This is a genomic window from Aeriscardovia aeriphila (genome assembly GCF_002259595.1).
In the GTDB taxonomy this organism is placed as follows: Bacteria; Actinomycetota; Actinomycetes; order Actinomycetales; family Bifidobacteriaceae; genus Aeriscardovia; species Aeriscardovia aeriphila.
Window position 1 is genome coordinate 173015 of the sequence record NZ_MWWU01000002.1, and the last position, 57671, is coordinate 230685.

Genomic DNA, 57671 nt, shown 5'->3' on the forward strand with positions numbered 1-57671 from the left:
GTCGCCGTCACAGTGCGGAAACGCAAATGAGCCGGCGCACTGGTAATCTTGTGATATTTACTGCAAATGCGCGGAAACCGACTACCAAACTCACACCGTACAGAAAGGGGAGAGATGAGCTCAACGATTACTGGAACCCAGGTGGATCATAACGGTAAGCAACTCGGGCGTGTGCTCGTCGAACTGAACCACGTCAACAAATGGTACGGCGACCTCCACGTCCTCAAAGATGTGTCACTGAAAGTGCGCCAAGGTGAGGTAGTCGTCATGCTCGGGCCTTCCGGCTCTGGAAAATCCACCACCTGCCGCACCATCAACCGCCTCGAACGCATCGACGAAGGAACGATTCTCATCGACGGCCAACCGCTGCCACAAGAAGGACGCGAACTGCAAAAGCTGCGCCAACAAGTGGGTATGGTGTTCCAAAGTTACAATCTTTTCGCGCATTTGAGCATCCTCGACAATGTGACTCTCGCCCCACGCAAAGTGCTGAAAATGAGCAAGGCCGACGCTGAGAAGGAAGCCCTCGAGCTGCTCGACCGCGTCGGTGTTGCCGCACAAGCACACAAGTACCCAGCTCAGCTGTCCGGCGGCCAGCAGCAACGCGTCGCCATCGCTCGAGCGCTTGCCATGCACCCGAAGGTCATGCTTTTCGATGAGCCAACCTCCGCACTCGACCCGGAGATGGTGGGGGAGGTGCTCACCACCATGACGCAGCTTGCCCAAGAGGGTATGACGATGATCGTGGTGACGCATGAGATGGGCTTCGCTCGTCACGTTGCCGACCGCATCGTGTTCATGGCTGACGGGCGCGTGCTCGAATCCGAGTCCCCAGAAGAGTTCTTCACCCATCCGCGCACTGAGCGTGCCCGTGAGTTCCAGTCCAAAATTTTGGGTCATTAGTCAGTAGCAAACAGCAAGCGAAGGAGGAAAGCGATGAAAAGCACATTTCTGAAGCGCGTCACAAAGCGCAGCGCGATGCGTACTGCCAAGGGCGCTGGTAGCCTTATCGGCAATCGCGTCGTCAATCGCGTCGCAAAGCGCGTTGGCGCAGCTGGCCTTGCTCTGATGACGACCTTGAGCCTGGTAGCCTGCGGTTCGGCAAGCCAAGCAGACGTTGTCGGCCCGAAAATTCGCATCGGCATCAAGTTCGACCAGCCCGGCATCTCCGTCGAGCAAAGCGGTACCTACTCTGGCTTCGCCGTGGACACTGCCCGTTACGTTGCAGAAAAGCTTGGTTACGCGCCGAAGCAGATCGTGTTCAAGCAGGTGACCTCCGCACAGCGTGAGTCGCTGCTGCAAAACGGCACGGTCGATATGATCGTCGATACTTACACCATCACGAAGGACCGCCAGAAGGTTGTCGATTTTGCTGGTCCGTACTTCGTCGCCGGGCAGGACCTCCTCATTAGAAAGACCGAAAAGTCCCAGATTACCAGCCCGCGCGACCTCGCCAACAAGAAGGTCTGCTCCGCCACGGGCTCCACATCAGCCAAAATCGTGCAAGATTACTTCCCGAAAACCACTCAGCTCATGCTGCTCAACGGTTATTCGGAATGCCTGACCGCACTGCTCTCCGGCACTGTTGACGCCGTCACCACTGACGACCTGATCCTCGCAACCTTGGCTGCTGCGAAGGCAGACAGCTCGCTCATGGTGGTCGGCCACCCCTTCACCGAAGAAAGTTACGGCATTGGCGTGAAGAAGGGCAGTGCCGTTCTGGTGGAAAAGATCAACGAAGCGCTGAAAAGCTATGTGAGTTCGGGTGCCTGGCAGCGTGCCATCGACAAGGCGACGAAGGGTACAGGTTACAAGCCCAACCCCGAATTCAACCCACCGACGAAGTTTGATGCTCGTCCATCTGAGCAGATTGCGAGGTTCTGATATGCCCGGTATGTTCCACGGCTTCTTGGCCTCGCTTTCCAGCTATTTCTCCACGTTTGCCGACCTGTTGACCCGCTACAACGTTCTCGGCGCATTTTGGATGAACATCCAGCTCACCTTGTGGGCAGCGCTCGGTTCGCTCGTGCTGGGAATTGTTCTCACGTTGATGCGTATTTCTCCGGTCAGCTCGCTTGTTCGCGTGGGCGATGGCATCGTGATGTTCTTTAAGAACATGCCACTGGCCATTGTGATGGTTTTCCTGCTGCTCGGCTGCTTCATCCAGCTGCAAGTCCAGCTTCCGGCGAGTTTTAACACGAATTTCTACTGGCTGGCCATCACCGGCCTGTCGCTCTACACTGCGCCTTTCGTGTCGGAGTCGCTGATGAGTGGCATCAACACGGTGCCGATGGGCCAGGCTGAGGCCGCCCGTTCACTAGGTTTTGGCTTCTTCCAGTCGGCTTTCCTCATCATCCTTCCTCAGGCTATTCGCGGCGCCATCGCTCCTTTGGGTAACACTCTGATCGCTTTGCTCAAGAATTCGACGGTGGCTGCAGCTGCTGGTGTGGCTGCGGAAACCTCGAGTTTGATGAACACGATGATCCAGTACAATGCGTCGGCTATTACGCAGATTTTCTTGCTTTTCGCTGTGGGTTACGTCATTCTCATTATTCCTATTGGTTTGGCAACAACTTACTTGTCCAACAAGCTTGCGGTGAGGAGGTGAGCGCATGAAGATTACCAGTTCGCGTGATTCTTTTGATTACTCTGCCATCGACCCTGACACTCTCGAGCCCGCCGACACTTCGCTTTTCGTTCAGGCTGTGCCGGGTGGTTTTGAACGCAGGGTTGCTAATGGCCCGGTGAAGCTTCCTCGTGCTTTGCGTGAAGGGGATACCAGCGACAAGCCGGTGACTCGTCAGCAAAGGCGTGAGCGTTCGCAGAAGCATTCGGTTCTCTTCGACGCTCCGGGCCCGAAGGCGATGGCGCGCATTCGTGTGGCTAACGCTATAACCGTGGTGCTTGCTGTGGCTGTTCTGGCGCTGATTGTGTGGCGTTTTGCTCACCCGCCGATGGGGGAGAACCAGCTGAGTTGGAAGCTGTGGGAGCCTGCTCTCAACGCTCGCGCTTGGTTGAGCTTCTACATTCCGGGAGCTTTGTCTACGCTTGCTGCTGCTGCAGTCTCCATTGTGGGAGCAGTGGTTTTCGGCTTCGTCTTCGCTCTCGGCCGCTTGTCGCAGGTGGCGATCATTCGCTGGGTGAGCTCGGTGATTATTGAGTTTTGTCGTGCTGTGCCTGTGCTGCTATTCATGATCTTCTTCTGGAGAGTGTATGCAGCGCTCGGTTTAAGCGATATGGCAGCCTTTTGGGCAGTAGTCACCGGCTTGGTACTGTACAACGGCTCGGTGGTGACCGAGCTCATCCGCTCAGGTGTGGGTAACCTTCCTCTGGGCCAAGCTGAGGCTGCCACTGCTTTGGGTATGTCGCATATGCGCTCTCTGATGTCCATTGAAATTCCGCAAGCTGTGATCGCTTCCATGCCTGCTTTGGTGGCTCAGCTTGTGGTGGTGTTGAAGGATACTGCTTTGGGTTCGATTATTTCCTATGCGGACCTTTTGCAGCGTTCTCGCCAGTTGGGCGCCTTGTATTTCAACTCATTGCAGACCTTGTTCGTGGCGGCAGTCTTCTACTTTGTGCTGTGCTACTGGCTGACTCGTTGGGCTCAGCGAATCCCAGAAAAGATGCAGAGCAAGACTTCCGGTGTGGCTCGTTCTCGCGCCATCCAGCCTGAAGCTATTTTGGACCCGGATAACATCACCGCTCAGGAGACAGCCTCTCGTGAACGTCCATTTGGTGGCGTCCCCTCCGATATTCCTGACCATTACCACGGTTCTAACGCTGTTCGTACGCGTAAGTGGGAGGGCAAGCATCGCCACGAGCAGCTCAAGGAGCAGGAGCATGAGATCGCGCGCGAGAGGCACGAGGACCGTCGTGCCGAGCGCGACTACAATGCGCAGCACAATGCGCATCGCTCCTGATTATCACGCGCTGATAATCTTGAGCGCCAAGTGTGCCGCCTGTCGGTGTGAATGAGGATAATCAAAGCAGAAGTAGAAGCTGAAATTCAGCATGTTTCAGCATGTTAAAGGAGGTCACGTGGCAGACGCAGAGCCAAAGTATCGTTATGACGCCTCTCTTGCCCAGGATATCGAACTGAAATGGCAGAAGTTCTGGGATGACAACGGTACTTTTGATGCCGCTAACGCCGAGGGTGAGCTGACAGACAACCAGGGCAAGCACGCCGATGGTCGTACCCCATACTCGGTCATCTCCATGTTCCCCTTCCCCTCGGGTAAGGGCTTGCATGTGGGCCACCCTCTGGGTTACATCGCCACGGATATGATGGCTCGCTACCATCGCATGAAGGGCGAAAACGTGATGCACGCCATTGGTTACGATGCCTTTGGCCTGCCAGCTGAGCAGTACGCCGTGCAAACTGGCCAGCATCCTCGCGTCACCACGCAGCAGAACATCGCCAACATGTCCCGCCAGCTGCATCGCATGGGCTTGAGCTTTGACCAGCGTCGAACCTTCGCCACCACCGACTACGACTATGTGCGTTGGACGCAGTTCATCTTCTCCAAAATCTTCGACTCGTGGTACGACCCAGATTATCAGCGCGCTGACGGGGGCCTGGGCTCCGCCCGCCCGATCGCAGAACTGGAAAACAAGTTCCGCTCGGGCGAGAAAGCCATCCCTGGTTTCGAGGACAAGCGCTGGGATGAGCTGACCAAGAAGCAGAAGTCTGACGTGCTCAACGACTTCCGCTTGGCCTATGTGTCCAAGTCGCCAGTCAACTGGGCACCAGGCCTGGGAACCGTGCTGTCCAACGAAGAGGTGACCGCAGACGGCCGTTCCGAGCGCGGAAACTTCCCGGTGTTCCACAAGCAGCTTCGCCAGTGGTCTATGCGCATCACCGCTTACGGTGACCGCCTCGCCAAGGACCTCGACATGCTCGATTGGCCGGATAAGGTCAAGCAGCTGCAGCGCAACTGGATTGGTGAGTCACACGGAGCTTCGGTGAACTTCGCCATTTATGACGGCGAGGGCGACCAGGTGCTTCTCAACTCCCAGTCGGGTTCCGAGCAGCAGGCTGGCTCTCACGGCAAGCTCACCGTGTACACGACTCGCCCGGACACTATTTTTGCTGTCACTTTCGTCGTCGTCTCCCCAGAACACGACCTGATCGACAAAGCTCCTGATGCATGGCCAGAGAACACTCCGGAAGAGTGGAAATCTGGGTTTGCTTCCCCTCGTGAGGCTGTGCAGGAGTATCGCAAGAATGCCGAGCGCGTGACGGCTGCTGACCGCCAGAATGCTACCGACAAGAAGACGGGTGTTTTCACCGGCCTGTATGCGCAAAACCCCGTCACCGGCGTGAAGGTGCCTGTTTTCACTGCCGACTACGTGCTTATGGATTACGGAACGGGCGCAATTATGGCTGTCCCCGGCGGTGACCAGCGCGATTATGACTTCGCTCAGGCTCACGGCCTGCCAGTGGTTTCTCCTGTCAAGCCAGCCAAGCCTGTGGTCAACGAGCAGGGTGAGGAGCAGGAGGTTCCTCAGCCATATGTTTCCCATGATGGCGTGATGATCAACTCCCGTGTGGAGGAAACCCCTGAGAGCGATAGTCTCGACATCAACGGCTTGAGCGTCGAAGAGGGCTCGAAGCGTGTGATCTCGTGGCTGGAGAGCCACGGTGTCGGCAAGGGTACTGTTTCTTACCGCCTGCGCGACTGGCTCTTCTCTCGCCAGCGCTATTGGGGTGAACCATTCCCGGTGGTGTATGACGATGAGGAGATTCCTTACCTGCTGCCTGATTCTGCCCTGCCGGTCAAGCTTCCAGAAGTGCCCGATTACAAGCCACGCACTTTCGACCCCGATGATGCTGATTCTTCGCCAGAGGCACCTCTTTCTCGTAACCCTCAGTGGGTGAACGTCAAGCTGGACTTGGGCGATGGTGAGAAAGTGTACCATCGCGACACCAACACCATGCCAAACTGGGCTGGCTCCTGCTGGTACTACCTGCGCTACCTTGACCCGAAGGATACGAAGGCTCTGATCGACCCTGCCGAGGATGCGTACTGGGTTGGTCCTGACCATAACAAGACTGCTGGCAAGTCGGGTGGTATCGACCTGTACGTGGGAGGTGTGGAGCATGCTGTTCTGCACTTGCTCTACGCGCGCTTCTGGCATAAGGTGCTCTTCGATTTGGGCATTGTTTCCAGCCCCGAGCCGTTCCACAAGCTGTTCAACCAGGGTTATATTCAGGCTTATGCTTACACCGATGAGCGCGGACAATACGTTCCTGCTGCTGAGGTAGAGCAAGTTCCTGGTTCTGGTCAGCATGGTGAAGAACCAGAATTCACCTGGAATGGTGAGAAGGTCAACCGTGAGTTTGGCAAGATGGGCAAGTCGCTCAAGAACATTGTCACGCCAGACTATATGTATGAAACCTATGGCGCTGATACCTTCCGTGTTTACGAGATGAGCATGGGCCCGTTGGCTGATTCTCGCCCGTGGAATACGAAGGATGTGACGGGTTCTCAGCGCTTCCTTCAGCGTCTGTGGCGTAACGTCGTCGACGAGCAGACTGGTGAGGTCACTGTTTCGGACGCCAAGCCAGATGCAAAGCTCGCTCGCCTGCTCAACTCCACCATTGCTTCAGTGACCGAAGAGATGGAAGGCATGCGCCCGAACACTGCTATTGCCAAGCTCATCGTGCTCAACAATGCGGTGACGGGTATGGATTCTGTTCCGCGCGCCGTCATCGAACCTCTCGTTTTGATGCTCAGCCCTATCGCTCCTCATATTGCCGAAGAGCTGTGGCATAAGCTCGGCCATGATGGCTCGATTGCATACGTTCCCTGGCCAGTCGCTGATGAAAAGCTTGTGGGTGAGGAAACAGTCACGGCCATCGTTCAGGTTGCTGGCAAGGTTCGCGGCAAGATGGAAGTGCCGAAGACTATCAGCGCTGAAGAGCTGGAAAAGCGGGCTTTGGCTTTGGAGAACGTGCAGAAGTTCATGGGCGATGTGCCTCCTCGTAAGGTGATCGTTCGTGCTCCGAAGGTCGTTTCCATCGTCCCTGGAAATCTGGGAAAGTAAGCTGCGCCGGAGAAGTGTGACAAACTCGGGTGTGACAGACAGTTGCGCCACCACGTTGTGTCGCAACTGTCAGACCCATCACACTTGTTCGGGGAAAGTAAGGTTGTGTAATGGTTGCTATTCAGTTGGCTCGCGGCGTTGCGGCTGAGCTCTTCCCGGGGTATGGCTTCCCGGTGAGCGAAGAGGAGAAGGCGGCTGTTCACCATTTGGTGATGGTTGACCCTGATTCTTACCAGTCTCGCGTTTTTGACCGCGCTGTGATGCGTGGTGATGGCTTCTTTGAGGCTATTTCCGTGATTGACGGTAAGATTCCGGTTTCCCTCGACTTGCATTTGGCTCGTTTGGAGCATAACGCCAAGGCGCTGGATATGCCGATTCCTGATGAGAAGGCTTTCCACGAGGCGTGCGAAGAGCTGATTGCTCACTACTCGGGTGGCCATGATGACCCGATGTTGCGCATCCTCATTTCGCGTGGCGCTGACCCGGGTACGGGTGTGGGTCGCCGGCATCATCCGGGTATGCCGTCGATTTGGATGTACCTGGATGGCGAGGGGGAGAAGCATGAGACCACGCCTTTGCGCATGGTTTCGCTTTCTGCTGGTCGTGACTCTCGCGTGGCTGAGAATTCGCCGTGGCTCATGTTGGGTTTGAAGACCTTGAGTTATGTGGTGAATATGGCTACTGCTCGTGCGGCAGAGCGCATGGGCTATGATGACGCGCTTTTCGTCACGACGGACGGTTACTGCCTCGAGTCTCCTCACGCCAATATTGTGGCGAGGTTTGGCGATATATGGGTCACTCCTGACCCGGTGATTGGTGTTCTTCATGGCACTTCTCAGCGTGAGCTTTTCGCTTACGTCAGAAGGCTGGGCAAGATTACCAGGTATCAGGATCTTCCTGTGGAAGAGTTGAAGAAAGCGGATGAGGTGTACCAGACGCGCGGCGGTTGGGTGATCCCCGTCAAGAGTTTGGATGACACTGAGTTTGCGGTGAATACGGAGTTTGTGAAGCAAGCAAACCATGCTATTCACTATGAGCAGGAAGCTCAGCAGGCTGAGTGGGCTCACGATAACTATCAGCCCACTCGCTGAGCGAAGTTTTCCACATCGGAGAAAAATTCCTGTTCTTTGAACTGAAGCCGTGCATGCTGAGGTCATGACTACTGACATGACTTTTCCGCGTGTGCGGCTTTCTCAGTTAGTGGGGGTGTGCAGCGAGGATTCCCGCGCTGAAGTTGGCGCCTGGCAGGACGCGCATCCCCACACTGACCTTTCTGCAGCTCTCGATGCTGTTGTTGCAGATTCACACGTTGCTTCGGCTTCGCATGTTGCTTCGGCTTCGCAGGCTGTTCCGGTCTCGCAGGCTGCTTCTTCTGCGCGCGATGCTGAGCCGCAGGCTTCTGCGCATCGCAGTTCTCCGCCTTCGCGCAGTCTCTACCTCTCGCCACACAGTTCACACTCGCTACGCCGATCGTCTTCTTTGCGCGGTTCGCATAGTTCATGGGGCTCTCATTCTTCGAGTGAACGTACGCATCTTCTTCCGCGCTTAAGTTGGCGAGCGCCCAGTGCACTCGCGCTCATCTGCTTATTGACGCTCGCTCTCACCTGCTCACTCACGTTGCTGCTCATTCAAGCGCGCAACAACACGGATTTTCTCATCTCAACGGCTGAAGTTTCAGCTGGAGAAACGAAAACTCGGCGAGGCACGATCGGCTACGGTCAAGATAATTCTCCCGGCGCCGTCACTGATTCTTCTGCGAACTCAGGCTCTGGAAATAGCTCCTCAGCCGCTTCTTCCGCGCAATCCGATTCGCGGCAGTCTTCTTCGCTCTCATCCAGCTCGCCGTCATCCAGCTCGCCGTCATCCTCTTCGCAGGCGCCTTCGTCGGCACCTTCTTCACAAGCGCCCTCTTCGCAACCCGCAGACTCATGCGCAACAGGCATCTGCGTGGACGGCAAAGTCAACCTCAACACCGCGAACGAGCAGCAATTGCAAACGGTCAAAGGCATCGGCCCGCAGCTGGCCAGCAAGATCATCACATTGCGCAACCAAACCGGCAAACTCACCAGCCTCGACCAGCTCGACAGCATCCCCGGTATTGGCCCGAAAATGCTGGAGAAATGGAGGGATTCCCTTGTCGTGCGTTAACGAAAACGGCTCCCGCGATTACCGCCTCCTGCCACCCGCACTCGCCCTGTGGCTGGTCGCCGCCCTGCGCCTCAGCCACATCCTCTCGCTCAAATTCGGCCTTCTCATTGCGCTCAGCTTCCTGCTCATTCCCGTAGCCCTCGAGATTATCAGGACGCGTTATTCTCACAGCACACCTTTCACCGCCTGGTTTACTCACATGCTGAGCTCCCAGCTGGCTGTCACGGCGCTCGCACTGGTGATCATGCTCATCAGCTGTGAAGTATTGCTGATGAACCAACGTTCCGACCCGCTCATTCAGCTCGTCGCCAGTTCTTCACAACAAGCCTCTCACCACACGGTGCAACAAACTGCGCACAATTCGTGGCGATATTCAGCCCAATTCGCCACACAGCGCAAGAAAGCATCAACTGCGCGCGAGCCGGTGCGGATCACCTTTGAACTCACTACTCCAGCTCTGGCAACGGCGAAGAAAGGCTTCGACTGCTATGCCGATGCCCGAGCTCTCAGCCTTCAACGCGCCCAGATTGTCACTGCGTCCTCAGCTCGAATCCGCATCTTTGCAACAGGCGCGCTGTGCCAGGCAGGAGTTGCGCAAGTGTGGAGTATGCCAGTGAAGCTCAGCCTTCCCCAATATGGAAATCAAGACGCCTGGGCCATGAAAAAAGAAGCGAAAACATCTGCTTCAACAGCACAGGGGAGTAGCTCAGAGAATAGTTCAGCGAGCAGTTCAACGGGCAGTTTTGCTGGTAGTGCAACTCAACCGCTTTCCTACCGAGTGCGAGCAGCACCAGCCTTTCGTACTCGCATCGCCTCACTGCGCACTGCCTTCCTTCGCCAAACGCGGAAGCTCCCACCCACACAAGCGATTCTCGTACCTGGTGTCACGATGGGAATCAGTGGGGCAGATGTGCTGAGCTCTCACCATGCTGACCTGCACGAACGAGAAGAAGAGCTCTCGCAATGGTTTCGCGAAGCAGGAATCATCCACCTTCTCGCCGTCTCAGGCGGGCACTTGGCATTGATCAGAGAGTGGGCAAAAAGACGCTTAGCGTGTTCCCGCCTGTGGGCGAGCATGAAAGTGATGATCAGCCTCGCGCTGGTACTAGCATGCGCAAGCCTGCTCTTTCCCTCTGATTCTTTGCTCAGAGCTGTGGTCATGGCCTGCTTCACCAGCGTGGCACTCCTCAGAGGTCGCCCCGCGCAAAGCCTTTCTGCTCTGTGCTGGAGCGTCATGGGGGTGTTAATCTGTGCGCCATATTTGGCTCTCAGTGTGGGCTTCGCCTTCTCTTGCGCTGCAGTCGGTGGAATCATCCTGCTCGCTCATCACTGGGCACAGCTGATGAGTAAAACGTGGCTCTTGCGTGCCCTGGGTTTCAGTGCGAAAAGCCGAGAGAAACTCGGTGAAAGCTTGGCTCTCACCATGAGCGCGCAGGTGGCGATACTTCCTGTGCAGATGCTCATGCTCGGCCAGATGGGAAGTTCGATGCTCGTTGCTGTGCTCGCGAACTTTCTCGTCACACCGGTGGTGAGCGTGGCCACTATTGCGGGATTGCTTTCCTTGCTCACCAGTTGGCTTCTTCCGTGGTTGGGTTTCGCGTTTGCGGCAGTTAGTGGTGTCTGTTGTGAGGTGATGGCGTGGGTGGCGCACTTCGCTGTGTCGCTGCCACACTGAACGCATATTGAAGGCACATCGAACGCGCACTGAGAGAGGGAATCACGCCGTCAGCTGCTTGTAACCCCGGTCGAATTACCATAGAGGAAGAAGGGAGAATGATGGCTCAAACAGTGCAAACACCAGCCTTGAGCGTGATCAACGGTGGGGATGAGTTCCTCAATTCACGTCAAGCACGGCAATTACGTGACCACTTACGCGGCGACATGCCCGAAGCAGAGATCATCTCCCTCGACGCACAAGATGCCAGCGCTGCAGACCTGTGGGAAGCAGCATCACCATCCCTGCTCTCCACGCAGTCGATTGTCATCATTGATAATCTGGACAAAGCCAGCGACGAACTGGTTGACGCGCTCGTGAGTTTCGCCCAGGAAGCGAAGAAAACGCACAACCTCGATAACCGCGTGATTGCGCGCAAACCCCAAGGCCAAAAAGGACAGGGTATTCTCAACCAGCTTTCTCGCGCAGGCGCTCAGGTTATCGCCGTGGCCGACTTTGACGTCAACGCCGAGTTCACCGCACATCAGCGCACAGTGACAGCTCAGGCAGCGCAGCGCATTCGCGATGTTCTGGGCTCCGATTCGGGCGCAATGGCCGCTCTCGTTGATCAATTGTGTGACGATACGGATGCCAACCCCGTCGATATCGCCCAGGTTGACCAAGTGTTGGAAGGCTCTCCTGAGGTCACCGGCTTCCAGATCAGCGACGCCGCATTCTCGGGTAATGCTGCTCAAGCGATCGTGGCTTTACGCGATGGGCTTTCTCACGGCATTGCTCCTGCTGCCATCATTGGAGCGCTTGCTGCACATTTGCGTCAGCTCACGTTGAGCGCCGTCGACCCGCGCAAGCTGCCGAACGGGGTGTTTCGCTCCGATTGGGTGAGAAACCACTATCGCAAGGAGTCGCAAGGCTGGACGAGCCAGGGGATTATCGCCTGTTTCCGAGCTCTCGCGCAAGCGGATAGTGATGCGAAATCTTCGGGTGCAGACCCTCTTTATCGTTTAGAGAGTGCTGTGGAACTGATTGCTCGTAAGGGAAGGTAGAAAATGGCACAGTTTGATGCCAATGGTTTTGTGGTCAGTGAGGAATTGCCGGCAGGCACTCCCGTTCTTACGCTTTCCGCCCCTACCGCCGAAGCAATGCGCCAGATTGGCATTGCGCTTGCTCGCCAGCTCACAAGCCAAGATGTTGTGCTGCTCTCCGGGCCACTGGGCGCGGGGAAAACCACTTTCGCCCAAGGAATTGGCAAAGGCTTGGGAATTGACGAGCCAATCGTGTCGCCTACCTTCACCATTGCTCGCGAACTGGATGGGCATTTCGCCTCCGGTGCTCCTGCACACTTGGTGCATGTGGATGCGTATCGCATCGGCGGTGTCATGCATGCGCCGGGTAACGACACGATGGGTGCGCTGATGGATGAGCTCGAATCCTTAGGTTTGGATGAAGAGCTCGAAGACCCTTCCGAAGGCACGGTGGTGCTGATGGAATGGGGCGAGCATATGGCTGGAATTTTGGCTGATACACGCCTCGAAGTTCATATTCACCGCAGCGAAGGAAACGACGAAGAAGACAGCACGGAGCTCAGTGCTGATGGAGAGCGCGTGGTCTCCATTGTTGGCGTGGGCTGGGGTGAGCGCTTTGATAATCTCAAGCGAGCTTTACAAGAAGTGAGTGACTGATATGAAGAATGTTCTCGTCATCGATACTTCCTACGGATTGAGCGTGGGAGTGGCCGGACATGAGCCTCTCACCCTCACCGACTCGCGCAAACACGTCGAGCAAATCGAGCCCAGCATTGCCAGCTCCTTGCAGCAAGCTGGCCTTGAGCCAACCCAGTTGAGCGATATCGTTGTGTGCACTGGCCCCGGGCCTTTCACCGGCTTGCGCGCGGGCATTGTGGCGGCTCGTGCTCTCGCATTTGCCACGGGTGCGCGTTTGATTGGTCAGTCGATTATTCCTGCTCAAGCAAGCTGGTATGCCTACCAAAACCGCGAGAACACGCCTTACTATGTGCTTTCGCTCAACGATGCTCGCCGAAAGCAGCTGTACTGGCAGCTCTTCCAAGTCGTGGATGGCGAAGCCCTCGCCTCTTCGGTGATGGATATTGCTTACCCGGCAGATATTGCGCAGCGGGTGAGCTCGATCATTGCCAAAGCGCAAGAGGATGCTGACCAGCAGATTGGCTTTGTTCTGCCGTCTTCGCCTGCGCGCTTGGTAGTCGTGGGCCATGGCAGTGCAAAGTATGCTGCCGAATTTGAAAAACTAAGCAGTGATAATCTCGCAGTGGTTATTGATACTGACCAGTCGCTGACGCAAGAAAGTGCCGATTCGCTGGAGTTTATGGCCCAGCTGGCTGTTGCTGAGGCGGATAACCGTGAGGCGAGGGGTGAGCAGCCGCCAAGCAGCGAGCCGTTGTATCTGCGTCGTCCTGATGCTGAGCTTCCGGGAGTTCCCAAGCCTGTGTTGGAGGGTAAGAATCGTGAGGCTGGCCAGGCGACTGCTGACGAGCTGTTGCCTCTGAATTTGAGGGCTCAGGCGCCGCAGACGCAGAAGCAGGCGGCTCAAGAGGCGCGTGATTTGGCGTGGAGCGAGTGGGATAAGGATGATCTCAAGCGTTTCGCCACGAAGACCGACCCTGGTGTGGATGATCCGGATGATCCAGACGAGTTGGAAACCTTCTCGAAGAAGAGTTCGCAAGCCGGCGCGGATCAGTTCAGTGATGAGATGAGCAACAGCATTCAGCACGGCGGCAAGCGTGACGGTGCGCAGCGCGTGATCCGTCGCGCTACGTACGCTGATATTCCACACATCCAGCAGTTGGAGGCTGAGGCTTTCGGCCCAGTCGGCTGGGATTCTCAGTTCCTGGATAAGGAGCTCGCCAAGCCTGATCAGGACCGCATCGTGGTGACTATCAACAAGGAGATTGCAGGGTTCGCTGCTTCGTGGACACGGCAGAAAGGGGAGAGCATGATTCTCGACGTGTGCGTGTTCACTGCTTTCCGTCGTCAGCATGTTGCGAATGATCTCATGCTCTGGCTGCTGGATGATGCTGTGGCAAAAGGTCAACAGTACATGCTGTTGCAAGTCAAAGTGGTCAACCATGCGGCTCAACAGCTGTATCGTCAATTCGGTTTCGAAATCACACGCCGCATTGAGCATTACTACCTTCCTTATGAGGATGTGGATGCGTTTGAAATGAGGAAGGACCTGTCAACGTGGGCAAGTGAGCGCAGTCAATTTACATGCGCTTCCCAGCTTGCCAACGACTGCACGCCGGGGCAAGGCAATCCGATTCGCGAAGCTCAAGCTGACACGCGCCACGCTGAGGTAAGCGGTGCAGATGCGGGAAACGATACCGCTGGAAACGCCGCTCAAAACGCTGATGAGAAGGGGGAGGAGAACTGATGGCTGAGCCAATCATCCTGGGCATCGAATCAACCTGCGACGAAACAGCAGCGGGAATCGTACAAGGAAACACCCTTCTTGCCAACGTAGTTGCCAGCTCTATGGATATGCACGCTCGCTACGGCGGTGTGATTCCGGAAATCGCCTCGCGCGCGCATGCAGAAGCCTTCGTTCCTGTGGTGCAGAAGGCACTCGAGTCAGCAAATCTCGATTTGAGTGATATCGACGGCATTGCTGTGTCCGCAGGCCCGGGCTTGGCCGGCTGCTTGGCTGTGGGAGTTTCTGGTGCGAAAGCCCTCGCCTTGGCTGCGAATAAGCCGATTTACGGTATCAACCATGTGATCGGCCATATTTCCGTCACCCAGTTGCAGTTTGGAGCAATCCCAGAAAATGCGCTGGCACTCATTGTTTCGGGCGGGCATACTTCGCTGTTGCAGGTGAAAGATATTGCTCGCGATGTGCGTATTGTGGGCACGACGTTGGATGATGCAGCAGGCGAGTGCTTCGATAAAATTGCTCGCTTGCTGGGTTTCCCCTACCCTGGAGGCCCTCATATTGACCGTCACGCGAAGCTCGGTGATAAGAATGCTTTGCGCGTTCCTCAAGGTTTAACGAAAGGAAACGCGGGCAAGCAGCACCCGTATGATTTCTCCTTCTCCGGTGTGAAAACCGCCGTGGCTCGCTGGATCGAACAGCGCCAGGAGCAAGGTGAGCCAATTCCCGTCGATGACGTGTGCGCTTCCTTGGCTGATTCGGTGGCAGACGTGCTCTCCGGTAAGGCCATGAAAGCATGCAAGGCCCTCGGCTCGGATACCCTCATCGTGGGTGGCGGCTTCTCGGCGAACTCTCAGTTGCGCGAAGCCTTGCTGGCCAAGGGCAAACAGCAGCATGTCGAAGTGAGATTACCACGTCGAGAATTGTGCACGGACAACGGTTCCATGGTTGCCATGCTCGGTTCGAACCTCATGAACGCCGGTGTTGAACCATCCCCGCTGGATTTCTCGATCGACTCAGCCATGGCTCTTGACCAGATTGTGATGCACTGAATTCGGCATTCGGCATCATTCGGCATTCGGTGTTGGCGGTGGTGGGGGTGGTGTAAGTGTTCGCGTAGCCCTTACAGCTTCGCCAACCTTTGCTTGCTCGTCGGGGCAGGGAAGGCAGAATCCAGAGCAGCGAAATCGTGTTCATCGAGCTCGAGTGAGCCGGAGTGAAAATCTTGGACCAAATGCTCCGGGTTAGCGCTCTGAGGAATGGCGAGAGTGTTGCCATCGCGCACACACCAGGCCAACATCACCTGCTGGGCAGAAGCGTGATGACGAGCAGCAACCTTCTTCACTTCAGTGTTGTTCACCATCACGCGCGTACCCGCAGGGCCGCCATCGCCCAACGGAGAGTAAGCCATCAAAGGGATGTGATGGTCGCGAAGCCAAGGCATGAGGTCATGATCCATACCGCGATTCGCCAAGTTATACAGGTTCTGGTCACACGCGCACTCCTCGCCATAGGGCACGGCCAGCAACTCTTGCATATCCGCGACATCAAAGTTGGACACACCCCAATGACGGATCAAACCCTCCTGCACAAACTCGTGCATCTGCTGGGCAACAAGAGCGAGATCTGCCGTGGAGCGCCAATGCAGCAGGTACATATCCAGATAATCTAAGCCCAAATTGTGCAACGAGCGGGTCAGAGCCGTGCGCATCAGCTGCGGGCGGGCATTCGAGGGCAAAACCTTCGAAACGACGAAAACATCCTTGCCTTGCGCGCGAGCAGAACGAGCAGCAGCACCCGCCACACGCTCCGAAGCTCCATTGCCGTACATTTCTGCCGTATCGAGCAGCACGAGGCCCGCGTCGAAAGCGGCGTCGAGAGCGCGGCGTTGTGCGTGAGCATCGATACCCTCGCCGATACCCCACAGGCCTGCGCCGATGACAGGCATTTCTCTGCCAGCAAAGCTCAGAGTTTTCATGCTGATAATCCTCCCCTTTGGCTTCTTTCCTATGCTAGTTCGCCAGCCAGAAGGCTTTCGCCATGCGGCCCCGGCGTGCATGAAAGTTCAGTGAAGGCTCGACAAGCTAGCGTGGTGAAGTGTGCTCTCGTAACATGCCTCATTACAATTAAGCAGAGTAAACAGTGCAGAGAGGGAAGTGAACATGAGCGCTCGAGATTGGAATGACGAGTACACCAACTCGAATTCAACCGTGCCCACGCGCGGAATGGTTCCGGGTTCTGATGAAGAGCGTGAGATGCTCAGTGCTCAAGCCAGCGGCGACCTGTATGCAACAGTCGAAACGCGGCGCAGAAGCGTCCCTGAACTCGTCAAGCTCATCATCGCCGTGCTGGTAATCGCCCTGGCTATGGGCGGCGGCTGGTATTGGTTCACCTATAAGCGCCATATTTCTGTTGTTGTTGACGATAAGGATGTTTCTGTTCCTGCGTCCACAACGGTTTCTGAGCTGCTGACCAAGAATAACTACTTTGGTGTTGCTCATGGCGATCTGCTCTCTATTACGGGCCAGGTGTTGAAGAAAGGTGCTGGCTCGGCTCCTGAGGTTGTTTTAAACGGCCAGATTATCAGTGACGCCACAGCCAAAACCACGAAATTGCAGCGTGGAGACGAGTTGAGCTTGTCTGCCGGCGGCAATTACACCGAAGACCATGATGTGACGCGCACGCCAATCGAACCGGGCTTGCAATTTAACCCCGGTGGCACGGTGCAATACGTGAAGGTGCAAGGAAAGCCGGGCTACCACGAAGTGTGGGTGGGCAAGCTTTCCCATGAAAAGGTGGATAAGGGCGAGGTGAAGAAGCCTGTCGATACGATTATTGACTCGCTCAACCCCAATCCTGAAGGCGACAAGATGTACATCGCTCTCACCTTCACTGACGGCCCCGATCCCTCGAACACTCCTGCCATTTTGGATGTTTTGAAGCAAAACGGCGCTCATGCCACCTTCTTTGACAACGGCGTGCTGTCCAAGGACAACCCGGATATCGAAAAGCGTGCTGCTAGTGAAGGCAACCAGGTTGCTTCGCACACCTGGAGCAACCAGGACCTCGTCGTCATGCAGGATAACCCGAAGGGTGTTGCCGAAGAGGTGAGTAAGGGCGAGGAGCAGACGAGTAAGGCTGCCGGCTATAAGAAGACGAATCGCATGATCCGCGTTCCTTATGGCTCGTATTCCAAGGAAGTATGGCAGGCGATCCACAAGACGACGTCCTCAATCGTCATGTGGGATGTTGATACCGGTGATTTGTCGGCTATTGGTGCGCAGACGATTGCCAATACGGTGATCAGCCGCGCTCACAATGGTTCTATTTTCGTTTTGCACGATAACGGCGGTGGCGCTCAGGTTCCGCAGGCCTTGTCCATTCTGATTCCTCGGCTTAAGCAGCAAGGCTATGAGTTCGTCACGATGAAGGAGATGCTCGCTAAGGATTCTCGCTTCCCGAAGAATGTTGCTGAAGCCCTGCCGATGGAGTGATGTGCGCAAAAATGATGCGCACGAAAAGCCTGTGTGACAGCACCTGTGTGAAAGTGACTGTGTGAAAGTGACTGTGTGAAAGTGACTCGCAGCCGCATAAAACAAGTGCCCTGGTACCACGCGGTATCAGGGCACTTTCCTTTTCCGTTGAACCGTTCGCTGCCGTGATTCAGCCGTTGAACTGAATTCACCACCGCAGCGGCGGCGAGGCAGCACTGATAATCTTTAGAAACTGATAAGCAGAGCTGACTGGCCAGAAATGCGAACCGAAGAGCTTTCCTCATCGCAAATTCCCGAACCGACGAGCGCGGTGACGTGCGACATATCGCCCAACTCAACGCCCTGAAGCTCAAACTGCTCGGTGTCGCGACCAGGGTTGACCACCAGAAGCATCCTCTGCGTACCATCCTCACGCAACACGGCCAAAGAGCGGTAACCTTCCTGAGCAAAGACGATCTGCGTGTCGCTCGCTGCCTTCAGAGCTGAATGCGAGTGGCGCAAGAAAATGATCTGCTTGACATAGCTCAGCAGAGAATCCTCATCGTCAATCTGCTCAGCGACCGTCGGCGCATCCTCGCTCGGGTCCACCGGCAAGTACAGCTTGTCGGCAGAAGCAGAGGAGAACCCCAGATTATCAGTGCGATCCCACTGCATCGGCGTGCGAGAACCAGTACGGGCGAAACCACCTTCCTTGCTCACAAGCTTTCTAAAGTTCATGCCAATCTCATCGCCGTAATAGACGAAAGGAACACCAGGCATGAGCAACAAGAAGGCCAAAGCAACACGCCTCTCCCTCTCACTCAAACGAGGAGCGAGACGAGGAGAGTCATGGTTGCAGGTGATGAAGCTGAAGAAGCCCAAATCCTTCGTGTTCTCATATTGGGGCTGATAATCTGCCAAAAACTCGAGAGGGGAATGGCCAGAGTCAGCATTGAAGTAACTCAAGTCGTTATTGTGGTCCAGCTGGTCAGCGGCGCGACGCACCAGAATGTTGTAACCATTAGGAACCCAACCCCAATCGAGGTAGAAGTCCATGTCGAAACCAGCCTTGAGCGACTGCCACGGGCGCGACCATTCCGAAACAAAAGCAGCCTCAGGGAATTCCGACTTAATCGGGGCGAGCATACGACGCCAGCTCTCCACCGTCTGCGACTTCTCATTATCGTCATTCTTGACCAGAGAATCAGCCATATCGACGCGGAAGCCGTCAGCACCCTTGCTCAGCCAGAAGCGCATCACGTCACGCATTGCCTCACGAGTGGCGGTAGGGGCGGCATCATTGATGTCCTTTTGCCACGGCTTGCTCGGGTTGCGGTAGCCATAGTTAAGAGCGGGCTGGAAGGCGAAGAAGTTGACAATATAAGCGCCGTCACGCTGGGTGGTGCCGGAGATGAAAGGCATGCCATCGCCATTTTCGAACGCGCTACCAGTCCAAATATAACGCTCGGAGAACTCGCCGCGAGCAGCAGGGTCTGGGTTTTGGGAGGCCTTGAACCAGGGGTGGTTGAGAGAAGTGTGGCCAGGAACGAGGTCGAGCAAAACCTTGATGTTACGACGGTGGGCTTCGTCGAACAGGCGCACGAGGTCGTCATTGGTGCCGTAGCGTGGGGCAACCTTCATAAAATCGTCGACGTCGTAGCCAGCGTCTTGGAAGGGGGAGGAGAAGCACGGGTTAATCCACAAAGCGGTGAAGCCCAGGTTGGAAATGTAATCGAGGTGGTCAATGATGCCGGGGATGTCGCCGATGCCATCGCCGTTCGAGTCAGCAAAGCTCTGCGGGTAGAGTTCGTAGAAAACAGCGTCGTTGAGCCAGCTGGCGTGGTGGCTGAGAGCTGCACGCTGATCGGGGCGCACGAAATCGCTCGCTGGGGTAGTTGGAGAAGTCATGAAAGCCCTTTCATCATTGGAGGGATGTAGTGATTACCAGTTTACGAAGACTATATGAACCGTGGAAGCGGGTCGGACTGGTGAGGTAAGTGAAAGGGCGAGGTGATACCCCTTTGAGCTCGACACGCCAAGGAGTGAACAGGGCAATTGTGAAGATTATTTCTTGTTGAAAGTTCTATTAATAGTACGACTGCAAACAATTGCAATGCAAAAGACGACGCTTGAACGGCATTTGTGAAATTCCAAGAAAAATTGACAACGCAAACGGTATATTTTTACGCAAAAATCCATTACAATGACAAATGTTTTCCCGGAGGTTATCCGGCAAAGTTGCAAACGATTGCCTCAGGGAACGGAAAGGTTATTTATTCTCGGTGAACGAGAGGTTGGAGATCAGAGATGATCAATTCTAAGAAGATCGTTGCCTTGCTCGCTTCTTCTGCAATGCTCGTTGGTCTTGCTGCTTGCGGTAACTCCGATGCCAAGGGTGGCAATGGCGGTGAATCCAAGGACGTCAAGCTTTTGGTGTGGACTCCTCAGGAGGACCAGAAGGCTGGCTGGATCCAGAAGGAAGAGAAGGCCTTCGAGAAGGCTCACCCTGAGTACAAGATCACGTGGAGCAACAAGGTTGTCTCCGAGGGCGACACTGGTAACACGGTGAAGAAGGATCCAGCTGCTGCAGCAGATGTGTACCTCTTCGCAAACGATCAGCTCGGTGCTTTGGTTGACAGCAACGCAATTGGCGAGCTCGCTGATTCTGTTGCTCAGCAGGTCAAGAGCGATAACGACCAGTCCATGGTTGACTCTGTGACCGACAATGGCAAGCTCTATGGTGTTCCATTCACTGGTAACACCTGGTTCATGTACTACAACAAGTCCAAGGTGAGCGAGGCTGACGCAAAGAACCTCAACACCATGATGGATAAGGCAAAGGTTTCCTTCCCAATCGATAACTCGTGGTACATGCCAGCATTCTACTATGCAAACGGCGGCTCCCTGTATGGTCCAAAGGGCAACGACGGTAAGGCCGGTGCAGACTTCGGCGGCGACAAGGGTGCAGCAGTCACCAAGTTCCTGGCTGAGAATATTGCTAACGGCAAGCTCGTCGACGACGCCAACGGCTCTGGTCTCGCAGGCTTGGCCAACGGCTCTGTTGACGTGATCTTCTCCGGCACCTGGGATGCAGAGAACGTCAAGAAGGCTCTCGGCGACAACTATGCAGCAGCTCAGCTTCCAACAGTCACCATCGATGGCAAGGAAGTGCAGATGAAGAGCTTCGCAGGCTCCAAGGCTGTTGCTTACAACCCATCCTCCAAGTTCCAGAAGGCTGCTGCTCAGTTCGCAGCATTCCTCGGCTCCAAGGGTGCTCAGCTTGATCACTACGAGATGCGTGGTGTTGTTCCAACCATCAAGTCCCTGCTGGACAACGACAAGGTGAAGGGCGATATCGCTGCTAAGGCACAGGCTGACACTATTGCTAACACTTCCGTGTTGCAGCCAACCATCACTGAGATGTCCAACTTCTGGGATCCAACCCAGAACTTCGGCAAGGCTCTTGTTGAGAAGTCTGTCACCCCAGACAACGCAGCTCAGAAGACTGAGGACTGGGTCAACCAGCTCAACAAGAAGTGAGCACTTCACAGCTCAAGCTGTGATTCTCACACCTCTGCAGGCTTCGCTTTATGAGTGAAGCAGTGAGGAAAGGCACGTCACAGCAGTGGCGTGCCTCTTTTGTTTTGTAATAGTATTGTGATTATTCTGAAGAGTGGGAGAAACCAAGAAGTTTATCCGCGCTCCCACTCCTGCGTGAAAGGTCTGATATGGCTGAAACTGCAGTTGCGCCAAAGACTGGGCACGCACGTGTTCGTAAATCAAAGAAGATGGGGAAGGGATACATTCCCCCTGACCCATGGACGGTACGTGCAGCTCTTTCACATGGTGACATTTTCACTCGTCTTTCCGTTGTGATCTGGGGATTGGGTAACCTCGTACGCAAGCAGTTCTTCAAGGGAATCTGCTTCTTGGCTGCTGAGGTTGCTTCCATCGTGTGGATCATTCTCGGTGCTGCACCAGCACTCAAAGAGTTGCCAGGTTTGGGTACCGGCAAGGTCATTAAGGTCAAGGATGCCGATGGCTTCTGGCAGACCAAGGTACCAACCCCATCCGTAGTCATTCTTCTCTACGGGGTCTCATCTGTCGTCCTGATTCTCTTGATCATTTGGTTCTGGTCGGTCGCCATCCGCTCCGCCTACAAGGCTCAGATGCTTGCGCAGAGCGAAGGCCATGCTCCAACTTTCAAGGAAGATTGCCGCGACCTGCTCTCCGGCCGTGCATGGCTGACTTTGATGACCCTGCCGACGCTGGGCATCTTCATCTTCACTGTGTTGCCATTGGTCTTCATGATCTCGATGGCGTTCACCAGCTATGACGCGGAACACCCGTCCAAGTTCGACTGGGTTGGTTTGAAGAACTTCGGCACACTCTTCTCTACCAAGGGAACCACCGTTAATCTGCCGATGTTCATGGATGTGTTGGTGTGGACGCTCGTGTGGGCATTCTTCGCCACCTTCCTTAACTTCTTTCTGGGCATGTTCTTGGCTATGGTCATCGAGCGCCCAACCACCAAGCTCAAGGGCTTCTGGCGTGGTCTGTTCTCCATGTCCATCGCTGTTCCACAGTTCGTCTCCCTCTTGGTGATGAACCAGATGCTGCAGCAGGACGGCGCTATCAACCGCCTTCTGATGAACTGGGGCTGGATCTCTCAGCCGCTGCCATTCTTCACGGATGTGACCTGGGCTCGCACGACGGTGATCATCATCAACCTGTGGGTAGGTATTCCATTCACCATCATGCAGATCACCGGTATTTTGGAGAACATTCCTGCCGAGCTGTACGAAGCAGCAAAGCTCGATGGTGCTAACTGGTGGCAGCGTTTCATGAACGTGACCATGCCATACATCATCTTCGTGCTCACGCCATACCTGATCACCACCTTCACGGGTAACGTCAACAACTTCAACGTGATCTACCTGCTCTCTGGTGGCGCTCCAACACCTGTTGGCGCTTCTGCTGGTAAGACCGATTTGCTGATTACCTGGCTGTACAAGCTGACGGTGGATAAGAACAACTACAACATGGGCGCTGTGATCGGTATCTTCACCTTCATCGTCCTGGCCGTTGTCTCTTTGATTACTTATCGCTCCAGCGGCTCCTACAAGAATGAGGAGGCATTTAGGTGAGTAGTGCAACTGTTTCTTCCAAGGCTTCCACAAAGACTAGCGCTGCCCAGTCGAGCCAAGTTCCCGAGAAGAACGTCTATGGCCGTCGTCTCGCCGGTGATATCGCCAGCTATGTGCTGCTGACCATCCTCGGCATCATTTGGATCGTGCCAATCGTGTGGGTGTTCATGGAGTCTTTCAACAAGAATCCACAGCCATACCAGACGAGCTTCTTCCCTAAGCAGTTCTCGCTGGATAACTACGTGAAGCTGTTCACGGATACCTCCAGCTTGGACTTCCCACGCATGTACATGAACACACTCATCATCGCAATCTTCACCTGCGTGATCTCCGTGTTCTTCGTCCTCGCGGTTGCTTACTGCATGTCGCGTCTGCGTTTCCGCATGCGTCGCACCTTCATGAACGTCGTCCTGATTTTGGGCATGTTCCCGGCCATCATGGCCGTCGTTGCTATCTACTTCATCTTGAAGGCAGTTGGTCTGACCTCTTCGAACACGACGATTATCGCCTTGATTCTCGTCTACTCTGCAGGTTCTGGTGCAGGCTTCTACGTCATGAAGGGCTATATGGATACCATTCCCTTCTCCCTTGATGAGGCTGCTCGTCTTGATGGCTGCAATAACTGGCAGGTTTTCACCAAGATTATCATTCCGATTGCTCGCCCAATGATCGTTTACCAGGCAATCGTTTCCTTCTTGGGACCATGGCTGGACTTCGTTCTGGCAAAGGCAATCGCTACCACGGCTGACGGTTACACCGTTTCTCTCGGCTTGTGGAGCATGCTGCAGAAGGAATACATTCACACTTACTACGCTCGCTTCGCAGCAGGCGCAGTGCTCGTGTCGATTCCTATCGCCATCTTGTTCATGGTGATGCAGCGCTTCTACCAGGAGTCCATGTCTGGTGCAACCAAGGGCTGATGACTTGGGCGCGTTCTCTGTGTTTGACTGGTTTGATGTGTGAGCTGCATGTCACTGTGTGAGCTGCAGTCAGCCGGTTCTGGTGAATGATGAAAGGCCGTTTCCTCGCGAAGCGGCCTTTTTTCTGCCCAATTTCGCTAAGCTGGTATGCAGTAAGGAGGAGAAGATGGATAAACACTACAAGGCAATCTTCTTCGATTTGTATGGAACGCTGATTGACGTATGGACCGAAGAAGAGGCGGATCTTACCTTTGAAACCTTCTTTGCTTGGCTCAATTCTCAAGGAGCACAATTTTCTACTCCTGAAGAAGTGCATAACGTCTACTCGCAGGCTCTTGCCCAAGTTCAGGCTGCCCTTCCTGGCGGAAAGGAAGACCTCGACCACGAATTCGATGTAGCCCCTGTGTTTGCACGAATTTTACGTGCCGGGGGCTTCGGTGATTCTCAGATTTCTGAGAAGTTTGTTGCTCGCGCAGCCTGGAACTTCCGCATGGCATCGAACCTCAGAATGAGGGCATTCCCCAGTGCGGCGAAATTGCTGGCATTACTCAAGGCATGGGAGATTCCCACCGTGCTCGTGTCGAATGCACAGGCGCTGTATACCCGCCCCGAGTTGGAAGAATGCGGGTTGGCGCATAGCTTCACGCATATCTTGATCTCCTCCGAGCAGGGCGTGAGAAAACCGGGGAAGCAATTCTTCCAGCGTGCTCTGCAGTTGGTGCAGTGTCAATCGGAAAGTGTGCTCATGGTGGGAAATGAGGAGCTCAACGACATCGTAGGAGCCAGAAAGGTGGGGATGGATGCCGCTTACCTGCAAACGCTGAAGCCTGAGTGGGGACAGCCGTATATTTCTCCGACGGCAGTGATGAGCTTTGCAGGCGCTGACTACCGTAATCTGGCATTTTTCATCGCGCGCTGCAACGAGTTGAGTGACGAGCAGGTAGCGATGATCGATGAGTATCTGCCGCACAACTGAGCCGAAGCAAGCGGGAAGTGAGCGGTAAGTACCCAAACAAGGAGTGAGAGTGGCTTCTCAGAAGAATTTCCAGCAACCGCAGAGTGATAAGGCACGCAGGAACAACGCCATGCGCCAGGCTCGTGTGAATAAGCAGGATCGTGCGGCCAGTGAGACGCGCAGTGAGGCTTACCGGCGGCGCGAGGACGGGGTCGTGCGCAAACCGCGCGGCTTAAGCATGTACCAGTTCAAGGTGACTGGCCTTGTGTTCGTCATTCTTGGCACGCTCAACACAGCGCTGATCATGCCGCACCTCGACACGAAAAATATGAGCGATCTGACGATCAGCGTGATTCTCGACTTCGTCAGTTGGTTCGCCATCCCGCTCTACGCGTGGGCTGTGCTGATGGGTGTGCACCACTCGGCGCATCTGGGTCGCTATTTGGCTCGTGTGGTCCTGCTCGCGGCGCTGAGCGAAGTGCCGTACGATATGGCGACGACGCAGAAGTTCCTCGACTGGAACAATAACAACCCGGTGTGGGCGGTGGCAATCTGCATCGTCGTGCTCACGGTGATGCGCGCGGTGGAGGTCAACCCGGTGCGAGATTCGTATTCTGGCCCGCTCTACCACTTGGCTCCTGCCGAGGCGAATGTGGTGCGCGCGGTGGTGATTCTCGCGGCTGCTTTGTGGATGTTCTTCGGTCACTTTGGTATGCGCCTAGGCATGATGAACGAGGGCTTGGTTCTGCTCATGTTTGTGGTGGTGTTTGAGCTGCTGCATCGCCATGAGAACACGATGACGTATACGGCTGCCATGCTCGGCGCTTTCATGGGGCTCACGCCTGGCTTGGGTATGGCCGTCGTGCATTACCACAACGATCAGCTCGGTTATCGCTCGCCGGTGACGAAGTACCTGTTCTACGTTCTCTATTGGGCGCAGCTGGCCATTTTGGGTGCTGGGGCAATGTTGGCGTGAAGTGGGCGGGATGTTGCACAGGCTTTCTGTCGTGACGGTGGTGTGATGCTGACCTGGTGTGACGCGATCGAGGTAATGCGTGATGGACAACCGTTCCAGCGCACGAGGGGAGTGGAGCCTGCGGTTCTGCTCCCTTTCTTGTATGACACGCCGGTGGCCAAGAAATTTCCCCAGATTATCAGTCCTTTGACCCCCGCCTTTCGGCTCTACGACGCTGTTTTGGGATGTGAGACACGCCTCAAATAAAAGGAAAACGACGAAAGGGCTTGCGCGAAATGTGAGATGGTGTAAAGTAATCATTTGTTGCTTGAGGTTCGGTTCTTCCGGGCTGACGGTGATGTTGCGCGAGTAGCCCAACGGATTAGAGCATCTGACTACGGATCAGAAGGTTGCAGGTTCGAATCCTGTCTCGCGCACCAAAGGCCTTGGAACTGCATAGTCCCAAGGCCTTTTCCAATATCAGGAGAAGTCCGCTGAAGGAGAAATGATGGCCACTGCTCCCGATTCACAGCACGGTGATAATCTCAAGAAATTCGACTTGAGCCCACTCGCGTCTTATTTTGACTCCATTTCCAATTTTGACTCCATTTCCAACGACGATCACCGTCAGCAATTTATTGAGCTTTGCGACTGGCTGCTCGAGAAGTTCCCGCAGCTCGAGCCCGTCATCAAATGGAACCAGCCGATGTTTTTGCATCATGGCACCTTCATCATCGGTTTCACCGTTGCGACGCATCACATCAATGTAGGCCCGGAGCCGAGGGCTTTTATGAGGGTGTTAGGTGAGATTAACACCAAGAAAATTAAGCACGGCACCAAAACGTACCATCAGCCTTTTGATAAGCCGTTTGACTATGCCTTGCTCGAGCGCATCGTGAGCGAAACTCTGGAGGACAAGCGCGAGATTACCAGTTTCTGGGATCATCGTGAGTTTCGTGATCTCGGCGAGATGCCACAAGAGCTGCGTGACAAGGTGGTAGGCAACCGCCGATCTGCTGATGAGCGGAAAGCGGCGAAAGCGGCGAAGGCTGCAAGCAAGGCTCAATAGATGCAGGCAGGCGTGTTGCCTCTCAGTTGTGAGGGCGGAAGAAAGAAGGACGACGTGGCGAAAAAGGTGAGCGAGGAGAGCGCGAAGGTTGAGCGCAGACGTGAAAAGGGTCAAGCGCGTTTTCGCACTCGTCGTGCCCATCGCGTCGGCAGCGTTGACATGATCGACGTGACCGACCAGGTGAGCCATGCCGCCCATCAGCGGCGCCTGAAGGATGAAGCCGCTCAAGCCGCTGAAGCACCAACTTCTTCAACGCGCAAGCCGTCATCTGCATCTGCTCAGGCTCGTGCACCTCGCAAGCGTCGTCAGGCGAAGAAAACTCGCCAGTCGCAGTTTGGCAAAACGCTCACGCACTGGGCCAACTCTGACCGCATCGCAGGCATCATCATGCTCTGCTTCGCGGCTGCAGGATTGCTCATTGCTAATCTTCCGGTCATCGGCCCAGCCTTCGAGCACCTACGCGAGTTCGTTATCAACGTGCCGTTCACTAACATTCGCCTCGACATCGCCGACTGGGTGCAAGATGGCGTGCTGACCCTGTTCTTCCTCGTCGTCGGCCTCGAGCTCAAGCAAGAGCTCACCCACGGCTCGCTGTCCAACCCCAAGCGCGCTGCCGTGCCGATGATTGCCGCGGTGGGCGGAATGGTTGCGCCACCCATCGTCTACCTGACCGTGGTCTCGCTGATGAAAGCTGCCGGCGACGCTACCGCGCTCAACCCACAGGCGTTGAGTGGCTGGGCTGTTCCTACGGCTACCGATATCGCGTTTTCCCTCGCCGTTCTGGCAATCTTTTCGAAGGGCCTGCCCTCCGAGATTCGCGGCTTCCTGCTCACCCTGGCCACAGTGGACGACCTGCTCGGCATTTTGCTCATTGCCTTCCTGTTCACTTCGGTGAACCAGTGGTATTGGTTCGTGCTCATGGGCGCGTGCGCACTGCTGTGGGCGTGGATGTCGCGCCTCAAGAAGGTGCCGTGGCCGCTGGTCGCGCTGCTGGGCATAGTGATGTGGTCGATGACTTTCGAAGCGGGAATTCACCCCACCCTTTCTGGCGTGATCTTCGGCCTTCTTGTGCCAAGCAAGCGCATGCATGGGGAGAGGACGACGCGCGCTCACCGCTGGGCCACTCGTTTGAACCCGATCTCCGCGCTCTTCGCTGTCCCGCTGTTCGCCCTGTTCGCCACGGCCATCCCGTTTGGAGGCATGAGCTGGTCGGTGCTCATTTCCCCGATCGTGCTCGGCATTGTTTTGGCACTCGTCATTGGCAAGCCTCTGGGCGTGATGGTCGCCTCGTGGATTTCCGTGCACCTGTTCAATTTGGAGCTTGCTGGTGGCCTGAAAATTCGCGACATGATTGGCATGGCGTGTGCGTGTGGAATTGGCTTTACGGTGTCTTTCCTCATCGCCTCACTTGCCTTCTCTCACCCTATTTTGGTGGAGGAATCAAGATTAGCAGTGCTGTTGGGCTCCGTGCTCTCCGCTGTTGTCGCTGCTGTGGTGTTGACGATTCAATCGCGCCACCCCAAGCAGCGCTGGCAGCAGTAGCCGATCGTGCTCGCTTGCTGAGCACGGGCGCGTGAGCTTACGTGCTGATCGTGTGCACGCAATTAGTGCGCGGGGCTGGTGCGCCGCTCGTGCGACTCGCGTGCGAGCTCTTCGTTTCGCTAGAATGAAAGAAGTATGTCGCTTTCTGCTCAACGAAATGAGTCAAGGAAATGAGGGGGTTATGGACGCAGTAAACAACTCTTCTCCCCAGCGTGATGACGCGCAGAACAGCATGGGGGAAACCTATTACGCAGGCCCTGTGCTCATGCGCGGACGCATGATTCCTCACGAAACCGCAACCAGTAGGCTTCTGGGAGAAGAATCATCAACAAACTGGCTTCATGAAGACCCGTGGCGAGTGCTCAAAATTCAGTCGGAGTTCGTCGACGGCTTTTCCACTCTCGCCGAACTTGGGCCTGCCGTTGCCGTTTTTGGCTCCGCTCGAACCAAGCCGGGTGATGAGGTGTATGAACTGTGCGAACAGATCGGACGCACATTGGCTGAACGCGGTATGGGAGTGATCACTGGAGGTGGCCCCGGCTGCATGGAAGCTGCCAATAAGGGAGCAGCGCTGGCCGGAGGCGTATCAGTGGGCCTGGGTATTGAGCTGCCGCACGAAAAGGAATTAAACCAGTATGTTAATCTCGGTTTGAAATTCCAATACTTCTTTGTGCGCAAGGTGATGTTTGCCAAGTATGCCCGCGGCTTGATCGTCACGCCCGGCGGCTTCGGTACCCTCGATGAAATGTTTGAGATGCTCACGCTGATTCAAACGCATAAGACACGCCGTTCGCCTGTCGTGCTGGTCGGCTCGCGCTACTGGCAGGGCTTGCTCGATTGGGTAAGGACGACGGCGTTGGAAGCGCACATGATTTCTGCTTCCGACCTCGACTTGATTCGCGTGACTGACGACCCTCAGCAGGCCGTGGATTGGGCGTGCGAACAGTAGGTCGCCTGAACGGTGAGTGTGCGCTGAGAGCTCACGAGTATTGGCAATGGTGTGTCGAGCAGCAGATGCTGGAATGCACTTTAATCTCTCGACGAAATGTTACGCTCAACCTCAAAGCTGGCACTAGGGAACAGAAACGTACTGAACGAGCTGAAGTATTCAAGTGACAGATGCTGTACAGGTACTGAAGCTATTGAAGTTACTGAAACTCGAGAAGTTATTGAACGTGAGAGGAGATGGCGTTTGCCACTCGCACTGGTTACTGGCACTGCCAACGGTCTGGGCTACGAGCTGACCGCCGGGCTGATCGAGCGCGGTTGGAGAGTTGCTGGCGTCGATTTCAACGCTGCCAAGCAGCAGGAACTCGCCGAAAAGTGGGGTGAGAAGTACCTGCCACTCGTTGGCGATATCAGCGATGAAGAGTTCGTCAATTCTGCTGTCGCGAAGGCTCACGAGCTGGGCCATATTGACTTGCTGATTAACAACGCTGGTCAGCCTTCCTTCAAGGCTCCGACCGCTTACGTGGGCGCCGATATGGACAAGACCCTCAAAGGTTTGAAGGGCATGATGCTCTTCAGCGTGGCCACTTTGAAGGCTGATGAGGAGAAGAACCTCAAGATTGCCAACGTGATGAGCACGGCCGCAACCCGTGGTAATGCGAACGAGTCGGTATACTGCGCTGCCAAGTGGGGCGAGAAGGGCTACACCGAGAGCTTGAAGACCGCCTACAAGGGCACTTCTGTGCTCGTGGTGGGTATTTACCCAGGTGGTATTGACACCCCGTTCTACAAGGAAAGCCACGACTATGTGTCCGTGGAGAAGCAGCACACTTTCATGAATGCGCATGATCTCGCTGAAGTTCTGCTCTTCAACCTGGTTAACGAAGCAAATTTGACGGTGTCGGATATCCGCATCGACCGCAACTATGTGTGATCATTGCCTGTGCATGGTAGACACCGTGCGATCGGCTGAGGCCAGATTTTGCTGAGGCTGAGTTGTTAGGAGAGTGCGGCATCGGACGGGTGCTGTGCTCTCCTTTTTTGTTTGAGCAGTTCCTGTGTGGTGACAAAGGTCAGCGAGTCAATCGAGCGCGTCTGCTCATCTGGTTCTTGCGCTTCAGAAGTGTACTCAGTCGAACTGTGTTCAGCAGAGGTGTGTTCAGCGCCATCTTCGCTCGAGCGGCTTGCTTCCTCAAATTCGCCAGACGTGTCAGCATCTGCAGGCACTGCTTCATAGCGTGCGGTAGCGGCCTCTTGAGCACTTGCCGTATGAGAATGACGCGATGCTAAACGTGAATCCTCAGAAGCAGGGGAGAGAATCTGCGTTTCTTCACTGGGCTGGGCCACGATAGCAGAACCTTCCTGCTGAGCGAACAGTATTTCGTCGAGGTGGTGCAGAGCGCGAGCCTTCTCAATCACTGCTTGACTCGCCTGATGCTGGGCTTGAGCTTGAACCGGCGTGACAACAGCATGCTCGTGGTCGAGAGTTTCTTTGAGCTCGGCTGGCTTAGGAACCGAACGATTCGAGCAGATGAGCAGCCCCGTACCAATAGAGAGCAAGGAGGAATCAAGATTAGCATCGCTGTCAGCACTGGACAGCACTTTTCGCAGTTCTACCGTTTTTGCACTGCGGTCAGCAGGGTTAGTCACTCCAAAACGCGGCTGATGAGCAGTTCCCAGCACGTTGGTATAAACCAACACGCCATGAGCGCTTAACAATTCGCGAGCATGAAGGCGTGCAGCACGATAATTCATCGCACTACCCGACACAACAATCATGTCGTAGCTGGCCGTGTTCAAGTGAGACAAGTACGTGCTTACTGTTGCGCTAAAAGCTTTCGCCTTCACTTGGCTGGACTGGTGGGCAAAATAATCACGAATGAAGCTAATGCCGTGAAGGTCTTGATCCACGACAACCAAACTGCCCTGAGCAGGAAGAACCGGCAGAAGAGAAACGGCCTCCATTGCTAATCCGTCGCCAATAAGAACAACATGACGAGCGTAGAGAAGCTGGGCGAGGAAAGTGATGAAACGAGTTTGGCTGGTCGAGCTTAAAGACACTCCAGCGCGCTTTGCCAGACGGCGCATGCGGGAAAGCTCGCGCGACTGGTGTGATTCCACTTGTCGCTCGATAAACTCCCAACTGCGGGAGATGCTCTCGTACTCATCACTATTCACGCCTTTTACTCTACCGTGCACACTCCAACACACGCTCAGCGAAAACCAGTATTTTTCATCTCTCGTGGCTTATGGGTGCTGGGCATGTACAAATTTTCCGGTAGGAAGGCGAATGAGATGGCCTTGTGCTTCGAGCAAACCCATACTTTGGCTCACTTCGCGAGCAGGATAGCGCGGTTGCAGCTTGCTGACTAACTCATCTACCGTTTTTCCTTGCCGGGCGGTGAGGTGGAGAATCTCTTCTTCGAGGCTGAGAGGCTCAGGGGCGTGCTTGTCGGTGCGAGAGGCAGCGTGTTCAGAAGTGGGAGCATCAGGGTTGGGTTCGCTCAGGTTCAAACTCAGTGTAGGGCTCAAGAAATCACTCAGATCGCTGATATCCGTGACAATGGTTGCCTTTTGAGAGCGCAGTAATTGATTGCAGCCTGCATTACTCGGCTCATCAATATTCCCTGGAATTGCCAGAACTGGACGATACATTTCTTCAGCCCATCGAGCTGTATTTAATGCACCTGATCGGTAGCGCGCTTGTGCAACGATGAGAACATCACTCAAGGCTGCAATAATCCGGTTTCTCTCCAAGAAGCGAGAAGAGAAGGGAACACTGTAGGGTGGCACCTCACTCACCAGTGCTCCACCCGTACTGACAATCTCGGAGAATAAAGGCTTATTAGCGCTGGGAGTAGGGTTTGCCAAGCCACCAGCCATCATGGCAATGCTGGGCTGGTTCATGCTCAAAGCGGTGGCATTCGCCTGCGCGTCGACACCGAAAGCTCCACCGGTGATGACCACAGAACCGGCGTTATAGCAGGCTCGAGTCACCTCTTGTGTGCAGCGCTTGCCATAGTCGCTCATTTGGCGAGAACCCACGATGCCACTGATGTGCGGTTCAATGAGAAGGCTTGCATCGCCTTCGATCCACAAGCAGATCGGCATGACGGATGAGCAGGAGGGTAGTAGCAAGCGTTCGAGTTTCTCGGCTGGCCAACAGGGATGAGCGGGGTAGAGGATGTGTAAGCGCTTATTGGCACTAAGCCGCATCGCGAGTACGTCAGCGGGGAAGCTGAGCAGTTCGAGAAGCCTGCGATACCAGGTGTGTGCGGTTGCAACAACGTTGGCGCGCAATTGTGCCGAGGAGCGAGAGACAGTGGACGGGCGAGAGGCAGAGGACGGGCGAGAAGTATCTTCGGACACGCTTTTGTGCAGGGCAGAAATCACCAGGGAAGCTAAGTGCTCACATGAATCTTGCTCCGATTCCTGCTGGGAGAGATGAATAAGCCGATCCCAAGTTTCTCGTGCTCCGTGAGTGCTGATCAGTGCTGACATCCCTGAGCTCGGACCATTGGCGATATAGCCTAATTGAGCCCATAGTATCTCCTCTGAAGGCGTACGAACCGCAAAAATTGTGCCACTTGGAGGAGTGGTAGGTGACGCGGGCGTAGAAGTCGAAGACAAGGAGGAGAAGGCCTGCCAAGAGGAGGAAGGCGAGGAAAGAGAAGACACAGAGGGTGTGAGCACATGACGTGTGTTTGCTGATTGCGAGTTCATATGATTCCTTTCTCAACAGGGAATGGGAAGTACTGCAGTGCTAGACGACGTTGTGGCGAGGGCGCAAGCTCATCGCTTCTGCGACATTTTCGGGGTTGGGTGACATGCGCCCGTCGAGCAGAGCAATCGTCCAGGCAACGCGCAAACTGCGGTCGGCGCCGCGCAAGCTGAGCGTTCCTCTGTCAACGGCAGAGGACAGGAGCGCGAGGCAGGCGCGGGAAGTTCTCGCGCGCAGCCATTTCACACGCTGGTGAGGGCGAGTGGCGGTATCGGACGTGCCGAATAATTCACGGTAGGCGCCACGAGCCTGAATCACCCGCGCACGAATGCTCGCTGAACTTTCCTCCCTGCTATTCATGCTCAGGTGAACTGGAGGAACCTCAATCTGCATATCAATGCGGTCGAGCAGCGGGCCAGAAAGGCGACCGAAATAGCGTTTTCTCTGCTGTGAGGTACACGTACAATCACGCGCGTTACCCCATCCTTTCCCACACGGGCAAGGGTTTGCAGCCATGAGTAGTAAGAAGTGAGCAGGGTAGACGGCAGTAGCTTGGGAGCGAGAAAGAATAATCTCACTGGTTTCTAAGGGCTCACGTAACACCTGCAGAGCACGGGCAGAAAACTCGGGCGCTTCGTCCAAAAACAGCACGCCATCATGAGCTTTCGTGACCGCACCCGGATGGGCAATTCCTGTTCCTCCTCCTGCCATAGCGGCGACACTGACCGTGTGATGCGGAGCTTCGAAAGGCGGAACAGAGGTGACACCGTAGCGTGCAAGTGTGCCGCAGACAGAGCGGATGGAAGCAACCTCCAATTTTTCACGCTCATCTAAGGGCGGCATGATGCTGGTCAAACGGTGGGCGAGCATGCTTTTTCCGGTTCCGGGTGGACCGTAGAGAAGGGCGTGATGGTGGCCTGCGGCGCAGATTTCCAGTGCTCGTTTCGCACTGTGTTGACCGATAACATCAGCCATATCGACGTACTCGTCTGCGTTGGTGCCGAGAAGTGAATCAGACAGTGAATCAGCATCCAGCGAAGCTGCGCGTTCGCAAGAGTGCGCAAGGTGAGCGCAGGACGCAGCCGCAGAAGATTGCGCTGGGTGAGAGGATGATGGAGGTGCTGAAGAGGCAGAGGAATGAGAGAAGGAAACGGGCAGAGGGGCGGATGTTGATTGAGGGCTAGACGCTTGCCGAGGAAGAGTACCGCCCAACAGTTGAACCACCTTGGCTAAACTTCGAGCGGTATGAACGCTGATGCCATCGATCAAGCGCGCTTCATCCGCGTTAGCCTCGGGAACAATCGCGGTATGCAAGCCTTTGCGCTTGGCATAGAGCAAGATGGGAAGCAAACCAGAAATAGGTAGTAAAGTGCCATCAAGGTTCAGCTCTCCCACAACTAAAACATCCTTGTTTTTCATCGGGTCAACTACACCAATAGCCCCCAAAAGGGAGATAGCGATTGCACAATCATGCGCGGAACCATGCTTAGGCAAACTTGCCGGCGAAAGGTTCACCACGATGCGAGTTTGAGGCCAGCGAACACCCAACGCGGTAATCGCAGATTTGACTCGTTCCTTCGACTCTGCAAGGGAAGCGTCTGGTAATCCTATGAGGGAAATACTGGGCAAACCAGGGCTTAAGAAGGTTTGAATTGTCACCAGAAAAGGGGAGAGGCCAATCAGGCCAATCGACTGGCTGGTACCGATACGCATAACTCCTCCTTGACCTCAAAAAGCCCCACGAAAGTGGTGCAACGCAATGCGATCAGGGAAAACAGTGATAGAAACCACATCATTGCGCACCTCAGGAGAGAAGAAAGTACGCGGATGAGTACTCAGCCACACGCTCTCAGCGCGGCGAAGGTGAATCTGCTTAGTTCGAGTAACAGCCTCCTCGGGATAGCCAAACTCAGCAGAGCGATTTGCACGGCGAGTCTTTACCTCAATGAAAACCAGCTGATTATGCGGTTCTAAAGCGATGAGGTCGAGCTCTCCGTAGCGTGTGCGGAAGTTGCGCGCAATAATCTTCCACCCGTCATGCATCAGGTGGCGAGCAGCGAGCGATTCGCCGAGCGCTCCCAAACATTGCTGGGTCACGTTCATATCGACGTGCAAGCTGCTTGCTGGCAGTGCCGGAAGGCAATCGTTCGTACAACTGTGCGGTTGAATAAATGTTTCTGGGAATGTGATCATGGCCTCAGCATGACAGAAATTGCGAGGGCAGGAAGAAAAAAGTTCAAACTGTGGAAAACTTGCTTCAGCTGACGTAATCATACCGAAGTATGAGAGGTGAATCGGGCTGAGCAGGCATAAATAAAGGCGTACAGCTGTGGATAAGTCGTACGCCTCAGAATTCGCTAGCGGCTCGGTGTAATCAACGGGGAATGAGCGCGGTCATGCGGTCCAGAACCAGCTCAAAGTTCACGCCACGACGCGCGAAATCAGGCTGATCCAGAGTGCTAATCATGGCGTCACGCACAAACTCACCAGCCAAAGAAGCAGCCTCAGTCAAGCTCTTACCAGCCATGATGGCAGCGCACACCGCAGAAGCAAACGCATCACCCGTTCCATGGATCATATGAGCCAGCTTGGCATGCTTGAGCTCATGAATTTCAGGGTGGGCGGGGTGCGATGGAGCGCCAGAAGCGCCAGCAACGCGTGTGCCGTCGCCAGCAGTCGCCACAAAATTGCGCAGGAAACCGTCATTATGGTCGATTCCCTTCACAATCACTGCCTTCGCGCCCATCTCCAACAGACGGTCGATAATCTCGGCAACATAATCGTCTGAAACGTCCTGGCCTTCATACGCCATACCCGTCAAAAGGCTTGCTTCCGTGAGGTTCGGCATCAACACATCCGCACCGTCAACAAGCTTCTTCGTCGCCTCACACATTTCCTGCGTGTACGTCGGGTACATCGAGCCACCATCGCCCATCACCGGGTCAACAAAGCGCAAGGCCTGAGGGTATTCGCGGTCAATGCGCTGAATGAGGTCCACCTGCTCGGCAGAACCCAAGAAGCCGGAATACACGGCATCCAATTCCACGCCAATCTGCTTCCACGAATCGAGGTAACGATCCAAAAAGTCAGTGGTGTCCAGCATTTCAAAATGCGGGAAAAGGGTATGCGAGCTGAAAAGCGAGGTAGGAACAGGGCACACATCGCAACCAGCCGCAGAAAGAATCGGGATTGCAGCGGTCAGAGAGCATTTGCCGTAACCGCACATATCGTGGACAGCAGCAACACGCGGAATGTATTTGGCGGGACGATTGTACAAGGTTTGAGTCGTCATTGATAATCCTTTCGTGGCCAGCGGCCTTACGTGAACCGGCAGGCCTGCATACATGCCGGAGCTTCCCCTTGATACTAACTCAAAGCCTCGCACCTAGTGTTACGAAGTTCTCCAGATTATCAGCGCAGCAAAATCATTCTCGCGAAGGATGGAAACTAGGCGAGATTTTTCTACAGTGAAACCATTGAAAAGTAACGATAGAGGAGAATGTGAAATGGAAAGCATGGACTCTCTCGCCACACCTGCTGGTGGCGTCAACAACAACGCACTGAATTCCGATGGCGCAGCCAATACCAATGGCACAACGAATAGCGCGGCTGGAAGCTTCAGCGCAGTTAATAGCACCGCTGCCGGCGCAAGCTCGCCCATGGGCGAGCGCCCCATCGCACTGCGTGCCGTAGACCTCGTCAAGGATTACGGCAAGGGTGAAAATCTTGTTCACGCCCTGCGTGACGTGTCGGTGAGCTTCGAGCGAGGAGCTTTCACCGCCATCATGGGCCCTTCCGGCTCGGGTAAGTCAACTCTCATGCACACTCTCGCCGGCTTGGATTCCATCACCTCCGGCCAGATTATTTTCGATGGCCAAGATATCACCGATTTCAACGATAAGCAGCTGACCTTGCTGCGTCGCGAAAAGGTGGGATTCATCTTCCAAAGCTTCAACCTGCTGCCGATGTTCGACGCTCGCCAGAACATTTTCATGCCACTGACCTTGGCCAACAAGCGCGTAGATAAGGAATGGTTCGACCTTCTCGTCAACACCTTGGGCTTGCAAGATCGCCTTACACACCGCCCAGCAGAAATGTCTGGTGGCCAGCAGCAGCGCGTCGCGATCGCCCGCGCGCTCATCTCCAAGCCATCGGTGATTTTCGCCGATGAGCCAACCGGAAACCTCGACTCCGTCTCCTCGGCAGAAGTGCTCACGCTGATGCGCGACCTCGTCAATGAACTGGGCCAGACGATTGTGATGGTCACTCACGATGCCACCGCAGCAAGCTACACCGACCGCGCCATCATTTTGGCAGACGGCCAGATTGTTGCCGACCGCGAGCATCCGCAAGCTCAGGAAATGAGCGACCTGCTCACCTCCATCATGCAAGAGATTGTGGGAAAGCAGGCGAGCGCTCATCACCTTGCCGCTCACTCTGTTCACTCGCTGAACGCTTCTCAGGCCTGAGGTGATAGTGATGATTCGTATTGCACTGAAAATGATGCGCAAGAATGTGCGTCAACTCATTCCTGCAGGAATTGCCATCATCGTCGGCACTGCCTTCTTGGCGGCAACCTTCCTGTTTGGCAACTCTCTGGACCGCTCGATGCGCGACCAGATTTCGGCAGCTTACGGCACTGCTAACTTCATCGTTGAGGATAACCGTTACGCCAACGTGCAAACCTATGCGACAGAAGGTGAAGCCAAAGCAGCAGCGCAAGAGCAGGAAAACATTGATAATCCTGTGCTGAGCGATGTTATTCAGCAAGCTCGCAACGAGAAGGTCGCCTCCTACCGTTTGGACACGAGCTCGGTAGCCGTCGTCACGACGCAGCGCACGAATAAAACGGCAACCTCGACCATGATCCCGATGGGTAGCGATGCTTCGATCATGCCGCTCAAACTGGTGAAAGGCCGTTACCCAACCAAGCCAGGTGAAATTGCCCTCGACCAGCGTCGTGTGGCCAAGCAAGGCTGGAAACTGGGCGATGAAGTCACCTATGCTCTGCAAACGTGGGCAGGCCCTGACAGCACGTCAGCCCAAGAATCCTACGTGAAGGCCAAGGTAGTGGGCTTTGTGAGCGACCCTAACCACGCTTTCCCTCTCGCCGCATCTGTTTCCGTGGCTTCTCAGGATGACTTCGTCGCAGCCAGCGTCGAGTCGATCATTAAGCTCAATATTGCCGGTGTTGTGTCCACCTACCAGAGCTTGGCTGAGCAAAAGCAGCAGCTCGAGGAGCAGAAGGCTAACCCTGAGAAGTTCAAGAACGCCGACGAGACGAGCCTTGTCACGCAAAACGACGTGAAGGAGACGGAGGGTTACTACAACGACACTGTCAAGGAAACGGGCATGGACTTTATGCAAGCCCAAGCCTGGCTTGCCCAGTACAAGGCTCATGAAATCACGCCGGACGCGAACACGTACAACACGCGCGACTTCTCCGTCAACGGCCTGTACCTGCGTGCCAAGGATGGAGTGACCACCCAGCAGCTTGCGCAGATCTTCCCCAAGAAGCTGTGGAAGGTGACCACGCGCAGCGCCTCGGAGAAGAAGGCGATGGACAACCTGGGCAACGGCACTGACTTTGTGCGCATCTTCCTGCTCACCTTCGGCCTGCTCGCCCTCTTCGTTGCCGCACTGGTAATCTCGAATACTTTCCAAGTTCTCGTCGCTCAAAGGCGCAGGACCCTGGCATTGTTGCGAGCCATTGGCGCGAAGAAGAAGCAGCTGTACCACATGGTGGAGTGGGAGGCTATTGCTCTCGGTTTGGTGAGCTCTGCTCTGGGTGTGGGCGTCGCTTGCCTCATCATCTTCATCTTGGATGCCACGAACGTCACCTTTGGTGCCAATGAGGTGCAAAGCGGCGTTCAGTTCTTCTTCATCCCGAGCAACCTCGTGTTCAGCGTGCCGATGATCGCTGGTACGGTGATCACCCTGATCGCTAGCTTGACGGCTGCCCGCCTGGCCACGAAGGTTACGCCTTTGGAGGCTTTGCGCCCGATGGATCAGATCCCGACCAAGAAGGCTGGGTTCTTGAGGGCCGCTCTCTCTGTTCTGCTCATGCTCATCGGCGGCGCGCTGGTGGCATGGGTGGTCTACGCCACGAATAGCGACATGGTGATGAAGGCCAAGAACATCAACCAGATGGCGATGACGGTGGTCGGCCTGGCAGTTTTGGGTTGCGCACTCTTGCTGGTCGGCTTGATTATTTCCGCCATTTGGTGGATGCCCGTCCTCATGAAGATTGGCAATGCGGTCGCCTCGCATGTGGGACCCGCTTCGCGTGTGGCTGCGGCAAACGTGTCGCGTAACCCTCGCCGTGTGGCTTCCACTGGTGTCGCGCTGCTCATTGGCGTCACGCTGGTGTCGACGATCGCTACGGGCGCTGCCACGGTGAAGACGACGATGAACTCGATTCTGGACAACAAGTTCTCGGTGGATATGAATGTCGTCTCCTCGAAGCTCACGGCAAGCAAGGTGAAGTCGGTTCGCTCGGTGGACGGCGTGGAAGGCGCTGGCTTGGTGTACAAGACTTTCGCTGAGGTGGATAAGCCGGCTTTGCAAGACGATTCGGCAACCGTCGTCTCCATTTCGGCTCAGGACCGTCGCGATGTGATCCGTGGTGCTGCAGCAACGGCGTCGCTTCCTCGCGGTAGCGCTCTGATGTCCTCCGATAAGGTCAAGAAGTGGGGCAAGAGGCAGCTCAAGAGTGGCGATAAGATCACCCTTACCGTCGACGGCGATGTTCAGGCCGATGGCACGGTGAAGAAGGATCAGCTCACCTTCACAGTCAAAATTGTCGACTTCCGCCTGCCTGATGGTGCGAGCGAGTCTCCGGTGCTGCTGGTCAACCCTCAGGATCTTCCTCAGTCGGTCAAGGTGGCCAGTAACGCTCGAATGTGGGCCAAGATTAGCGAAAACATCAACATTGTTCAGCTCATGTCGGATATCCCTGACGAGATTGGCGATGGTGAGGCTTACGTGATGGGCCCGGCCGTCGAACGCCAGTTGATGAACCTGATTATCGACCGCATGATGATCTCGCTGATCGCCCTGCTCGCTGTGGCTGTTCTGATCGCTTTGGTCGGCGTGGCGAACACCTTGTCGCTGTCGGTGATCGAACGTACTCGCGAGTCGGCAACGCTGAGGGCTGTGGGTATGACTCGCGGCCAGCTCAAGCGCAGTTTGGCTGTTGAGGCGCTCATCATTTCGATCGTCGCCTCTCTGGCCGGCATTATTTTGGGCACGACTTTCGGTGGCTTCGGCGCCTGGGTGGTGTTGCAAAGCGCCTTTGGCAAGACGACTTTGATGATCAACTGGACGATTTCCGCCATCATTGTGGTGGTCGCTCTGGTTGCGGCGTTGATCTCCTCGGTGGCTCCTGCTCGCCGGGCTATTAAGACGCCTCCAGTCGAAGCGCTTGCTGAGGCATAAATAATGGCTTGAGATTATCAAGCTGCGAAATGCAAAATCCCGTGTGAGGAAAACCTCACACGGGATTTTTATGTAAACAGTCAACCACGCCAGGAAAGACTCAACCAACGTGATTGATGCCAGTATAAGCACACCGGGTAGATTTTTTAAGAAACCAAACCCGATTCGTAGGCGAAAACGACAGCTTGAACGCGGTCGCGACTGCCTGTTTTTGCCAGAATATGGCCGATATGAGTCTTTACGGTGGGCACGGAAATAAATAACTTATCGGCGATTTCCTGATTACTTAACCCGCGTGCCACTTCTGTCAAAATCAAGATTTCGCGCTGTGTCAGGCTTTCCAGAATCTCCTCACGCTCTTTTTGCTCACGGCTCAACGTGGGGGTTTGTGCGGTACTGATAATCTGGGTGCCTTGAGTTTGGGGGCCTTGAGCCTGAGGTCCTTTAACCTGAGGACCCAGTGCCAAGCGCGAAATGAGACGGCGAGTTGCCGATGGCGCAATAATGGCGTTTCCCGCGTATACCTGGCGAAGAGAGTCGAGCATCTGCTCCGGAGAGGTGTCCTTGAGCAAAAAGCCCGACGCACCTTCACGAATCGCCGAGAGAACGTACTCATCGAGGTCGAAAGTCGTCAAAATAATCACGCGCGTGCGCTGAGCAGAATCGGGGTGAGAGGTGTGGTAAGCGTCGTCGAGAGCAGCGATCTTCCCGGTTGCTGCAATGCCATCCATGTGGGGCATGCGCACGTCCATGAGCACGATATCGGGGTGGAGCTGTTCGACGAGAGCTACGGCTTTGCTGCCATCGCTGGCCTCACCAACAACTGTCATATCCGGCTGAGAGTTGATGACCATGGAAAAACCGGTGCGGACGAGCGCCTGATCGTCAGCGATCACAACAGAAATGGCCATAGTTCCTCCTTGCTCTCAGAATAGCGCATGGCGAAGGAGGAAGCCTGCTGGCGACTAGTGCGTGCCGTCCAGCGGGCGCAGTGGGGCAGACGTGCGCCGCTCTGCCGCCTCGTTCCTGCGCAAAATGTCGAGCAGAGCGCGCATGTCGGCCAAAGCCTTTCTGCCAATCTGAGCAAGCTGAGCAAAGAGTGAGGAAATGAGAGCTTGATCCTGCTCAGCGACGGTACACGGGCCATCAGGGTAGCGAGCAGCCAGCGCCTCTAACTGCGGGGCAGAGCTCGCACAAGCGTCGAGAACGGCGTGGAGAGTTTCGCGAATCTCCTCGTGCATCTGCTCCGAAATGCGTTCGCGCTCGTGGCGGGCGGCCAGCTCAGCCTCTTTCGCGCGAGCTGCCAGCAAAGCCTGCTCTTTTTGGTGTAGTAAAGCCAGGTCGTTACCTCGAGCCCTCTTGAGTAGCGCGAGATTGCCCACAATGGCTGCAACGACGGAATCTCCCACGATATAGAAGATGAGGGTGAGCCAGATGGTGGTATCCCACTGGTGATAGGTGCGATAGTTGAGCGACCACATCACCTCTTGGAAAGCGTCGGTCAGAACAACAGGTACGCACAGGCTGATGAGCAGCGGTCGATACTTCTTCTCACCATAGAGCAATGCTGCCGAGAAAGCGACCAGATCAGGGAAAGCGACGAAGAAGAAGGCAAAACCGCGTGCTGCGCTCCACACGCTGAAAGTGATGCTCATGCACGCTACCCAGGTGCCCACGAGGATGGGGAAGCGTTGACGCCACAGCAAAGGAAGGATCATCAGCGGCACGCACAGTAAGCCGAGCACGTGCAGCTCATGAGTGTGCAATGTGGGAGCGTCGTAAGCGTACAGAACGAGCACTGCGAGCAGCAGCACCATGGGAAGCGAATCGATGAGGGGATGGCGCGTTTTCCACGAAATAAAGCGCTCGAGGCGCTGGGAGAGTGTGCTCAGGCCTGCGATCATGTTGTTCCACAGTCTGCTGAAGAATTGCGCCAGATTATCAGCGCGGTTCTTTGCAAGATGCCGGGCTGGGTTGTGTGCTGGGTCGTTTGCCTGGCTACCAGCCGTTTGAGAAGTGCTGCTTTCAGCCTGCGTTTGCTCTTGTGCTCCGTGAGCTCCATCAGCACTGTGAGTTCCATCAGCCTTGTGAGTGTGCTGCTGGGCCAGTGCGAGCAGGTCGATGCCTGGCTGGGTGGGGATCTGCGCGTGGAGAGAAAAGCCATGGCCTTGCGAGTTGGGCCCATAGGCCAGTGTTCCGCCCAGCGCGCGGATTCTCTCGCGCATGCCGATCAGGCCGTAGCCGGTGCGGTGTCCATCTTCGCTGGCTTTCGACCCGCGCCCGTCGTCGCTGATGAGAAGGTCAACGACGCTGATTCCCGATTCCATACCCCAGGTTTCCACAATGCTCACGTGCACTGGCACGAGGGGCTCTGATGGCGTGGCGAGTGGCTGGGCTGGCGATGTGGCGGCGCCACGGGTCAGTGCGGTGGCGTTGCCTGCTGGTGACGGCGCGCTGACAGCGTATTTCCTCACATTGCTCAAGCTTTCCTGAACCGTGCGGTACAGCACCGTTTGCAGCCTCTCGCTCATGCCAGGCTCCGGCTCGCCGTGGACGGTGTACGAAACGGTATAAAGCCCCTGGCTCACATTTCTCGCTTCTTGCACCAGATTTTCAATGCCCACATAGCTGGGAACCGTGGAAACAGGAGACTTTCCGGCATATTCGCCTCCAAGACCAGGCCCTCGTCGAGAACCTGCTCCTGCTTTCACACCTGCTGTTTGTGGCATCACCTTGGTGATCACCAGAGTTTCGCCCGTCTGCGCCGACTGCAGAGGAAGAGGAAGGGTAGGTGCATCGTGTTTCGCTAACACCTGTGTTGGCATCTGCCGAGTAGTCGCAGCCCAGACGGCGTCGGAAGCAGGCGAGGAGCTTGTAGTGAAAATCTCACCCATTTGAGCTAAAGCCTCATGCGTTTCCGACTCAATAGTGTGCAAGGTTTGCACAGCCACCTGCGGATTGGTGACGCCCGCATATCGACCAGCATCGGATTGAATAATGATGATGGACAGCGTATGCGCCACCACATCATGCATATCGCGTGCCAAACGGGCCCTCTCTGCCACACACGCGGCAGTACGGCTTTCCTCCTGAGAACGGGCAAGCATGTTATTGTGCTCGCGCATCAGTGCCATCTGCTCGATGCTCGTGCGACGGTACAAGCCGGCAACAATGGTGGTGACGACGAGCAACGCGCCCATCAGTGACATAGAGAGGGACGCAGAGAGGCTCCAATCATTGAAATTGGTGAGAAGCCGGACGGTACGCGGTAGCAGCGGGCCGGTAACCATGAGCGCGCCCCACAATGCGATAATTGCTAATCCGGCAGAAATAAAACGCGACTTGTTCTCTCGACGCCCCAGCACCAGCCCGTCGTAAAGCAAAACGAGGGCCAGAGGGTCGCTCATCGTGAGCATTGGGCCGAAAAGGCACTGTAAGATTACCAGTCCGGCGAAAGCCCATGCGCTCTCATCGGGCTTCCACTTGCGAGTAGCCACAGGAACGCACAGCAGTGCGGTCCACACCAGTACATAATTGGGGTTCGCGGTGAAAGGCAGGAAGCCGATAAGGTCCGTACTCGGTTGCAAAGCCAAGGTAAAGAAGAGGGCGAAAAGCGCTTCGATTGTGCAGGAAGGAAGCTTGTGAGCGTGTAAGAAAGCCCAGATGCTGCGCCACAGCGGCGGCTTTACAGTAATCGGGTGAGCGTTATCCAGGCGCAGGTTCGGATGCGTTTGCGCATAGTTGTGTAGCAGCTCGGCGCGAACAGCATCACTGTGTTCAGCATCAGTGTGTTCAACGTTGAGGTGCTGAGTGACGCTGTGCTCGTGGCTGTCGTGCTGATGGTTGCTGCGCTCCGCGTTTTGTGAACTGGCCCGGTTGTGAGTGCTCATAAGCCCATGCTAGAAGTTCAGCCGAGCACTTTCATCATTCGTAAGAATGAAAGTAGCTGCACAATGAACAGAGAAGCCAGCGAGAAAGCCGAGCATGCCATTTCTCGGAAACTCCAGCGTTTTCGTTACCGGCAGGCCCTAAAATCGACAACAGCGTAGCTCACGTCACTTGGAGAAAGTGGTCATCATGCTCAGTGCATTGGAAATGTTCAGCGTCGGAATTGGCCCGTCGTCCTCACACACCGTCGGACCTATGCGAGCAGCCAAAGCCTTCGTTGATAATCTGGAGCACAACAACCTGCTGGCCGCAGTAGAGCGCGTTCGCGTCGACCTCTACGGCTCGCTGTCACTGACCGGCGAAGGCCACGGAACAGACAGAGCAGCATTTGCAGGCCTCGAAGGCCTTGACCCCACCACCGGCTCGACCGACGCCGTGCGCTTTGATCTGCATCGAGCGTGGGAAACTGGCGAGCTCAACCTTGCCGGCACCAAGAAGATCGCTTTCCACCAGTCGGACATCGTGTTCAACATGCACGAAAGCCTGCCCTTGCACCCCAATGGGATGAAATTCTCTGCCTTTGACAGCGCTGATAATCTGGTGAAGCAACAAGTGATGTACTCGATCGGCGGCGGTTTTATTGCCACCCAAGAGGAACTCGAGGCTCAGCTGCCCGGCGCGAACAATGTGGTTGCAGCGCCAAGCGTGACCGACGACGGGTTTAGGAAAACCGGGGAGCAGGAAAGCAAGTACGAGGCGAACCGTGCGGCCCAGCGCAACGCCGAAAAGAGCGTGGAAGCGGGCCATGCCTTCCAGCAATCCGGAGCAACTCCAGCGGACCAGACTGCAGCCGCAGCCCAGCCAGCCATCCCTTACAACTTCGAATCGGCCCAAGAGCTCATGCAAATCTGCGATTCGACAGGCCTGAGCATCGACGAAGTAGTCTGGGCCAACGAAATGGCCATGCATAGCGAAGCCGAGGTAAACGAGGGGCTCAAAACCGCATGGGAAGCCATGCGCGAGTGCGTCTACAACGGCACGCACACCAGCCGCGACACCCTGCCAGGAATCCTCAAGGTCAAGCGGCGCGCACCGAACGTCTACCACGAGCTGGTGGGCAGTGTCGACGTGATCAACGCTGAGCCAGAAAACCTCAAGAAGGCCGCGAAAGTCACGCAGAGCACTTGCCTTTCCATGACTCCAGGAACATGCGAGGCCAACTGGATTTCCCTCTTCGCCCTCGCCGTCAACGAAGAAAACGCGGACGGTGGGCGCATCGTCACGGCTCCGACGAATGGATCTGCGGGCATTATTCCCGCGGTTTTGCACTACTATTACGCCTTCATGGACGGCAACTGGGAGGGGGTGAAGCGCTTCCTGCTCACCGCTCACGCTATCGGCTACCTGTTCAAGCACAACGCTTCGATTTCTGGCGCTGAGGTCGGCTGCCAAGGCGAGGTGGGTAGCGCCTGCTCGATGGCTGCGGCGGGCTTGTGCGCGGTGATGGGTGGCACTCCTCACCAAATTGAAAACGCTGCTGAGATTGGCATTGAGCATAATCTGGGCCTGACCTGCGACCCGATCGCTGGTCTCGTCCAAATTCCGTGCATTGAACGCAACGCCATCGCGTCGAACACCGCCGTCAATGCCGCTCGAGTCTCGCTGCTGGGTGACGGCTCGCATTTGGTCAGCCTGGATGATGCGATTGCAACGATGAAACGCACGGGCGCTGACATGATGAGCTCGTACAAGGAAACCAGTACTGGCGGCCTCGCTGTCACGGTGCGCATCCCGGAATGCTGAGGCTGGCGGCTCACGAGGGATGAAGTGAGATTATCAGTACTGATAATCTGGAGGCGTTGAGGAGGAAAAAATGAGTGCAGTGACGACTTTTAATGCGGCTCCCACCCAAGCGGGCGGGCGTATGGTTGCCAGCTATATGGTGCCTGGCCTGTATGTGGAGGACCACGAGATTGCAGTGCCGTTGGATTGGCGAGGTGTGGATATTAACGATCCGGCGCAAGTGCTGGCCGCGCGCGATTCCCGTTCTCTCACTTTGTTCTACCGCGTGGTGACCGCTGCGCAAAATCGCCATCGTGATGTGCCAACTCTCGTGTTTTTGCAAGGCGGTCCAGGTGGAAAGTCGCCGCGACCAGAGTCTGTTGATTCGGTGGCGTGGATCAGTGAGGCTGCGAAGAATTTCCGTATTGTGCTTCCTGACCAGCGCGGTACTGGCCGTTCGTCCTCTGTTTCCGGCAGCGTGATCGAGCGTGTGGGAGCTGTCGGTTTCCACGGCTTGAGTGGTGCCCAAGCCCAGGCGGACTATTTGCAACGCTTCTTCGCCGACTCTATTGTTCGCGACTTCGAGTGGGTGCGTCGTGCGGATTTCGGCGCGCGTAAATGGGTGACTTTGGGCCAGTCCTACGGCGGCTTCCTCACCTTGACCTACCTCTCGCTCTTCCCGGAGGCTCTGGTGGCGAGCTTTACGACGGGCGGAATTCCAGCCGTCCCCGCTCAAGCTGAAGAGTTGTACCGCCACACCTATGAAAAATTGCAGCTCAAGATTAACACTTTCTATGAGCGCTACCCGCAGGATAAAGAGATTCTGGCGCGGATTGCGGCTCGCGTTGCTCGTGGGGATGTGAAGCTGCCCAACGGCGATATTCTCTCCGTCAAGCGTTTGCAATCGCTGGGTTCGAGCTTTGGTATGAAGCCATCTTTCGAACAGTTGCACTGGCTGCTCGATGATGCTTTCGACGCGGATGGAAACCTTTCCACCCAGTTCTTGCAAGGCGTGTTTGCGCGTACGACGAGCTATGGCGACGAGCTGTACTGGACTTTGCAGGAAGGCATTTACCAGGACGGTTCCGATTCGGGAAGGTGCGAGCCGACGAATTGGGCTGCCCAGCGTGTGCTTAACGAGCATGCTGATTTGTATGCGCCTCAGCATGATCCGCTGATGTTCACGGGGGAGATGGCTTTGCCGTGGATGTTCGAGGAAGATAGCGCTTTGAAGCCGTTTGCTCAGGCGGAGCAGCTTTTGCAGGCTTCGACCAACTGGGGAAAGATTTACGACGAGAACCAGTTGGCGCACAATGAGGTTCCACTCACCAGCGCCGTGTACTTCGAGGATATGTATGTGCCGCAGGAGTTGAGTTTGCGCACGCTTTCGCATATTCCGAATAGTCAGGCGTGGGTGACGAACTCGTACCAGCATGATGGTGTGCGCGAGACGTCGAGCGTGTTCGCACACTTGTTGGAGCTGGCGAGTGCGCGCGGAGCTCTGGAAGAGCTCGGTATGTGATGCAGCCGCGGTGTGTGGCTTGCCCGCGCCGCCGACGTGACTGAGATATAAGCGGGGCGCGTGGTAAGTGCGTGATGGGCGCGTTTTTGGCGCGCGGTGTGGCTTGCCTGCGCCTCTCGCCGTCACGATTGACCAGTAGAGTGGGGAGTTATGGCTCTTACGATTGGAATTGTTGGACTGCCAAACGTCGGTAAGTCCACGCTTTTTAACGCGTTGACCAAGAACAACGCGCTGGCAGCAAATTACCCGTTCGCAACGATTGATCCGAACACGGGTGTTGTTGCTCTTCCTGATGAGCGATTGAAGAAGCTCGCTCCACTGGTCAAGACGGAAAAGATTGTCCCTGCAACCGTTAGTTTCGTTGATATCGCAGGCATCGTGAAGGGCGCTTCGCAGGGTGAAGGCCTCGGCAACCAGTTCCTCGCCAATATTCGCGAAGCCAACGCCATTTGCGAAGTCACGCGCGTGTTCTCCAACCCGGACATCGTGCGCGATGATCAGACGATGGCTGCAACAGGCGGCAAGATCGACCCTGCTCAGGATATTGACACGATTAACACTGAGCTGATTCTCGCCGATCTGCAAACCATTGAGAAGGCTTTGCCTAAGCTGCAAAAGGACCTTCGCGGCAAGAAGATCAAGCAAGAGTATTACGACGCTGTCGAAGCTGCTCAGAAGATTTTGGAAGATGGAGAAACCATTTTCCACGCCGATAAGGCCGGCAAGATTAACAAGGACGATTTGTACGACCTGCACTTGTTGACGGCAAAGCCGTTCATCTACGTGTTCAACGTCGACGACGATCAGTTGCACGATGAGGCCTTGCACGTCAAGCTTTCTGAGCTCGTTGCTCCTGCCCCTGCACTGTTCATTAACGCTGATTTCGAGTCGCAGCTCAACGACCCAGATTTGAGCGAAGAAGACGTCAAAGAAATGCTTGAGGCGGATGGCTTGAGCGAATCTGGCTTGGATGCTTTGGCTCGTGTGGGCTTTGAAACCTTGGGCTTGCAGACCTTCCTCACTGCTGGTGAGAAGGAAGTGCGCGCTTGGACGATTCACGAGGGTTGGACCGCTCCACAGGCTGCAGGCGTTATTCACACGGACTTCGAGAAGGGCTTCATTAAGGCAGAAATCGTCAAGTATGACGATCTGATTGAGCTCGGCTCTTATGAGAAGGTGAAGGAAGCGGGCAAGCTGCATCTCGAAGGCAAGGACTACGTGATGCAGGATGGCGATATCGCTGAGTTCCGCTTCAACGTCAGCAAGTAAGCATGGCGCGGAAACAATCAGTGCAGTGAAAATCTGAAGAAACCTGCGGGTTTAAGGAGGAGTTGATGAGCGCACCGGCAGCTTCACCTCAGCGCCCAGCAAGCGAGACTGTCGCCAGGGATGCTGAAGATAGCCGTCAAGAAGCCTTTTCGGCACGTCACCTGTTTGCGCTCATCCTCTCTACCCTCGTTCTCGGAGTTCTTGTCGGCGCTGTTGCCGGTTGCCTGGGCAAGCTCTTGGGCGTTTTCGAAGGGCTGATGCTGGGTTACCACGAAACAGGTGGCTCATCCATCGCCTGGAATTCTGGAGCTTTGCGCCGCTTTCTGTCGGTGAGTGTCGGCGGCCTTGTGGTGGCTATTGCCTGGTATTTCTTGCGCAATAAGACGACGAGAGTCCCTAGCGTTGCCAAGGCTGTGAAAGGCGCAAGGCTTCCTTGGTGGCAGACTTTAGTGCACGACGTTCTCCAGATTTTCTACGTCGGTTCCGGCGGCTCTATTGGCCGTGAAGTTGCCCCGCGTGAGGCTGGCTCTATGCTCAGTCAGTATTGGTGGGAGAAAGTCGGCCTGAAGATTGGTTTGCGCCGCTCCGACCTTCCTCTTTTCACCGCTGCCGGTGCTGGCGCGGGTTTTGCCGGAGTGTATATTTCCCCACTCGCTGGCGCCTTTTTCGGTATCGAAATGCTGCTGGGCCAGACGAGCTTTGAAGTGGTGGGCGTGTGCCTGGGTATGAGCTCGATTTCCACTCTCGTGGGTGGCATGATTATGGGCACGCACCCTTATTACTCGGTGGGTCATGAGAATTTCCCTGTGGCGGGAGTCATTATTGCGCTTATTCTCGCCCCTCTAGCTGGTTTTGTGGGTGGCTGGTTCCGCTGGCTCACTTCGAGGGTGAATAAGAAGATGATTACTGACAAGCGTATCCTCTTCGCTCTTCCTCTCACCGCCGTTCTCACGGGTGCGATCGCCGCGTTTTTCCCGCAAATTATGGGTAATGGTCGCGCTTTGGCGCAGTCGGCGATGAACGTTCCGTTTGAATTCCTCGATAAACTTTCCCTCTCTGGCTGGCTGGCCGTTCTGGGCCTCTTAGGATTAGCAGCACTCAAAATGGCAGTGACGTTGCTCACCATTCGTGCCGGTGCTTCCGGTGGTACGCTCACTCCGGCTATTTCCATTGGCGCATGCATGGGCGCAGCCCTGGGTGTGATTGCACAGATGGTTGCTCCTGGTTTTATTCCTGTGTGGCAGTGCGCGATGATTGGCGCGGTAGCAGTACTTGCTTCGGCGCAGAAGGCTCCTTTGATGGCTACGGCGATGATTATCGAGATTTCTCACTTGCCTGTTTCACTGATCGCACCGTTTGGTATTGCCGTGGGTGGTGCTCTCGCAATTTCGCGCATTGTTGTGGAAGGGCGCAAAGCAAAAACCTTGAAATAACACCGTTTTTGATGCCTTCTGAGCCGTACCGGCTCATCGATAAGACCAGTTAAGATGGTTTTATGTCGAAAAACAATGATGATCAGAGCAACGATTTCTTGAGCCAATGGGAGGCTTTTAAGAAGGAGTTCCTCAACGATGCGGATGATGCTGACTTCACATCACCTTATTCCAGCATGCATCCTCATCCTGCAGACGGTTCGGATGACGATGGTCACACGAGTGACTACACGTATGAATCGTCCGCTTCTTCGCGCGCTCATGACGACGCTGACAACGCCAGCGATAAGGGCGGCGATAAGAACGACGATGGTAAGCACTCTGATAAGCACTCCGATAAACACGATGACAAGCACGCTGACAAGGGCAAGAAAAAAGCGCGTGAGTCTTCTCATCACGGCGAATCGGAGTTTGCTCAACAAATCGGCCTGGTCAAGGGCATCACTCACGAGCTCAAAGAACTTGGCTGGGGTTCCGGTTTCTGGGGCAAATGGTTCTGGATTATCATTGCCGTTCTCGCCGTTATCGCACTGATAATCTGGGCGGGCGTGAGCTTTGGCACTGACCTGCTGTGGTACAACCAACTCGGCTTCTCCTCAGTGCTGTGGGTGACGTGGTTCATGAAAATCGGCCTGTGGGTCGTCTACGCCTTGCTCGTTGGAATTGTCGGCTTCCTCGCCGCAAACTGGGCAATCGTCAAACGCCCTGCTGACGAAAATGGCGACTCTTACAAATATGACAAGGATGGAGTGACCATCATCGCCACTCATTCCATGACCTCACGCCGTCTGCGTCATATCAGCCTGTGGGTGAGCTTGATTATCGGCATTATCTTCGGCTCACAACTGATGGATAACTGGAACGATATTCTGCTCATGTTCCACGCCCAGCCCTTCCACCAACGCGACCCACAATTCGGCTTTGACGTGGGCTTCTACGTTTTCGTCTTGCCAGGTTTGCGCGCTCTGATCGCTGGTATGCAGCGTTTGCTCTTCCTTGCGCTCATCGCCAGCGTTGTTGCACACCTGGTTTCGGGTGGAATTCGCTTCAGCGTGCCGGATAAACACCGCTCGCTGTTTGCGATGACGAAGTCAGCGCGCCGTCAGCTCGCATTCTGGGCATTCTTCTTGCTCGGCTTTACCGCAGTGCAAATCTTGCTGGGTGCCTTCGACTCGCTGACCCAAACAGACGATAAGTTCACCGGCGCCGGCTATACCGGAACGCACGTCACCATTCCTGCCATCATCTTTGCCGCTGTTCTGGTGTTCGCCTTCGCGCTCTTCTTCGCCATCTGGCTTAACACGACCAAGGCGATTGCTGAGCCGATGGGCGAGAAGGTAGGCTTCAAGAAGGCTATGACGGCATGGAAGACACCGGTTATCGTGCTGGCAATCTTTGTTGTTCTGGGCTTGATCGCTCAAGTAGCAGCACCACAGCTGCTGCAAAGCCTCGTGGTGAATCCTAACCAGCAAGAGCTGGAAAGCACGTATATTCAGCGTAATATCAAAGCGACGCAGAAGGCTTTCGGCCTCGATAAAGTCGAGAAAGTCAACTACAACGCCACAACTACCGGTAAGGCTGGAGCTTTGGCCTCGGATGCGGAGACGACCGCGCAAATCCGCCTTCTCGACCCGCAAGTGGTGGCACCAACCTTCCGCCAGCTGCAGCAGAGCAAGCAGTATTACTCCTTCCAAGACACTCAAATGGTCGATAAATACATGATCGACGGCAAGAGCTACGACACGGTGATCGGCGCTCGCGAGCTCAACTTGGATGGCAATGATTCGCGCAACTGGGTGAATGATCACACCGTGTACACTCACGGTTATGGTGTGGTGGCAGCCTATGGTAACCGCATCAGCAAGGACGGCCAGCCGGTCTTCTTCGAGAAGGGCATTCCAACTCAGGGTAAGCTCACCGATTCTCAGCATTACGAGCCGCGAATTTACTTCAGCCCGAATGCTCCCGAGTATTCGATTGTGGGCCACGAGAAGGGTCAGAAAGATTGGGAGTTTGACTACCCATCCGGTTCAGAGGGTAAGCTTACCGAGTTCACGGGTAATGGTGGTCCAAAGATTTCCAACCCGTTCTTGAAGCTCATCTATTCGATTAAGTTCGGCTCGTTGCAGATGTTCTTCTCCGATCGCGTCAACTCGAACTCGCAGATTCTCTACCGTCGCTCGCCAGTCGAGCGCGTTCACCGTGTGGCACCGTACTTGGAGATTGACTCTCGCGTGTACCCAGCGGTGGTGGATGGACGAGTCAAATGGGTGTTGGACGCCTACACGGTTTCCGACCAGTACCCGTACTCGCAGAAGGTGGATTTGCATAACTCCACTCAGGATGCTCTCACGCAGAGTTCGAAGACAATGAAGACCTTGGTTTCTGGTGAAGCCAACTACATGCGCAATTCGGTGAAGGCAACCGTGGACGCCTATGACGGCCATGTGGATTTGTATGCGTGGGATCCCAGCGACCCGGTTCTTAAGGCATGGCAGTCGATCTTCCCTCATGCTTACAAGCCGTTGTCGAAGATTTCTGGCGATTTGATGAGCCATATGCGCTACCCAGAATCCCTCTTCAAGGTGCAGAGGAAACTTCTGAGCACGTATCACGTGACGGATGCTGCTCAGTTCTTCTCGGGTGAGGATTTCTGGCAGGTGCCTACCGACCCGACTCTCAAGGCAAACGCTGCAGAATCAGGTAAGCAGGTGAGTGTAGCATTGCAATCTCCGTACTACCTGACCATGCAAACGCCAAACCGCAAGAGCCCGACTTTCTCGCTGTACACCTCTTTCATTCCGGCAGGTCGTGATACGCGTGAGATTCTCACTGGCTACCTTTCCGCCGATTCGGATGCAGGAAATAAGGCGGGTGTGATCGGTAAGAACTACGGAACCTTGCGTTTGCTGGAGCTGCCGAAGTCCACGAATGTTCCAGGCCCTGGCCAGGCACAGAATAATTTCAACGCTTCAGCAACCGTGTCTCGAGAGTTGAACCTGTTGGAGTCGGGTTCCACCAATGTTGTTCGTGGTAATCTGCTCACCCTGCCAATCGGCGGTGGTTTGATTTACATTCAGCCGGTGTATGTGGAAAGCTCGGGTACCACGCGCTTCCCACTGCTCAAGAAGGTTCTCGTTGCCTTTGGTGAGCATATTGGCTTTGCGGACACCTTGGATGAGGCGCTGGACCAAGTGTTTGGCGGTGATTCGGGTGCTTTGGCAGGCGATGCTGATAACAAGGCCATCACCAAGAAGACTGGTCAAAACGGTCACAATGGCCAGAATGGTGACGCGAATAGTGGCCAAGACGGCCAGAACGGCCAGAATGGCGAGCAAAGCAACGCTCAAATGCAGCAGAAGAATAAGCAACTCACCGATGCTTTGAATGATGCAAATAAGGCATTGAATGATGCTGATGCAGCACTCAAAGCAGGCGACTGGAGTGCTTATGGCAAGGCTCAGGAAGCGTTGAAGGAAGCCATCAAGCGCGCCGCACAAGAACAGTGAACACTGATAAAAGCTGATACTCACGGCGTCAGGAGAGCGGGCAGGAGCTATAAGCATAGTTTCTGCCCGTTTTTCCTAGCCCCGACTAATCTCATAAAGGTGCCACCGCCAGGGTGGCCGTTGTGTTGGGAAGGTAAATATGGCATCAGATTTCTGGCTCATCGCCGGTCTTGGCAACCCAGGAAAGAAGTATGAAGGCACACGCCACAACATGGGCTTCATGGTTCTCGACGAACTCGCGCAACGCTGGAACGTCAGCCTCTCCGACCACAAAGGCCTCGCACTCGCCGGCCGAGGAATGATCAGCCTCAACGGCCAGATGCTCAAAACCTTCTTCGCCAAGCCACTCACCTACATGAATGACTCCGGAGCAGCAGTAAGCTCCCTATGCGAGTATTACGACATCGCCCCAGAACACGTCATCATCATTCACGACGACATGGATCTCGACTTTGGCCGCATCAAAGTAAAGAACGGCGGCTCAGCAGGCGGGCACAACGGCATCAAATCCATCGACAAGTCGCTAGGAACCAACAAATACAATCGCGTACGCATGGGAACCGGTCACGCCCAGCGCGGAGCTCACGCACACGAAAACACCATCGACTGGGTACTGGGAGGCTTCCCACCAGCCCAGCGCAAACAGCTGCCCACCGTTCTCGCCGACGGTGCTGACGCGGTCGAAATGCTCGCCACCAAGGGCTTAGCTGCAGCACAAGAGCATTTCAACGCGCGCTGACAACGCTGATAATCACCAGCAGCTTGAGCGCTGAAACGCACTGATAATCTTCAGGCATACGGCAACCCCAGTTGCGCACACAACGGAACACAAAGTTTTGCGAGGAAGAGAAAATGGCTGAAACGACAAGCGAGCGCCAACAACACCGAGATTCCTGGGTGGGCACGCTAGCCACCTACCTCACCCACATTTCTCACAACGAGCAAGTAAAAAACCTGCTCGACAACCTGCGCGCCATCCCACACGACAAGCAGGCCGCCGTCATCGGTTCCGACAGGAAAATCCGCATCATCTCCGCCGCACGAGCAGCCCTCATGGCAGCAGCCGGCCAAGTCAACCAGACCGTCATCATCACCGCCTCCGACCGCGACGCACAAGAATTCGCGGACGACGTGCGCTCCTGGTGGCCAGGAAAGCCGCAAGAAATTGCCATTCTTCCCGGCTGGGAAACCTTGCCGCACGAACGCCTTTCGCCGCGCGCCGACACGGTGGCCACGAGATTATCAGTATTCCGCCGTCTCGCTCACCCACAAACGGCAGAAGAAGAGGCAGAAGAAACAGGCGAGAGCGACGACCAGTTTGGCCCCATCCGCGTGCTCATCATGCCCATCCGCGCGCTGTTGCAGCCAGTAGCCCAAGGCCTTGGTGAAATCGAACCGCTCTTATTCGTCCAAGGCCGAGAAATGGACATGACTCAGGCCGTCAAGCAGCTTGCCGTCAACTCCTACCAGCGAGTCGACCTCGTCATGGAACGCGGCCAATTTGCCGTGCGCGGTGACCTGCTCGACGTCTTCGCACCCACCGCGCCACACCCGGTGCGTATCGAATTCTTCGGCGATGAAATTGACTCCATCAAAGAATTCAACGCTTCCGACCAGCGTACCTTTGGCGGAACACTGCCGAGCTTGTGGGCAACCCCATGCCGAGAAATCCAGCTGACTGAACAAGTGAAAAGCAGGGCGAAAGCTCTCATCGGCCGCATTGAAAACGCCGATGAAATGCTGGAAAACATCAGCAACGGTATCGCAGTCGAAGGAATGGAATCCCTGCTTCCCGTCCTCGTCGACAACTTGGAAACCGTGCCTAGCCTGCTCCCACACGGCTCTCTTGTCGTGATGAACGAACCAGACAGGCTGCGCAGAGCCAGTGATGACCTGACGAAAACTGCTGACGAATTCCTTGCGGCATCCTGGCATGTTGCCGCATCCGGCCGCGGTGCTGGAGCTCCTCTCGACTTCGGCCGAGCAAGCTTCCTTAACCTCATAGACACGATGAACAAGCTGAGAAGCTCGCAACATCCCGTCTGGGAGCTCACCGAATTCTCCGTCGACACCGAAGACGAATCGAATGTCGAGCTAGACGTCGAACCAGCACAGCAGGAGAGGGGAGACGAAAAGGCAATCCTCTCGCTCCTTAAGGATTTGCTGAGCACACAGACGACAACCGTGATTACTGCCGCGGGACATGGCACATTGACGCGATTGAAGCAAAGCGTCAACGACACTGATAATCTTGGGGCAAACTATTCCGACATCACCTACGTGCGCTCCAAAGCACAGCACGGATTCCTCTGGCCAGCTGCCAACCTCGCCATCATCACCGAAGCCGACATTCTGGGACGAACCTCAGCCACCTCCGCTTACTCAGGCAACAAGACGGCGCGCAGACGTCGCCACCACATCGACCTCGTCGACCTGAAACCAGGCGATTACGTCGTCCACGAGCAGCACGGTATCGCCAAATTCGTCAAGCTCGAGAAGAGAACCGTCGGCTCCGGGGCAATGAAAGCCGACCGCGAATACATCGTCCTCGAATACGCGCCGAGCAGAAGAGGGGCTCCAGCTGACCACCTGTACGTACCGACCGACCAGCTGGACCTCATCACCAAGTATCTTGGCACCGAGCAGCCCAAACTCAACAAACTTGGCGGTTCCGACTGGGCAGAAACGAAAGCTAAAGCCAAGAAGCATGTGCGCGAAATCGCCACCGACTTGGTCAAGCTCTACTCGGCACGCTCGCGCGTCAAAGGCCACGCCTTCTCGCCCGACACCCCATGGCAGCGGGAAATGGAAGATGCCTTCCCCTACCAGGAGACGCCTGACCAGCTGCGCACGATCGACGAAATCAAGCAGGATATGGAGTCGCCGCGACCCATGGACCGCCTGCTCTCCGGAGACGTGGGCTTTGGAAAAACAGAAATCGCATTGCGAGCAGCTTTCAAGGCAGTGATGGACGGTTACCAGGTGGCTGTTCTCGTGCCGACCACCCTGCTCGTTCAGCAGCACTTTGAAACCTTCAGCGAACGTTTCGCCGGTTTCCCTGTCACCATCAAGCCTCTGTCGCGCTTCCAGTCGGCGGCAACGACCAAGAAAACCTTGGAAGCGTTGAGCGAAGGCACAGTTGACGTGGTGATCGGCACGCATAAGCTGCTCAACTCCAAGATCAAGTTCAAAAAGCTTGGCTTGGTGATTATCGACGAGGAGCAGCGCTTTGGCGTGGAACATAAGGAGACGCTCAAGGCTCTGCAGCCCAACGTTGACGTGCTTTCCATGTCCGCAACCCCGATTCCTCGCACGCTGGAGATGGCGCTGACGGGCATTCGCCAAATGTCGACTCTTGCCACCCCTCCAGAGGACCGCTTGCCAGTGCTCACCTATGTGGGAGCCTATGAGGATGCGCAAGTGGTGGCTGCCATTCGCCGCGAGCTGTTGCGCGGAGGCCAGGTGTTCTACGTGCACAACCGCGTGCGTGATATCGACCAGGTGGCTGCCAAGTTGCATGAGCTCATCCCTGAAGCGCGCATTGGCATTGGCCACGGCAAGATGGGTGAGAAACAGCTGGATACGGTGATTCGCGATTTTTGGAACCGCGAGATTGACGTGCTGCTGTGCACAACGATTATTGAGACGGGCTTGGATATTTCCAACGCGAACACGCTCATCGTCGACGACGCGCAGCGCTATGGCTTGTCGCAGCTGCACCAGCTTCGTGGACGTGTGGGCCGCTCCCGTGAGCGCGCTTACGCCTACTTCCTCTACGACCCTGAGCATTCGATGACTCAGGAGGCGCATGATCGCTTGGCAACCATCGCTC

General features: G+C 55.5%; 40 protein-coding genes and 1 tRNA gene (1 of these 41 cut by a window edge). 32 read left to right on the forward strand and 9 right to left on the reverse strand.

Annotated elements, in window-relative coordinates:
• Window positions 1-114 precede the first annotated feature (114 nt).
• The 12 genes from AEAE_RS01805 to tsaD all read left to right on the forward strand — a co-directional run bounded on the left by AEAE_RS01805 (window position 115) and on the right by tsaD (window position 15321).
• Window positions 115-903, forward strand: a complete 789-nt coding sequence (locus AEAE_RS01805; protein ID WP_094689460.1) for an amino acid ABC transporter ATP-binding protein — start codon at window positions 115-117, stop codon at window positions 901-903.
• Between the two features lie 165 nt (window positions 904-1068).
• The gene (locus tag AEAE_RS01810) at window positions 1069-1884 is read left to right on the forward strand and encodes a glutamate ABC transporter substrate-binding protein (RefSeq protein ID WP_244569633.1); all 816 of its coding nucleotides are present in this window, start codon (window positions 1069-1071) and stop codon (window positions 1882-1884) included.
• A gap of 10 nt (window positions 1885-1894) precedes the next feature.
• Complete coding sequence (locus AEAE_RS01815; RefSeq protein ID WP_094690064.1) at window positions 1895-2608, forward strand: ABC transporter permease subunit; 714 nt, start codon at window positions 1895-1897, stop codon at window positions 2606-2608.
• A 4-nt stretch (window positions 2609-2612) separates the two neighbouring features.
• The gene (locus AEAE_RS01820) at window positions 2613-3920 is read left to right on the forward strand and encodes an amino acid ABC transporter permease (RefSeq protein ID WP_244569587.1); all 1308 of its coding nucleotides are present in this window, start codon (window positions 2613-2615) and stop codon (window positions 3918-3920) included.
• 118 nt (window positions 3921-4038) lie between these two features.
• Window positions 4039-7047, forward strand: a complete 3009-nt coding sequence (leuS, locus tag AEAE_RS01825) for a leucine--tRNA ligase (RefSeq protein WP_244569588.1) — start codon at window positions 4039-4041, stop codon at window positions 7045-7047.
• A gap of 110 nt (window positions 7048-7157) precedes the next feature.
• Window positions 7158-8138, forward strand: coding sequence for an aminotransferase class IV (locus tag AEAE_RS01830; RefSeq protein WP_094689462.1), 981 nt, complete (start codon window positions 7158-7160; stop codon window positions 8136-8138).
• Window positions 8139-8202: 64 nt separating this feature from the next.
• Window positions 8203-9195 carry a ComEA family DNA-binding protein gene (locus AEAE_RS01835; RefSeq protein ID WP_148139939.1) on the forward strand — a complete coding sequence of 331 codons (993 nt, stop codon included), beginning with the start codon at window positions 8203-8205 and terminating at the stop codon, window positions 9193-9195.
• Window positions 9182-10870, forward strand: coding sequence for a ComEC/Rec2 family competence protein (locus AEAE_RS01840; RefSeq protein WP_094689464.1), 1689 nt, complete (start codon window positions 9182-9184; stop codon window positions 10868-10870). Before AEAE_RS01835 ends, AEAE_RS01840 begins: the two co-directional genes overlap by 14 nt.
• Window positions 10871-10968: 98 nt before the next feature.
• The gene (holA, locus tag AEAE_RS01845; protein WP_094689465.1) at window positions 10969-11913 is read left to right on the forward strand and encodes a DNA polymerase III subunit delta; all 945 of its coding nucleotides are present in this window, start codon (window positions 10969-10971) and stop codon (window positions 11911-11913) included.
• Between the two features lie 96 nt (window positions 11914-12009).
• The gene (tsaE, locus tag AEAE_RS01850; RefSeq protein WP_094690066.1) at window positions 12010-12549 is read left to right on the forward strand and encodes a tRNA (adenosine(37)-N6)-threonylcarbamoyltransferase complex ATPase subunit type 1 TsaE; all 540 of its coding nucleotides are present in this window, start codon (window positions 12010-12012) and stop codon (window positions 12547-12549) included.
• Between the two features lies 1 nt (window position 12550).
• Window positions 12551-14275 carry a tRNA (adenosine(37)-N6)-threonylcarbamoyltransferase complex dimerization subunit type 1 TsaB gene (gene tsaB, locus AEAE_RS06765; protein ID WP_244569635.1) on the forward strand — a complete coding sequence of 575 codons (1725 nt, stop codon included), beginning with the start codon at window positions 12551-12553 and terminating at the stop codon, window positions 14273-14275.
• A complete protein-coding gene (gene tsaD, locus AEAE_RS01860) occupies window positions 14275-15321 on the forward strand; it encodes a tRNA (adenosine(37)-N6)-threonylcarbamoyltransferase complex transferase subunit TsaD (RefSeq protein ID WP_094689466.1) in 1047 nt (348 codons plus the stop codon). The genes tsaB and tsaD overlap by 1 nt, the downstream gene beginning before the upstream one ends.
• 71 nt (window positions 15322-15392) lie before the next feature.
• Here the strand turns inward: tsaD and AEAE_RS01865 are convergent, their stop codons facing one another.
• Window positions 15393-16247, reverse strand: a complete 855-nt coding sequence (locus AEAE_RS01865; RefSeq protein WP_158520466.1) for an aldo/keto reductase — start codon at window positions 16245-16247, stop codon at window positions 15393-15395.
• 184 nt (window positions 16248-16431) lie between these two features.
• Here AEAE_RS01865 and AEAE_RS01870 point away from each other — a divergent pair, with 184 nt between their 5' ends.
• Window positions 16432-17763, forward strand: a complete 1332-nt coding sequence (locus AEAE_RS01870) for a polysaccharide deacetylase family protein (RefSeq protein ID WP_094689468.1) — start codon at window positions 16432-16434, stop codon at window positions 17761-17763.
• A gap of 225 nt (window positions 17764-17988) precedes the next feature.
• Here AEAE_RS01870 and AEAE_RS01875 read toward each other — a convergent pair whose 3' ends face one another.
• Window positions 17989-19650, reverse strand: a complete 1662-nt coding sequence (locus tag AEAE_RS01875; protein WP_094689469.1) for an alpha-amylase family glycosyl hydrolase — start codon at window positions 19648-19650, stop codon at window positions 17989-17991.
• 399 nt (window positions 19651-20049) lie between these two features.
• Here AEAE_RS01875 and AEAE_RS01880 point away from each other — a divergent pair, with 399 nt between their 5' ends.
• From AEAE_RS01880 to AEAE_RS01930, 10 genes are all read left to right on the forward strand, one after another.
• A complete protein-coding gene (locus AEAE_RS01880) occupies window positions 20050-21282 on the forward strand; it encodes an extracellular solute-binding protein (protein ID WP_094689470.1) in 1233 nt (410 codons plus the stop codon).
• Window positions 21283-21470: 188 nt separating this feature from the next.
• Window positions 21471-22889, forward strand: coding sequence for a carbohydrate ABC transporter permease (locus tag AEAE_RS01885; protein ID WP_094689471.1), 1419 nt, complete (start codon window positions 21471-21473; stop codon window positions 22887-22889).
• Window positions 22886-23809, forward strand: a complete 924-nt coding sequence (locus AEAE_RS01890) for a sugar ABC transporter permease (protein ID WP_094689472.1) — start codon at window positions 22886-22888, stop codon at window positions 23807-23809. The genes AEAE_RS01885 and AEAE_RS01890 overlap by 4 nt, the downstream gene beginning before the upstream one ends.
• Before the next feature lie 166 nt (window positions 23810-23975).
• Window positions 23976-24785 (forward strand): HAD family hydrolase, encoded by an 810-nt coding sequence (locus AEAE_RS01895; protein ID WP_094689473.1) that lies wholly within the window; start codon window positions 23976-23978, stop codon window positions 24783-24785.
• A 49-nt stretch (window positions 24786-24834) separates the two neighbouring features.
• The gene (locus tag AEAE_RS01900) at window positions 24835-25740 is read left to right on the forward strand and encodes a TraX family protein (RefSeq protein WP_094689474.1); all 906 of its coding nucleotides are present in this window, start codon (window positions 24835-24837) and stop codon (window positions 25738-25740) included.
• A gap of 342 nt (window positions 25741-26082) precedes the next feature.
• Window positions 26083-26159, forward strand: a tRNA-Arg gene (locus tag AEAE_RS01910).
• A 65-nt stretch (window positions 26160-26224) separates the two neighbouring features.
• Window positions 26225-26788 carry an iron chaperone gene (locus AEAE_RS01915; RefSeq protein ID WP_211277517.1) on the forward strand — a complete coding sequence of 188 codons (564 nt, stop codon included), beginning with the start codon at window positions 26225-26227 and terminating at the stop codon, window positions 26786-26788.
• Window positions 26789-28330: a Na+/H+ antiporter NhaA gene (gene nhaA / locus AEAE_RS01920; RefSeq protein ID WP_244569589.1), complete on the forward strand. Its 1542-nt coding sequence runs from the start codon at window positions 26789-26791 to the stop codon at window positions 28328-28330.
• A 181-nt stretch (window positions 28331-28511) separates the two neighbouring features.
• Window positions 28512-29279 carry an LOG family protein gene (locus AEAE_RS01925; protein ID WP_094689476.1) on the forward strand — a complete coding sequence of 256 codons (768 nt, stop codon included), beginning with the start codon at window positions 28512-28514 and terminating at the stop codon, window positions 29277-29279.
• Window positions 29280-29522: 243 nt separating this feature from the next.
• A complete protein-coding gene (locus AEAE_RS01930) occupies window positions 29523-30212 on the forward strand; it encodes an SDR family oxidoreductase (RefSeq protein ID WP_244569590.1) in 690 nt (229 codons plus the stop codon).
• A 65-nt stretch (window positions 30213-30277) separates the two neighbouring features.
• On the opposite strand, the gene AEAE_RS01935 is transcribed toward AEAE_RS01930, so the two are convergent.
• From AEAE_RS01935 to AEAE_RS01955, 5 genes are all read right to left on the reverse strand, one after another.
• Complete coding sequence (locus tag AEAE_RS01935; RefSeq protein ID WP_148139940.1) at window positions 30278-31456, reverse strand: O-methyltransferase; 1179 nt, start codon at window positions 31454-31456, stop codon at window positions 30278-30280.
• Between the two features lie 69 nt (window positions 31457-31525).
• Window positions 31526-32647, reverse strand: coding sequence for a DNA-processing protein DprA (locus tag AEAE_RS01940; RefSeq protein ID WP_158520467.1), 1122 nt, complete (start codon window positions 32645-32647; stop codon window positions 31526-31528).
• 394 nt (window positions 32648-33041) lie between these two features.
• Window positions 33042-34712 (reverse strand): YifB family Mg chelatase-like AAA ATPase, encoded by a 1671-nt coding sequence (locus AEAE_RS01945; RefSeq protein ID WP_094689480.1) that lies wholly within the window; start codon window positions 34710-34712, stop codon window positions 33042-33044.
• Window positions 34713-34727: 15 nt separating this feature from the next.
• Complete coding sequence (locus AEAE_RS01950; protein WP_158520468.1) at window positions 34728-35192, reverse strand: YraN family protein; 465 nt, start codon at window positions 35190-35192, stop codon at window positions 34728-34730.
• Window positions 35193-35373: 181 nt separating this feature from the next.
• Window positions 35374-36291: a bifunctional hydroxymethylpyrimidine kinase/phosphomethylpyrimidine kinase gene (locus tag AEAE_RS01955; protein ID WP_094689482.1), complete on the reverse strand. Its 918-nt coding sequence runs from the start codon at window positions 36289-36291 to the stop codon at window positions 35374-35376.
• Window positions 36292-36658: 367 nt separating this feature from the next.
• Here AEAE_RS01955 and AEAE_RS01960 point away from each other — a divergent pair, with 367 nt between their 5' ends.
• A complete protein-coding gene (locus AEAE_RS01960; protein ID WP_094690068.1) occupies window positions 36659-37468 on the forward strand; it encodes an ABC transporter ATP-binding protein in 810 nt (269 codons plus the stop codon).
• Window positions 37469-37478: 10 nt separating this feature from the next.
• Entirely contained in the window at window positions 37479-40436 is a 2958-nt protein-coding gene (locus AEAE_RS01965) for an FtsX-like permease family protein (RefSeq protein WP_094689483.1), read from the forward strand.
• Between the two features lie 146 nt (window positions 40437-40582).
• On the opposite strand, the gene AEAE_RS01970 is transcribed toward AEAE_RS01965, so the two are convergent.
• Together AEAE_RS01970 and AEAE_RS01975 are read right to left on the reverse strand one after the other, a co-directional pair.
• The gene (locus AEAE_RS01970) at window positions 40583-41347 is read right to left on the reverse strand and encodes a response regulator (RefSeq protein ID WP_094689484.1); all 765 of its coding nucleotides are present in this window, start codon (window positions 41345-41347) and stop codon (window positions 40583-40585) included.
• A 54-nt stretch (window positions 41348-41401) separates the two neighbouring features.
• Window positions 41402-44326, reverse strand: coding sequence for a sensor histidine kinase (locus AEAE_RS01975; RefSeq protein WP_094689485.1), 2925 nt, complete (start codon window positions 44324-44326; stop codon window positions 41402-41404).
• A gap of 187 nt (window positions 44327-44513) precedes the next feature.
• Here AEAE_RS01975 and AEAE_RS01980 point away from each other — a divergent pair, with 187 nt between their 5' ends.
• The 7 genes from AEAE_RS01980 to mfd all read left to right on the forward strand — a co-directional run.
• Window positions 44514-46127 (forward strand): L-serine ammonia-lyase, encoded by a 1614-nt coding sequence (locus tag AEAE_RS01980; RefSeq protein ID WP_094689486.1) that lies wholly within the window; start codon window positions 44514-44516, stop codon window positions 46125-46127.
• Between the two features lie 121 nt (window positions 46128-46248).
• Window positions 46249-47628 (forward strand): alpha/beta fold hydrolase, encoded by a 1380-nt coding sequence (locus tag AEAE_RS01985; RefSeq protein ID WP_094690069.1) that lies wholly within the window; start codon window positions 46249-46251, stop codon window positions 47626-47628.
• Window positions 47629-47778: 150 nt separating this feature from the next.
• Complete coding sequence (gene ychF / locus AEAE_RS01990; protein WP_094689487.1) at window positions 47779-48897, forward strand: redox-regulated ATPase YchF; 1119 nt, start codon at window positions 47779-47781, stop codon at window positions 48895-48897.
• 65 nt (window positions 48898-48962) lie between these two features.
• Window positions 48963-50330 (forward strand): chloride channel protein, encoded by a 1368-nt coding sequence (locus AEAE_RS01995; RefSeq protein WP_094689488.1) that lies wholly within the window; start codon window positions 48963-48965, stop codon window positions 50328-50330.
• A gap of 62 nt (window positions 50331-50392) precedes the next feature.
• On the forward strand, window positions 50393-53839 hold the full coding sequence (locus tag AEAE_RS02000; protein ID WP_244569591.1) for a UPF0182 family membrane protein: 3447 nt from the start codon (window positions 50393-50395) through the stop codon (window positions 53837-53839).
• 139 nt (window positions 53840-53978) lie between these two features.
• The gene (gene pth, locus AEAE_RS02005) at window positions 53979-54578 is read left to right on the forward strand and encodes an aminoacyl-tRNA hydrolase (protein WP_094689489.1); all 600 of its coding nucleotides are present in this window, start codon (window positions 53979-53981) and stop codon (window positions 54576-54578) included.
• A gap of 113 nt (window positions 54579-54691) precedes the next feature.
• A protein-coding gene (mfd, locus tag AEAE_RS02010; RefSeq protein WP_094689490.1) for a transcription-repair coupling factor crosses the window boundary here: on the forward strand, window positions 54692-57671 show its 5' portion. It continues 656 nt past the right edge of the window; the window shows 2980 of its 3636 coding nt (coding positions 1-2980); it begins with the start codon at window positions 54692-54694; the stop codon falls past the right edge of the window.

What these genes read in the sequence shown, in the direction of transcription:
- AEAE_RS01805 (WP_094689460.1), top strand. Translation starts at nt 115, where the DNA reads ATGAGCTCAACGATTACTGGAACCCAGGTGGATCATAACGGTAAGCAA.
- AEAE_RS01810 (WP_244569633.1), top strand. Translation starts at nt 1,069, where the DNA reads ATGACGACCTTGAGCCTGGTAGCCTGCGGTTCGGCAAGCCAAGCAGAC.
- AEAE_RS01815 (WP_094690064.1), top strand. Translation starts at nt 1,895, where the DNA reads ATGTTCCACGGCTTCTTGGCCTCGCTTTCCAGCTATTTCTCCACGTTT.
- AEAE_RS01820 (WP_244569587.1), top strand. Translation starts at nt 2,613, where the DNA reads ATGAAGATTACCAGTTCGCGTGATTCTTTTGATTACTCTGCCATCGAC.
- AEAE_RS01830 (WP_094689462.1), top strand. Translation starts at nt 7,158, where the DNA reads ATGGTTGCTATTCAGTTGGCTCGCGGCGTTGCGGCTGAGCTCTTCCCG.
- AEAE_RS01835 (WP_148139939.1), top strand. Translation starts at nt 8,203, where the DNA reads ATGACTACTGACATGACTTTTCCGCGTGTGCGGCTTTCTCAGTTAGTG.
- holA (WP_094689465.1), top strand. Translation starts at nt 10,969, where the DNA reads ATGATGGCTCAAACAGTGCAAACACCAGCCTTGAGCGTGATCAACGGT.
- tsaE (WP_094690066.1), top strand. Translation starts at nt 12,010, where the DNA reads ATGCGCCAGATTGGCATTGCGCTTGCTCGCCAGCTCACAAGCCAAGAT.
- tsaB (WP_244569635.1), top strand. Translation starts at nt 12,551, where the DNA reads ATGAAGAATGTTCTCGTCATCGATACTTCCTACGGATTGAGCGTGGGA.
- tsaD (WP_094689466.1), top strand. Translation starts at nt 14,275, where the DNA reads ATGGCTGAGCCAATCATCCTGGGCATCGAATCAACCTGCGACGAAACA.
- AEAE_RS01865 (WP_158520466.1), bottom strand. Translation starts at nt 16,247, where the DNA reads ATGAAAACTCTGAGCTTTGCTGGCAGAGAAATGCCTGTCATCGGCGCA.
- AEAE_RS01870 (WP_094689468.1), top strand. Translation starts at nt 16,432, where the DNA reads ATGAGCGCTCGAGATTGGAATGACGAGTACACCAACTCGAATTCAACC.
- AEAE_RS01875 (WP_094689469.1), bottom strand. Translation starts at nt 19,650, where the DNA reads ATGACTTCTCCAACTACCCCAGCGAGCGATTTCGTGCGCCCCGATCAG.
- AEAE_RS01880 (WP_094689470.1), top strand. Translation starts at nt 20,050, where the DNA reads ATGATCAATTCTAAGAAGATCGTTGCCTTGCTCGCTTCTTCTGCAATG.
- AEAE_RS01885 (WP_094689471.1), top strand. Translation starts at nt 21,471, where the DNA reads ATGGCTGAAACTGCAGTTGCGCCAAAGACTGGGCACGCACGTGTTCGT.
- AEAE_RS01895 (WP_094689473.1), top strand. Translation starts at nt 23,976, where the DNA reads ATGGATAAACACTACAAGGCAATCTTCTTCGATTTGTATGGAACGCTG.
- AEAE_RS01915 (WP_211277517.1), top strand. Translation starts at nt 26,225, where the DNA reads ATGATGGCCACTGCTCCCGATTCACAGCACGGTGATAATCTCAAGAAA.
- nhaA (WP_244569589.1), top strand. Translation starts at nt 26,789, where the DNA reads ATGCAGGCAGGCGTGTTGCCTCTCAGTTGTGAGGGCGGAAGAAAGAAG.
- AEAE_RS01925 (WP_094689476.1), top strand. Translation starts at nt 28,512, where the DNA reads ATGGACGCAGTAAACAACTCTTCTCCCCAGCGTGATGACGCGCAGAAC.
- AEAE_RS01945 (WP_094689480.1), bottom strand. Translation starts at nt 34,712, where the DNA reads ATGCGTATCGGTACCAGCCAGTCGATTGGCCTGATTGGCCTCTCCCCT.
- AEAE_RS01950 (WP_158520468.1), bottom strand. Translation starts at nt 35,192, where the DNA reads ATGATCACATTCCCAGAAACATTTATTCAACCGCACAGTTGTACGAAC.
- AEAE_RS01955 (WP_094689482.1), bottom strand. Translation starts at nt 36,291, where the DNA reads ATGACGACTCAAACCTTGTACAATCGTCCCGCCAAATACATTCCGCGT.
- AEAE_RS01960 (WP_094690068.1), top strand. Translation starts at nt 36,659, where the DNA reads ATGGGCGAGCGCCCCATCGCACTGCGTGCCGTAGACCTCGTCAAGGAT.
- AEAE_RS01965 (WP_094689483.1), top strand. Translation starts at nt 37,479, where the DNA reads ATGATTCGTATTGCACTGAAAATGATGCGCAAGAATGTGCGTCAACTC.
- AEAE_RS01970 (WP_094689484.1), bottom strand. Translation starts at nt 41,347, where the DNA reads ATGGCCATTTCTGTTGTGATCGCTGACGATCAGGCGCTCGTCCGCACC.
- AEAE_RS01975 (WP_094689485.1), bottom strand. Translation starts at nt 44,326, where the DNA reads ATGAGCACTCACAACCGGGCCAGTTCACAAAACGCGGAGCGCAGCAAC.
- AEAE_RS01980 (WP_094689486.1), top strand. Translation starts at nt 44,514, where the DNA reads ATGCTCAGTGCATTGGAAATGTTCAGCGTCGGAATTGGCCCGTCGTCC.
- AEAE_RS01985 (WP_094690069.1), top strand. Translation starts at nt 46,249, where the DNA reads ATGGTTGCCAGCTATATGGTGCCTGGCCTGTATGTGGAGGACCACGAG.
- ychF (WP_094689487.1), top strand. Translation starts at nt 47,779, where the DNA reads ATGGCTCTTACGATTGGAATTGTTGGACTGCCAAACGTCGGTAAGTCC.
- AEAE_RS01995 (WP_094689488.1), top strand. Translation starts at nt 48,963, where the DNA reads ATGAGCGCACCGGCAGCTTCACCTCAGCGCCCAGCAAGCGAGACTGTC.
- AEAE_RS02000 (WP_244569591.1), top strand. Translation starts at nt 50,393, where the DNA reads ATGTCGAAAAACAATGATGATCAGAGCAACGATTTCTTGAGCCAATGG.
- pth (WP_094689489.1), top strand. Translation starts at nt 53,979, where the DNA reads ATGGCATCAGATTTCTGGCTCATCGCCGGTCTTGGCAACCCAGGAAAG.